General features: G+C 72.9%; 49 protein-coding genes (1 of these 49 only partly in view). 27 read left to right on the top strand and 22 right to left on the bottom strand.

Features of this window, described 5'->3' with window-relative positions:
- Positions 1–142: 142 nt before the first annotated feature.
- Positions 143–853, top strand: a complete 711-nt coding sequence (locus ACWEFJ_RS18705) for an alpha/beta fold hydrolase (RefSeq protein WP_378094333.1) — start codon at positions 143–145, stop codon at positions 851–853.
- Positions 854–869: 16 nt separating this feature from the next.
- Here ACWEFJ_RS18705 and ACWEFJ_RS18700 read toward each other — a convergent pair whose 3' ends face one another.
- Positions 870–2,210, bottom strand: coding sequence for a chromosome segregation protein (locus ACWEFJ_RS18700; RefSeq protein ID WP_449714467.1), 1,341 nt, complete (start codon positions 2,208–2,210; stop codon positions 870–872).
- Positions 2,211–2,279: 69 nt separating this feature from the next.
- Positions 2,280–3,593, bottom strand: a complete 1,314-nt coding sequence (gene ccrA, locus ACWEFJ_RS18695; RefSeq protein WP_449714466.1) for a crotonyl-CoA carboxylase/reductase — start codon at positions 3,591–3,593, stop codon at positions 2,280–2,282.
- A 212-nt stretch (positions 3,594–3,805) separates the two neighbouring features.
- Here ccrA and ACWEFJ_RS18690 point away from each other — a divergent pair, with 212 nt between their 5' ends.
- Both ACWEFJ_RS18690 and ACWEFJ_RS18685 read left to right on the top strand, forming a co-directional pair.
- Positions 3,806–4,168, top strand: coding sequence for an SPW repeat protein (locus tag ACWEFJ_RS18690; RefSeq protein WP_378094339.1), 363 nt, complete (start codon positions 3,806–3,808; stop codon positions 4,166–4,168).
- A gap of 161 nt (positions 4,169–4,329) precedes the next feature.
- Entirely contained in the window at positions 4,330–4,887 is a 558-nt protein-coding gene (locus ACWEFJ_RS18685) for a TetR/AcrR family transcriptional regulator (RefSeq protein WP_378094341.1), read from the top strand.
- Here the strand turns inward: ACWEFJ_RS18685 and mce are convergent.
- Positions 4,884–5,327, bottom strand: a complete 444-nt coding sequence (gene mce / locus ACWEFJ_RS18680; RefSeq protein WP_449714465.1) for a methylmalonyl-CoA epimerase — start codon at positions 5,325–5,327, stop codon at positions 4,884–4,886. The genes ACWEFJ_RS18685 and mce overlap by 4 nt on opposite strands.
- 125 nt (positions 5,328–5,452) lie before the next feature.
- Here mce and ACWEFJ_RS18675 point away from each other — a divergent pair, with 125 nt between their 5' ends.
- From ACWEFJ_RS18675 to ACWEFJ_RS18660, 4 genes are read left to right on the top strand one after another with little or no spacing between them, the layout of a single operon-like run.
- Positions 5,453–6,640: an acetyl-CoA C-acetyltransferase gene (locus ACWEFJ_RS18675; protein WP_378094345.1), complete on the top strand. Its 1,188-nt coding sequence runs from the start codon at positions 5,453–5,455 to the stop codon at positions 6,638–6,640.
- 4 nt (positions 6,641–6,644) lie between these two features.
- Entirely contained in the window at positions 6,645–7,610 is a 966-nt protein-coding gene (meaB, locus tag ACWEFJ_RS18670) for a methylmalonyl Co-A mutase-associated GTPase MeaB (protein WP_378094346.1), read from the top strand.
- The gene (locus ACWEFJ_RS18665) at positions 7,607–8,188 is read left to right on the top strand and encodes a hypothetical protein (protein WP_449714464.1); all 582 of its coding nucleotides are present in this window, start codon (positions 7,607–7,609) and stop codon (positions 8,186–8,188) included. The genes meaB and ACWEFJ_RS18665 overlap by 4 nt, the downstream gene beginning before the upstream one ends.
- Positions 8,185–8,691 carry a hypothetical protein gene (locus ACWEFJ_RS18660; protein ID WP_378094350.1) on the top strand — a complete coding sequence of 169 codons (507 nt, stop codon included), beginning with the start codon at positions 8,185–8,187 and terminating at the stop codon, positions 8,689–8,691. Before ACWEFJ_RS18665 ends, ACWEFJ_RS18660 begins: the two co-directional genes overlap by 4 nt.
- Here the strand turns inward: ACWEFJ_RS18660 and ACWEFJ_RS18655 are convergent.
- Positions 8,688–9,527 carry an arylamine N-acetyltransferase family protein gene (locus ACWEFJ_RS18655; RefSeq protein WP_449714463.1) on the bottom strand — a complete coding sequence of 280 codons (840 nt, stop codon included), beginning with the start codon at positions 9,525–9,527 and terminating at the stop codon, positions 8,688–8,690. The two genes, ACWEFJ_RS18660 and ACWEFJ_RS18655, sit on opposite strands and share 4 nt — an antisense overlap.
- Before the next feature lie 113 nt (positions 9,528–9,640).
- Here ACWEFJ_RS18655 and ACWEFJ_RS18650 point away from each other — a divergent pair, with 113 nt between their 5' ends.
- The 3 genes from ACWEFJ_RS18650 to ACWEFJ_RS18640 are packed head-to-tail and all read left to right on the top strand — an operon-like array spanning position 9,641 to position 12,340.
- Positions 9,641–10,039 (top strand): pyridoxamine 5'-phosphate oxidase family protein, encoded by a 399-nt coding sequence (locus ACWEFJ_RS18650; protein ID WP_378094354.1) that lies wholly within the window; start codon positions 9,641–9,643, stop codon positions 10,037–10,039.
- A gap of 48 nt (positions 10,040–10,087) precedes the next feature.
- Positions 10,088–11,671: a GAF domain-containing sensor histidine kinase gene (locus tag ACWEFJ_RS18645; protein ID WP_378094356.1), complete on the top strand. Its 1,584-nt coding sequence runs from the start codon at positions 10,088–10,090 to the stop codon at positions 11,669–11,671.
- A 9-nt stretch (positions 11,672–11,680) separates the two neighbouring features.
- Positions 11,681–12,340 carry a response regulator gene (locus ACWEFJ_RS18640; RefSeq protein ID WP_378094358.1) on the top strand — a complete coding sequence of 220 codons (660 nt, stop codon included), beginning with the start codon at positions 11,681–11,683 and terminating at the stop codon, positions 12,338–12,340.
- Between the two features lie 151 nt (positions 12,341–12,491).
- On the opposite strand, the gene ACWEFJ_RS18635 is transcribed toward ACWEFJ_RS18640, so the two are convergent.
- Positions 12,492–13,997 (bottom strand): alpha/beta hydrolase, encoded by a 1,506-nt coding sequence (locus ACWEFJ_RS18635; RefSeq protein WP_378085551.1) that lies wholly within the window; start codon positions 13,995–13,997, stop codon positions 12,492–12,494.
- A 129-nt stretch (positions 13,998–14,126) separates the two neighbouring features.
- Between ACWEFJ_RS18635 and ACWEFJ_RS18630 the strand changes: the two genes are divergently transcribed.
- Positions 14,127–15,125, top strand: coding sequence for a hypothetical protein (locus ACWEFJ_RS18630; protein WP_378085549.1), 999 nt, complete (start codon positions 14,127–14,129; stop codon positions 15,123–15,125).
- Between the two features lie 205 nt (positions 15,126–15,330).
- Here ACWEFJ_RS18630 and ACWEFJ_RS18625 read toward each other — a convergent pair whose 3' ends face one another.
- Both ACWEFJ_RS18625 and ACWEFJ_RS18620 read right to left on the bottom strand, forming a co-directional pair.
- The gene (locus ACWEFJ_RS18625) at positions 15,331–16,341 is read right to left on the bottom strand and encodes a class I mannose-6-phosphate isomerase (protein ID WP_378085547.1); all 1,011 of its coding nucleotides are present in this window, start codon (positions 16,339–16,341) and stop codon (positions 15,331–15,333) included.
- Positions 16,338–17,321, bottom strand: coding sequence for a LacI family DNA-binding transcriptional regulator (locus tag ACWEFJ_RS18620; RefSeq protein ID WP_449714475.1), 984 nt, complete (start codon positions 17,319–17,321; stop codon positions 16,338–16,340). The genes ACWEFJ_RS18625 and ACWEFJ_RS18620 overlap by 4 nt, the downstream gene beginning before the upstream one ends.
- A 239-nt stretch (positions 17,322–17,560) precedes the next feature.
- On the opposite strand from ACWEFJ_RS18620, the gene ACWEFJ_RS18615 reads away from it, so the two are divergent.
- From ACWEFJ_RS18615 to ACWEFJ_RS18595, 5 genes are all read left to right on the top strand, one after another.
- Positions 17,561–20,800, top strand: coding sequence for a GH92 family glycosyl hydrolase (locus ACWEFJ_RS18615; protein ID WP_449714462.1), 3,240 nt, complete (start codon positions 17,561–17,563; stop codon positions 20,798–20,800).
- Positions 20,801–20,816: 16 nt separating this feature from the next.
- Positions 20,817–23,051 carry a GH92 family glycosyl hydrolase gene (locus ACWEFJ_RS18610; protein WP_449714461.1) on the top strand — a complete coding sequence of 745 codons (2,235 nt, stop codon included), beginning with the start codon at positions 20,817–20,819 and terminating at the stop codon, positions 23,049–23,051.
- Between the two features lie 117 nt (positions 23,052–23,168).
- Positions 23,169–24,083, top strand: a complete 915-nt coding sequence (locus ACWEFJ_RS18605; RefSeq protein ID WP_378085541.1) for an ABC transporter ATP-binding protein — start codon at positions 23,169–23,171, stop codon at positions 24,081–24,083.
- Positions 24,080–25,123: an ABC transporter permease gene (locus ACWEFJ_RS18600; protein WP_449714460.1), complete on the top strand. Its 1,044-nt coding sequence runs from the start codon at positions 24,080–24,082 to the stop codon at positions 25,121–25,123. Before ACWEFJ_RS18605 ends, ACWEFJ_RS18600 begins: the two co-directional genes overlap by 4 nt.
- Positions 25,124–25,341: 218 nt before the next feature.
- Positions 25,342–25,665, top strand: a complete 324-nt coding sequence (locus tag ACWEFJ_RS18595; protein ID WP_449714459.1) for a DUF3817 domain-containing protein — start codon at positions 25,342–25,344, stop codon at positions 25,663–25,665.
- Here ACWEFJ_RS18595 and ACWEFJ_RS18590 read toward each other — a convergent pair.
- Together ACWEFJ_RS18590 and ACWEFJ_RS18585 are read right to left on the bottom strand one after the other, a co-directional pair.
- Positions 25,647–26,681 (bottom strand): phosphotransferase family protein, encoded by a 1,035-nt coding sequence (locus ACWEFJ_RS18590; RefSeq protein WP_449714458.1) that lies wholly within the window; start codon positions 26,679–26,681, stop codon positions 25,647–25,649. The two genes, ACWEFJ_RS18595 and ACWEFJ_RS18590, sit on opposite strands and share 19 nt — an antisense overlap.
- 43 nt (positions 26,682–26,724) lie before the next feature.
- Positions 26,725–27,228 (bottom strand): MarR family winged helix-turn-helix transcriptional regulator, encoded by a 504-nt coding sequence (locus tag ACWEFJ_RS18585; protein WP_378085533.1) that lies wholly within the window; start codon positions 27,226–27,228, stop codon positions 26,725–26,727.
- 41 nt (positions 27,229–27,269) lie between these two features.
- Between ACWEFJ_RS18585 and ACWEFJ_RS18580 the strand changes: the two genes are divergently transcribed.
- The 3 genes from ACWEFJ_RS18580 to ACWEFJ_RS18570 are packed head-to-tail and all read left to right on the top strand — an operon-like array spanning position 27,270 to position 29,483.
- Positions 27,270–27,572 (top strand): MTH1187 family thiamine-binding protein, encoded by a 303-nt coding sequence (locus ACWEFJ_RS18580; RefSeq protein WP_449714457.1) that lies wholly within the window; start codon positions 27,270–27,272, stop codon positions 27,570–27,572.
- Between the two features lie 36 nt (positions 27,573–27,608).
- Positions 27,609–28,460: an SCO6745 family protein gene (locus ACWEFJ_RS18575; RefSeq protein ID WP_449714456.1), complete on the top strand. Its 852-nt coding sequence runs from the start codon at positions 27,609–27,611 to the stop codon at positions 28,458–28,460.
- A gap of 42 nt (positions 28,461–28,502) precedes the next feature.
- The gene (locus ACWEFJ_RS18570; RefSeq protein WP_378085527.1) at positions 28,503–29,483 is read left to right on the top strand and encodes a co-chaperone YbbN; all 981 of its coding nucleotides are present in this window, start codon (positions 28,503–28,505) and stop codon (positions 29,481–29,483) included.
- Between the two features lie 84 nt (positions 29,484–29,567).
- On the opposite strand, the gene ACWEFJ_RS18565 is transcribed toward ACWEFJ_RS18570, so the two are convergent.
- The 3 genes from ACWEFJ_RS18565 to ACWEFJ_RS18555 all read right to left on the bottom strand — a co-directional run bounded on the left by ACWEFJ_RS18565 (position 29,568) and on the right by ACWEFJ_RS18555 (position 33,719).
- A complete protein-coding gene (locus tag ACWEFJ_RS18565) occupies positions 29,568–31,001 on the bottom strand; it encodes a neutral zinc metallopeptidase (protein WP_449714455.1) in 1,434 nt (477 codons plus the stop codon).
- 63 nt (positions 31,002–31,064) lie between these two features.
- Entirely contained in the window at positions 31,065–32,441 is a 1,377-nt protein-coding gene (locus tag ACWEFJ_RS18560) for a neutral zinc metallopeptidase (RefSeq protein ID WP_449714454.1), read from the bottom strand.
- A 75-nt stretch (positions 32,442–32,516) separates the two neighbouring features.
- Complete coding sequence (locus ACWEFJ_RS18555) at positions 32,517–33,719, bottom strand: MFS transporter (RefSeq protein ID WP_449714453.1); 1,203 nt, start codon at positions 33,717–33,719, stop codon at positions 32,517–32,519.
- 102 nt (positions 33,720–33,821) lie between these two features.
- Between ACWEFJ_RS18555 and ACWEFJ_RS18550 the strand changes: the two genes are divergently transcribed.
- A complete protein-coding gene (locus tag ACWEFJ_RS18550) occupies positions 33,822–34,535 on the top strand; it encodes an ArsR/SmtB family transcription factor (protein WP_449714452.1) in 714 nt (237 codons plus the stop codon).
- Between the two features lie 45 nt (positions 34,536–34,580).
- Here ACWEFJ_RS18550 and glgB read toward each other — a convergent pair whose 3' ends face one another.
- The 4 genes from glgB to ACWEFJ_RS18530 all read right to left on the bottom strand — a co-directional run bounded on the left by glgB (position 34,581) and on the right by ACWEFJ_RS18530 (position 42,055).
- Positions 34,581–36,818, bottom strand: coding sequence for a 1,4-alpha-glucan branching protein GlgB (gene glgB / locus ACWEFJ_RS18545; protein ID WP_378085517.1), 2,238 nt, complete (start codon positions 36,816–36,818; stop codon positions 34,581–34,583).
- Entirely contained in the window at positions 36,815–38,155 is a 1,341-nt protein-coding gene (locus tag ACWEFJ_RS18540; RefSeq protein ID WP_378085515.1) for a maltokinase N-terminal cap-like domain-containing protein, read from the bottom strand. Before ACWEFJ_RS18540 ends, glgB begins: the two co-directional genes overlap by 4 nt.
- A gap of 5 nt (positions 38,156–38,160) precedes the next feature.
- Positions 38,161–39,972, bottom strand: coding sequence for a maltose alpha-D-glucosyltransferase (gene treS / locus ACWEFJ_RS18535; protein WP_449714451.1), 1,812 nt, complete (start codon positions 39,970–39,972; stop codon positions 38,161–38,163).
- A gap of 103 nt (positions 39,973–40,075) precedes the next feature.
- Positions 40,076–42,055: an alpha-1,4-glucan--maltose-1-phosphate maltosyltransferase gene (locus ACWEFJ_RS18530; RefSeq protein ID WP_378085511.1), complete on the bottom strand. Its 1,980-nt coding sequence runs from the start codon at positions 42,053–42,055 to the stop codon at positions 40,076–40,078.
- A gap of 469 nt (positions 42,056–42,524) precedes the next feature.
- Here ACWEFJ_RS18530 and glgP point away from each other — a divergent pair, with 469 nt between their 5' ends.
- Together glgP and ACWEFJ_RS18520 are read left to right on the top strand one after the other, a co-directional pair.
- Entirely contained in the window at positions 42,525–45,095 is a 2,571-nt protein-coding gene (gene glgP, locus ACWEFJ_RS18525; protein WP_378085509.1) for an alpha-glucan family phosphorylase, read from the top strand.
- A 141-nt stretch (positions 45,096–45,236) separates the two neighbouring features.
- Positions 45,237–45,746, top strand: a complete 510-nt coding sequence (locus ACWEFJ_RS18520) for a hypothetical protein (RefSeq protein ID WP_449714450.1) — start codon at positions 45,237–45,239, stop codon at positions 45,744–45,746.
- A gap of 107 nt (positions 45,747–45,853) precedes the next feature.
- Here ACWEFJ_RS18520 and ACWEFJ_RS18515 read toward each other — a convergent pair whose 3' ends face one another.
- The 4 genes from ACWEFJ_RS18515 to glgX all read right to left on the bottom strand — a co-directional run bounded on the left by ACWEFJ_RS18515 (position 45,854) and on the right by glgX (position 50,617).
- Positions 45,854–46,975: a hypothetical protein gene (locus ACWEFJ_RS18515; RefSeq protein ID WP_378085505.1), complete on the bottom strand. Its 1,122-nt coding sequence runs from the start codon at positions 46,973–46,975 to the stop codon at positions 45,854–45,856.
- A 307-nt stretch (positions 46,976–47,282) separates the two neighbouring features.
- Complete coding sequence (locus tag ACWEFJ_RS18510) at positions 47,283–47,669, bottom strand: rhodanese-like domain-containing protein (RefSeq protein ID WP_378085503.1); 387 nt, start codon at positions 47,667–47,669, stop codon at positions 47,283–47,285.
- A complete protein-coding gene (locus ACWEFJ_RS18505; protein WP_449714449.1) occupies positions 47,666–48,244 on the bottom strand; it encodes a cysteine dioxygenase in 579 nt (192 codons plus the stop codon). Before ACWEFJ_RS18505 ends, ACWEFJ_RS18510 begins: the two co-directional genes overlap by 4 nt.
- Before the next feature lie 264 nt (positions 48,245–48,508).
- A complete protein-coding gene (gene glgX, locus ACWEFJ_RS18500) occupies positions 48,509–50,617 on the bottom strand; it encodes a glycogen debranching protein GlgX (RefSeq protein ID WP_378085499.1) in 2,109 nt (702 codons plus the stop codon).
- 175 nt (positions 50,618–50,792) lie between these two features.
- Between glgX and ACWEFJ_RS18495 the strand changes: the two genes are divergently transcribed.
- Genes ACWEFJ_RS18495 through ACWEFJ_RS18480 form a run of 4 tightly spaced genes read left to right on the top strand, consistent with a single transcriptional unit; the run spans position 50,793 to position 54,479 of the window.
- Complete coding sequence (locus tag ACWEFJ_RS18495) at positions 50,793–51,569, top strand: ABC transporter ATP-binding protein (RefSeq protein WP_378085555.1); 777 nt, start codon at positions 50,793–50,795, stop codon at positions 51,567–51,569.
- Positions 51,570–51,605: 36 nt separating this feature from the next.
- The gene (locus ACWEFJ_RS18490) at positions 51,606–52,385 is read left to right on the top strand and encodes an enoyl-CoA hydratase/isomerase family protein (protein WP_378085497.1); all 780 of its coding nucleotides are present in this window, start codon (positions 51,606–51,608) and stop codon (positions 52,383–52,385) included.
- Positions 52,375–53,328: a class I SAM-dependent methyltransferase gene (locus ACWEFJ_RS18485; RefSeq protein ID WP_378085495.1), complete on the top strand. Its 954-nt coding sequence runs from the start codon at positions 52,375–52,377 to the stop codon at positions 53,326–53,328. Before ACWEFJ_RS18490 ends, ACWEFJ_RS18485 begins: the two co-directional genes overlap by 11 nt.
- Positions 53,328–54,479: a THUMP-like domain-containing protein gene (locus ACWEFJ_RS18480; RefSeq protein WP_449714448.1), complete on the top strand. Its 1,152-nt coding sequence runs from the start codon at positions 53,328–53,330 to the stop codon at positions 54,477–54,479. The genes ACWEFJ_RS18485 and ACWEFJ_RS18480 overlap by 1 nt, the downstream gene beginning before the upstream one ends.
- On the opposite strand, the gene ACWEFJ_RS18475 is transcribed toward ACWEFJ_RS18480, so the two are convergent.
- Positions 54,476–55,414: a nucleoside hydrolase gene (locus tag ACWEFJ_RS18475; protein WP_449714447.1), complete on the bottom strand. Its 939-nt coding sequence runs from the start codon at positions 55,412–55,414 to the stop codon at positions 54,476–54,478. The two genes, ACWEFJ_RS18480 and ACWEFJ_RS18475, sit on opposite strands and share 4 nt — an antisense overlap.
- Positions 55,415–55,572: 158 nt before the next feature.
- Positions 55,573–56,781, bottom strand: coding sequence for a Shedu immune nuclease family protein (locus ACWEFJ_RS18470; protein ID WP_449714446.1), 1,209 nt, complete (start codon positions 56,779–56,781; stop codon positions 55,573–55,575).
- Positions 56,782–56,815: 34 nt separating this feature from the next.
- Between ACWEFJ_RS18470 and ACWEFJ_RS18465 the strand changes: the two genes are divergently transcribed.
- On the top strand, positions 56,816–56,913 hold the 5' portion of the coding sequence (locus tag ACWEFJ_RS18465) for a hypothetical protein (RefSeq protein ID WP_449714445.1). 244 nt of this gene lie beyond the right edge of the window; the window shows 98 of its 342 coding nt (coding positions 1–98); the start codon lies at positions 56,816–56,818; its stop codon lies off the right edge, out of view.

Raw genomic sequence — 56,913 nt, 5'->3', positions numbered from 1 at the left:
GCCCGGGGTTGGGCGGCTCGTCGGTGCGACGGTCGCCCGGCGTGCGCCGACCCCGCCGGTGCGCCCGGGTGGGAGGCGGTCGGTCGGGGTTGGCGTGGAGGTCATGGGACGAAGCTAACGAGGGGGTCCGACAATTCCGGGCATGGAATCTGTTCCGCTCGTCCTGCTGCACGCGTTCCCGTTCGACTCACGCATGTGGGACGGGGTCCGTGACCTGCTGAAACCGATCACGCCCGACCAGCGCGGCGGTGATCGTTCACCCGATCTGGTGGCGATTGCGGACGACGTGCTGCGGTTGCTCGACGCGCGGGGAATCGAGCGGGCGGTGGTCGGCGGGTGCTCCATGGGCGGGTACGTGGCGATGGCGCTGTTGCGGCGCGAGCCGTCCCGGGTGGCCGGGTTGGTGTTGGCCGACACGCGTGCCGGCGCGGACGCCGAGGAGGGCCGGGCGAACCGGATGGCGATGGCGGCGCGCGTCGAGGCGGAAGGGCTCGACTGGGTGCCGGACACGGTGGTGGGCGGGTTGCTCGGGCCGGCGGCGGACGAGGCCGTGGTCGGTCGGGTGCGGGAGCTGATCCTCGACCAGGACCCGGCGGAGGTGGTGTGGGCGCAGCGGGCGATGGCGGCGCGGCCCGAGTCGACCGACGTGTTGGCGCGGGTGGACGTGCCGGCGCTCGTGCTGGTCGGGGAGCACGACGCGCTCACGCCGCCCGCGCTCGCCCGGGAGATGGCCGGGGTGTTGCGGCACGGCGAGTACGTCGAGCTGCCCGGTGTCGGTCACCTGACGCCCCTGGAAGCGCCGGACGCCTTCGCCGCCGCCGTGCTCGACTGGCGACGGCGCGTCGGGGTCTGACCCGCCGCGGCGCGGTTCAGCGCTTGGCCGACTGCGCCTTCGGGTTCGGGCGGGCGATCTTCTGGGTCGGGCCGTCCGGGGCCGGCTTCGGCGCGTCCGCGGGGGACTGGTCGGTCGAGGCGGGAGCGGGCTCCGGCTTGGCCGACGACTTCGCCGCGGTGGCGCCGGCGGCCGGAGCGGCAGGCGGCGCGGCGGCCGGCGTCGAGCCCGACCCGGGTGCCGACGCGGTCGGCGCGGGGGCCGACCCGGATGCCGGTGCGGAACCCGAGGCGGCGGGGGCCGGTGCGCCCGGGGCCGGTGCGGAGGTCGCCCCGGCAGCGGGCGCTTGAGGGGTGGCCGGCTGCGGGGGCTTGGGGCGCTCCTCGTCCAGCGGGTCCAGCAGCGGCGTCACGTCGTGCAGGGCCGAGCTGACCGCGTGCAGCTGCTGCGACAGGCGGTTGCGGAGCTGGCGGAGGGCGTCCACCTTCTGCGTCGCCTGCGTGACGCGCCGGTTCGCCTCCTCCGTCGCCTCGCGCACCCGGCGGTTCGCCTCGTCGGTCGCCTCCTGCACGCGTGCCGTGGCCTCGCTGATCGAGTCGTGCCGACGCCGGTTGGCCTCCTCGGTCGCCTCCCGCACCAGCCGCTGCGCCTCGGCGTTCGCCGCGGCCTGCTCCTGGGCGAGCTGCGCCCGCACCCGGGCCGCCTCCTCGGCCGCCTCGCGCAGCCGGCGCTCCGCCTCGGCCTTCGACGACGCCTCCTGCTCGGCCAGCGTCTTCATCGATTCGACCCGCCGGGCCGCCATCGCGATCTCGAAGTCCTCCTCGACCGTGGTCCGGCGCTGGAGCGACTCCTCGTCCAACCGGGTCGCCTCGGCCCGCGCCTCGCCCACGATCCGCTCGGCCTCGGCCCGCGCCGTCTCCAGCACGCCCCGGTGCTCGGCCTCCATGTCGGCGCGCCGCTGGTCCAGCTCGGCGATCAGCTTCTCGTACCGGGTGCGCAGCACCCCGGCGTCGGCCTCGGCCTTGGCGCGGATGTGCCCGCCCTCGGCCTCGGCCCGCGCCTTGATCTCGTTCGCCTCGTCCTGCGCGAGCCGCAGCATCCGCTGCAACCGCTCGCTCAGGCCCTCCAACGTGGTGGGCGGCAGCGAGAGCCGCTCCACCTGGCCGCGCAGCTCCGCGATCTCCGACCGGGCCGCCTCGAGCTGGCGGGCCAGGTCGTTGGTCTGCGAGACCGCCGCGTCCCGGTCGGCGGCGAGCAGGCGCAGGTCGGAGTCGAGGCGTTCCAGGTGGTCCTCGACCTGGGCGCGGTCGTACCCGCGCTTGACGATGTCGAAGCCGGATCCCAGGGGGACGAGGTCACGGTCGTCGGCGAGGCCCATGGCGTAGACGCTACCCGCTCCCGATGCGCGGCGGTCACCCGAGCGCCGCACATCGGGAGTGATTCCGCTTTACACGCCCCGGAATCGGTTGATCGCGTCCAGGTGCCGGGACCGCAGCTCGTGGTCGCGCACGCCGAGGCCCTCCTCCGGCGCGAGCGCCAGCACGCCGACCTTGCCCTGGTGGGCGTTGCGGTGCACGTCGTGCGCGGCCTGCCCGGTGTCCTCCAACGAGTACACCTTGGACAGTGTCGGGTGGATCTTCCCCTTCGCGATCAACCGGTTGGCCTCCCACGCCTCCCGGTAGTTCGCGAAGTGCGAGCCGACGATCCGCTTGAGGTGCATCCACAGGTACCGGTTGTCGTACTGGTGCAGGTACCCGCTGGTGGACGCGCAGGTCACGATCGTGCCGCCCTTGCGGGCGACGTAGACCGACGCGCCGAACGTCTCCCGGCCCGGGTGCTCGAACACGATGTCCGGGTCGTCGCCGCCGGTCAGCTCGCGGATCTTCGCGCCGAGCCGCTTCCACTCGCGCACGTCCTGCTCGTGCTCGTCCTTCCAGAACCGGTAGCCCTCGGCGGTGCGGTCGATGATCAGCTCCGCGCCCATCCGGCGGCAGATCTCCGCCTTCTCCGGCGAGGACACGACGCACACCGGCGTCGCGCCGCCGTTGAGCGCGAACTGGGTCGCGTAGGAGCCGAGGCCGCCGGACGCGCCCCAGATCAGCACGGTGTCGCCCTGCTTCATGTTCGCGCCGTTGGCCGACACGAGCTGCCGGTAGGCGGTGGAGTTCACCAGACCGGGTGATGCCGCCTCCTCCCACGTCAGGTGGTTCGGCATGGGCATCAACTGGTTGGCCTTCACCAGCGCGATCTCGGCGAGGCCGCCGTAGTTGGTCTCGAAGCCCCAGATGCGCTGCTCGGGGTCGAGCATGGTGTCGGCGTGCCCGTCCGGGTGCTCCAGCTGCACGTCGAGGCAGTGCGCGACGACCCGGTCGCCGGGCTTCCACGCGTTCACGCCCGGCCCGGTGCGCAGCACCACGCCCGCCAGGTCCGACCCGACCACGTGGAACGGCTGGTCGTGCCGCCCGCCGTACTTCTTCAGGAACGCGAACGTGGGCAGCGGCTCGAAGATCGAGGTCCACACCGTGTTGTAGTTGATCGCGCTGGCCATCACGGCGACCAGCGCCTCGCCGGGGCCCAGCTCCGGTGTGGCGATCTCGTCGACGTGCAGCGACTTGCGCGGGTCCTTGTCCCTGGTGGCCAGACCCTCGAACATCCTGACCTCGTCGGCGTGCACGGTGACGCCCCGGTAGCTCTCCGGTACGTCCAGCGATCCGATCGCGTCCAGTTCGTCCGCGAGGATCGCGTCGAGGATCTTCTGCACGGCGTTCCCTCCCAAGGGGCTCCGGGATGGTGGGTGGCGGGCTCTAGAGGTCCACGCGAGTGGCCGGAGGTTACCCATCGGTAACCGATTCAGATGCGGCGCTGTGAGCCACCGCACTGGCCTTTCGCCCGATCGGCCCGCGGTTCCTTGACCGGGTGGCCAATCAAGCGGACCATCGGAGGTGTCCGATCGACGGGACGGAGGTGCGAGTCATGACAAAGGCGTGGACCAGGTGGCAGGACTGGGCCGAGGTCGTCATCGGCGCTCTCGTGCTGCTCTCGCCCCTGGTGGTGGAGACGACCACCGGGGCCATGTGGACGATGATCGTGCTCGGCGCACTGATCGCCATCGACGGCCTCGCGTCGCTCGCGATGCCCGGGATGGTGTTCGGCGAGTGGTTCCAGATGCTGCTGGGCGTGCTGCTGTTCATCTCGCCGTGGGTGATCGGCTACAGCGACCTGACGGGCGCGTCGTGGGTCTCCTGGATCGGCGGCGTGCTGACCGTCGCGGCGGGGGCCATGGCGCTGCCGCTGGCGAACGCGGCGCACGGCGGCCGGGTCGCCGGCACGGCCTGAGCCCGCAGGGGCGGCACGGTCGGGATCGGCACGCCCGGATCCGCCCGGCTGGATCCGCACGGCCGGGAACGGCACGGCCTGAGAGGGCGCGCCCCGCGAGGGCGCGGGCAACCAGGGCCCACGGCACCCGCCGTGGGCCCGCACCGAGGAAGGGCACAGCGTTGGCAGAGGACTCGTCGGCCCGGGAACGGATCCTGCGAGCGGCCGAGGAGTTGTTCGCCGAGTCGGGGTTCGACGCGACGCCGACCTCCCGCATCGCCGAACGGGCCGGCGTGCCGAAAGGGCTCGTGCACTACTACTTCCGCCGCAAGTCCGACCTGCTCGCCGCGCTCGTGCAGCGCCTGCCGGACGGCACCGTCGACGCGCGGCGGGTCGTCGTGGTGGGCGACATCGCGGAGAGCCTGCGCCGGCTCGTGGCCGCGCTCGACGCCCGGCTCGACGCGTCACCGCTGCTCAGCCACCTGCTGTGGCGCGAGGCGGACACGCACAAGGCGGTCCGCGACGCGCTGCACGAGCGGTACCGGTCGGTGGTGCGGCAGATCCGCAACGTGATCGTCGCCGCGGGCGGGGCGGCGGTGGCCGCGAAGGACGTGGACAGCGCCTCCGCGCTGCTCGGGCTCGCGGTCAGCTACCGGCACTCGGTCGCCCGGCACGCGCCGGACGACGACCGGATGGACCTGGAGCTGTCGTTCGTGGCCGCCGCCCTCGAACGGCCCTAGTGCCCGGCCGCGGGCTCGACCAGCTCCACCAGCACGCCGCCCGCGTCCTTGGGGTGCACGAAGTTGACCCGGCTGTCGGAGGTGCCGCGCTTGGCCTGCTCGTACAGCAGCCGCAAGCCCTTGGCCCGCAGCACGTCGGCCGCCGCGTCCACATCGGACACGCGGTAGGCGAGCTGCTGGAGCCCCGGCCCGGACCGGCCGATGAACTTCGCGATCGTGGACTCCGGCGTCAACGGGGCGAGGAGCTGCACGGCGGCGCCCGCGCCGTCGTCGCCCGGGGCGCGCAGCATGGCCTCCCGCACGCCCTGCTCCTCGTTGACCTCCTGGTGCACGACCTCCAGGCCGAAGTGCTCGCGGTGGAACGCGATCGCGGCGTCGAGGTCGGGCACGGCGATGCCGACGTGGTCGATGGCGGTGACGAGCCCGCGGAGTTCTTCCATGCCCCGGAAGGCTACTGGCCGAATCGGTGCAGGCCCCGCTGTGCGACGCCTCACACGGCTACCCGGCGGTAACCCTGGGTATCGTGGCGTGTTAACAACCGCTTACACCCGCTGTGGAGGCCGCTGTGTCCGGTTCCGTCATCGTCGCCGGGGCCCGTACCCCGATGGGACGACTGCTCGGGTCGTTGAAGGACTTCTCCGGCGCCCAGCTCGGCGGCGTCGCGATCAAGGCGGCCCTCGAACGCGCCGGTGTCGCGCCCGAGCAGGTGCAGTACGTGATCATGGGCCAGGTGCTCACCGCGGGCGCGGGCCAGATCCCGGCGCGCCAGGCGGCGGTGAACGCCGGCATCCCCATGTCCGTGCCCGCGCTGACGATCAACAAGGTCTGCCTGTCCGGCATCGACGCGATCGCGCTGGCCGACCAGCTCATCCGCGCGGGCGAGTTCGACATCGTGGTGGCGGGCGGCCAGGAGTCGATGACGCAGGCCCCGCACCTGCTGCCGAAGTCGCGCGGCGGGTTCAAGTACGGCGACGTCACGATGCTCGACCACATGGCCCACGACGGCCTCTTCTGCGCGTTCGACCAGGTCGCGATGGGCGCCTCCACGGAGAAGTTCAACGCCCGCTACGGCCTGACCCGCGAGGAGCAGGACGCGTTCGCCGCCCGCTCGCACCAGCTCGCCGCGAAGGCCGCGGGCAACGGCGTCTTCGACGAGGAGATCGCGCCGGTCGCGATCCCGCAGCGCAAGGGCGACCCGGTCCTGTTCGCCACCGACGAGGGCGTGCGCGCCGACACCACCGTCGAGGCGCTGGCCAAGCTGCGCCCGGCGTTCGCCGCCGACGGCACGATCACCGCGGGCTCGGCGTCGCAGATCTCCGACGGCGCGGCGGCCGTGGTCGTGATGAGCAAGGCCAAGGCCGAGGAACTGGGCCTGACCTGGCTGGCCGAGATCGGCGCGCACGGCGTGGTGGCGGGCCCCGACGCGAGCCTGCACGAGCAGCCCGCGAACGCCATCAAGGCCGCGTGCGCCAAGGAGGGCATCGACCCGACCGACCTGGACCTGGTCGAGATCAACGAGGCGTTCGCCGCGGTCGGCGTGGTCTCGACCCGTGAGCTGGGCATTTCCGAGGACAAGGTCAACGTCAACGGCGGCGCGATCGCGCTCGGCCACCCGATCGGCATGTCGGGGGCCCGCATCGCGCTGCACCTCGCGCTGGAGCTGAAGCGCCGCGGCGGCGGCGTCGGCGCGGCCGCCCTGTGCGGCGGCGGTGGTCAGGGCGACGCCCTGATCGTCCGCGTGCCGAAGGTCTGAAGGTGTGGCCCGCACCGTTGACGTAGCCGAGCTGGTCGACCGCGCGCGCGAAGGGCAGCCGCGCGCGGTCGCCCGGCTGATCTCGCTGGTCGAGGACGCCAGTCCCCAGTTGCGGGAGGTGGCGGGCGCACTGGCCCCGTTCTGCGGGAACGCCCGGGTCATCGGCTTGACGGGCGCTCCCGGCGTGGGCAAGTCCACGTCCACCTCCGCGCTGGTGGCGGCCTACCGGGCCCGCGGGCTGCGGGTCGGCGTGCTGGCCGTGGACCCGTCGTCGCCGTTCTCCGGCGGCGCGCTGCTCGGCGACCGGGTGCGGATGGGCGAGCACGCCACCGACCCCGGCGTGTTCATCCGGTCCATGGCCACCCGCGGCCACCTGGGCGGGCTGTCCTGGGCGACGCCCCAGGCGCTGCGCGTGCTCGACGCGGCGGGCTGCGACGTGGTGCTGGTCGAGACGGTGGGTGTCGGCCAGTCCGAGGTCGAGGTGGTGTCGCTGGCCGACACCACGGTGGTGCTGCTCGCGCCCGGCATGGGCGACGGCGTCCAGGCGGCCAAGGCGGGCATCCTGGAGATCGCCGACGTGTTCGTGGTCAACAAGGCCGACCGGGACGGCGCGGACCAGACCGCGCGCGACCTCAAGCACATGATCTCCCTGGGCCGCCGGGACCGCGAGGGAGGTCGCTGGCGGCCACCCGTGGTGAAGGCGGTCGCCGCGCGCGGCGAGGGCGTGGCCGAGGTCGTGGACGCCGTCGACGCCCACCACGCCTGGCTCGTGGAGCGCGGTGAGCTGGCCCGACGCCGCGCCGCCAGGGCCGCGGGCGAGATCGAGGCCATCGCGCTGGCGCGGCTGCGGTCCCGGATCGGCGGGCTGCGCGGCGCGTCCGCGCTCGACACGCTCGCCGAACGGGTCGTGGCGGGCGAGCTGGACCCCTACGCTGCGGCTGATCGACTGGTCGAGGGGGTGGGGGCATGACACCTGTGGTGGTGGACATCGGCGCGCGGGACACCCGGCGGGTGATCGTCGGCGGCGCGGTGTCCGGCGCGCTGGGCGTGGTGGCGCTCGTGGGCGCGGTGAGCGCGTACGCGGGCGGCGAGGGCGTGGGCGGGACGATCGCGCTCGTCATCGGGCTCGCGTTCACGGGCATCGCGGCGGCGGCGGTGCTGAACTGGAAGAGGGTGTCCCGGCCGCGCAAGCTCGTGTTCGAGGCGCCGGGCGTGCGGTGGGACGACCCGGCCGGCGCGCCGTGGGCGGTGGCGTGGCACGAGCTGGGCGCGGTGCGGATCTCGCGGACGCGGGAGCGGGTCGTGGACCCGGCCGACGCGGTCCTGCGCAAGACCATGGTCCGGCTGGACCTGCTGCCCGCCGACCCGCGGGGGTTCCGGGCGCGGCACGCGGACATGGCGCACCTGGCCCGGGAGGACGGCGCCTACCGGCTGCCGCTGGGCGACGCGGCGGCGTTGGTCCCGGTGGTCGAGCGGGCCGTGCTGGGCTTCGCACCCGCCCTGTACCGGGGCGTCCAGGACGAGGGCTTCACTGTGGGGTTGTCGTGAACGAGGTCGAGATCCCCTTCGGCAGCCGGACCGAGCGGCGCGTCGCGCTCGCCGTCCAGCTCGGCCTGACCCTCTTCGGGGTCCTGCTGATGTTCCTGTCCTACGCCGACGGCCACCTGGCCGCGATGTTCGTCGGGCCGCTGGTGGCCCTCGGCGGGCTGATCGGCGGCGGGGTGTGGCGGCGCCGGGCCAGGGTGCGCCGGCTGCTGGTCGAGCACCAGGGCCTGCGCTGGGAGGAGAAGAACGCCTCCTGGGCGGTGCCCTGGTACGAGCTGTCCTCGGTGGCCCTGGCGCGCGACCACGCGCCCAACCCGTCGCTGTGGCTCACCCTGGTCCCGAGGGACCCGAACGCCTTCGCCGCCACCTACCGCGGCGTGCCGAAGACCCTGTACGGGTACTGGACCAAGCTGCCCGACGACGTCGGCGCCGAGATGCTGGACCTGGCGCTGAAGCGGTTCGCGGCGCAGGTCTACCAGGGCTTCGTGCCGCACCCCGTGGCCTAGGACGTCGCCGCGAGGTGCGCCTCGTGCTGGGACACCGCCCTGCGCCACAGCGGGTCGCGGTCGTCGGCCGCGACGACCAGCCCGAACACGTCGGCCAGGGCGGTGAACCAGTCGCGCCGGTCGTCCAGCACGGTCTTCGTGGTCGTCGTCCCGATCCGGGACAGGGTGAGCGCGCGCAGCACGTCCCGGCCGGTCGCGTCGGCCCGCAGCACGCCGAACGTGCGCACGAACCCCGACTCGGGCGACGTGGACAGGTGCACGTGCCGGTCGGCGAACACCTCCATGCCGACCTCCTCCGGGGCGAAGTGCATGGCGAAGAAGCTGCCGCGCGGGTCGTGCCGCAACCGCCGGCCGCCCGGCGCGGCGGGCGACGGCCCCAGCTCGAAGGTGAACGGCCCCTGCCGGTGGACCCCCTCCCGCAGCGGCAACGGCGAGTGCAGACCGTCGCCCAGTCCGACGTCCACCAACCAGATGTCGTCGGAGTCCGGCAGGTCGCGCACGGTGAGCGCGAGGTGGCTGCGGCTGATGGTCGGCTCGACGTCCGGCGTCGTCTGCACGCCGCCCGCGTGCCGGGTCACGCGGTAGCCGAGCGCGCGCAGCAGCTCGCCGAACGCGGCGTTGAGGTGGAAGCAGTACCCGCCCCGGCCGGCCAGCACGCGGGCCACCGAGTCGCGCGGGTCGATCGAGGTGACGCGGCCCAGCTGGATGTCGACCGTCTCGTAGGGCACGCGTTCGACGAACGCCCGGTGCAGCCGGGTCAGCGCGGCCACGCCGGGTGGTTCGGCGTCGGGCACGCCGAGGCGGCGCAGGAAGGCGGGCACGTCGACCGGGACCATCTGGAAATCCCCCGTCCGGGTGGGAAGCGTCGAAGCCGGGACTTCCGACTCTAGGCAGGGACGATCACAGCGCCGAACGTTTATCCCGTCGACCGGGGGACGAAGAAGGTGCGATGTACGACTCCGCTGGGCTGCAGGTGCTGTCGCGCGACGAGTGCCTGGAGCTGCTCGGCTCGGCCGCGATCGGCCGCTTGGTCTACACCGACAAGGCGTTGCCGGTGGTGCACCCCGTCGTGTTCGCGCTCGACGGCGAGTGCGTGGTGCTGCGCGTGCCGGACGGCAGCGCGACCCTCGTCGCCCGGGACACGATCGTGGCGTTCCAGATCGACGACGTCGCGCCGGACCTGTCCCGCGGCTGGTCGGTGATGGCGGTCGGGCACGTCACCGAGGTCGAGGAGCGCGCCCGCCTGGCCCGGATGCGGCAACTGCCGCTGCCCTCGCGCGGCCACGGCCGCGGCGACCACTACCTGGTCGTCGACCTGGAGGTGCTGTCGGGCCGTCGCATCCCCTAGGGGAACGCGTTAACCTCGGTGCTCTCCCTACCCGGAGGGTGGTCACGGGTGGCCGGAACCCCGGACGCGAACGCCTCGATGCGACTGGACGGCCTGCTGCGCGAGCTGACCGACCGCACCGCCGAGGTGGTCGACACGCAGGAGCGCCTGCACCGGCTGCTGGCGGCGGTGGTGTCGCTGGCCAGCGACCTGTCCCTGCCCGACGTGCTGCGCCGCACCGTGGAGTCCTCGTGCGGCCTGGTCGGCGCGCGCTACGGCGCGTTGGCCGTGGTCGGCCCGGACCGGCAGCTGCTGGAGTACACCCCCGGCGACGGCCACCACCACACCGACGTCGAGCGGGCCGGCGCGGAGCCGACCGCGTTCGACCCGTCCCGGCCCGGTTTCCTGGGCGTGCCGGTGCCCGTGCGCGGCCGGGTGTTCGGCAACCTCTACCTCAGCGACAAGGCCGACGGCTCCGACTTCACCCGCGCCGACCGCGAGGTGGTGGAGGCGGTGGCCGCGGCGGCGGGCATCGCGATCGAGAACGCCCGGCTCTACGAGCGGTCGCGGCAGCGCGAGGTGTGGTTGCGGGCGTCCAACGAGGTGACGAACGCGCTGCTCACCGGCACCCCGGACCGGGACGCGCTGCGCCTGGTCGCGGTGCGCGCCCGGTTGGCCGCCGACGGGGTGACCGCGCTGCTCGCGCTGCCCGACGTGCAGGGCGGGCTGGAGGTGCGGGTGGTGGACGGCCGGGTGCGCGGGTTCAGCGCGTCCGCCGAGGGCGGCCCGGCCCGCGAGGTGTTCGACACGGGCAGGGCGAGGGTGCTCGACGGGCTGCCCGGCCACGCCGAGCCGGTCGGTCCGGTGGTGTTCGCGCCGCTGGCCGCGGGCGACCGGGTGCTCGGCGTGCTGATGGTGGCGCGGGCCCGCGACCAGCGGGCGTTCGACGCCTCGGACGTGGCGCTGGTCGAGTCGTTCGCCCGGCAGGCCGCGCTGATCCTGGAGTTCACCCGGGCCACCGGCGCCGGTCGGCGGCTGGCCGTGCTGGAGGACCGCGACCGCATCGCGCGCGACCTGCACGACCTCGTCGTGCAGCGGCTGTTCGGGCTGGGCCTGGGGTTGCAGAGCATGAACGGGCTGGTCGAGCAGCCGGTGGTGGCGCAGCGGCTGGCCGACTTCGTCACCGAGGTCGACCAGACCATCCGGGAGATCCGGCGCACCATCTTCTCGCTCCAGGAACCGCCGGCGGGCGCGGCCGACCTGCGCGCCCAGTTGATGAAGGTGGTCCAGGAGTCGGCCCGGCTGCTCGGCTTCGAGCCCGCGCTGGCGCTGGACGGGCCGATCGACTCGGTGGTGCCCGACCACGTGCGGCCCGACCTGCTGGCGACGTTGCGCGAGGCGCTGGCCAACGCCGCCCGGCACGCGTCGGCGAAGAACGTCGAGGTGGAGGTCGCGGTGGACCGCGCCGCGACCAACCTGCGCCTGGTCGTGCGCGACGACGGCAACGGCCTGCCCCCGGGCCGGGGCCGGCACACCGGCGGCCTGGTCAACATGACGGCGCGGGCGGCGCGCTGGGACGGCACCTGCGAGGTCGAGTCGATCGAGGGCCGGGGCGTAACGCTCACGTGGTCCGTGCCGTTGGTGTCGGTGTAGGGAGGTTTCATGTCCATCTCGGTGCTGCTGGTGGACGACCACGAGATCGTCCGGCGCGGGTTGCAGCAACTGCTGGCGGTGGAGTCCGACATCGAGGTGGTCGGCGAGGCGGAGAGCGCCGCCGCGGCCGTGGCCGCCGCTGCCCGGCACCGGCCGGACGTGGCCGTGATCGACGTGCGGCTGCCCGACGGCGACGGCGTGACCGTGTGCCGCGAGATCCGGTCGACGGTCCAGCCGCCGCCCGCGTGCCTGATGCTGACCTCGTACTCCGACGACGAGGCGTTGTTCGGGGCGATCATGGCGGGCGCGGCGGGGTACATGCTCAAGCAGGTCTCCGGCAACGACCTGGTGTCCGCGATCCGCACGCTGGCCGCGGGCGGCTCGCTGCTGCACGCCGGCGTGACCGCGACCGTGCTGCAACGGTTGCGCGGCGGACCGGTCGAGGACCCGCGCTACGCGGCGTTGAGCCCGCAGGAGCGGCGGATCCTCGACCTGATCGCCGAGGGCCTGACCAACCGGCAGATCGCGAACCGGCTGTTCCTGGCCGAGAAGACGGTCAAGAACTACGTCTCCTCGCTGCTGCACAAGCTCGGCTTCGACCGCCGGACCGAGGCCGGGGTCTACGCCGCGCGCCGCCGGCAGGCGGGCGGCGCGCCGGGACCGTTCTGAGCCGAGTCGGCAAGTGGGCGGCGCGGCCGAGCCGGCCGCTCGGACCCGACGGCGTGCCGCGCCGGCGGGCAGGCCGCTCGGAGCCGCTCCGACCCGACGGGCAGTCGGCCCGCCCGGAGCCGCGGTGCCACGGCGTCCGGGCGGGCCGGTGTCACAGCGGCCAGGCGGTCAGCGGCCGGGCAGCCGCCGCCGTGGGTGCGGTCGGATCGGGCAGCGGCAGGCCGGGGCAGGTCAGGTCGCCCGGAGGCACCTTCCCGTCCACGATGAACGCCTCCACCACGTCGTCCACGCACGCGTTGCCGAAGCCGTAGATGCCGTGGTCGCCCTCGTCGGTCACGGTGAGCAGGCGTGACCCCGCGAAGTTGCGGTGCGCGCGCTGCGCGCCTTCCAGCGGCGTCGCCGGGTCGCGCTCCGACTGCACCATCAGCACCGGCGGCACGCCCCTGCCGGTCGGCTTCTTCAGCTCCAGCGGGGGCCGGTCCCAGAACGCGCAGGGCGCGAGCACCTGGTAGTAGCCGAACAGCGGGTACTGCCGGCCCAGCCGCTCGGCCTCCCGCGCCAGCGTGGCCCGGTTGTGCCGGAACACCGTGTCGTTGCACGTGATGCCGTAGAGCGTGCCGTTGGCCGCGTCCGGGTACCGCGCCAGGGCCGCCGCGCCGGCCGCCGTGGCCTGGTGCACCGCGACCAGGGCCTGCGCCGCGTCCGGGAACAGCAGCTTGCTGTACTGCGCCCGGACCAGGGTCAGGTCGAGCCGCACGCCGTCGACCACGGTGCCGTCGGGCAGCGGCAACGGGTTCGCGGCCAGCTTCGCGCGGGCCGACTCGTACACCCGGCGCACCTGCTCGGCGGTCGTGCCCAGGTGGTAGAGGCTGTCGTAGCGGGCCACCCAGGGCAGGAAGTCGACCCGGAAGCGGCGCTCGAAGCCGTAGCCGAAGTTGTCGAAGACGTCCTGGAACGTGCTGGTGAAGTCGGTGTTCGAGTCGAGCACGAACTTGTCCACCCGCTCCGGGAAGTAGGTGGCGTAGTACGCGCCCATCCACGTGCCGCCCGAGTAGCCGATCCAGTTGATCTTCTCGCGGCCCAGGAGCCGGCGCAGCAGGTCCAGGTCGCGGACGGTCTGCTCGGTGTTGACCACCCGGCCGAACTCGCCCGAGCGGGTCTGGCACGCGGTGGCCTGCAGCTCGGCGGCGTCGTAGAGCAGCTCGGTGTTGGCCCGGCTGCGGTCGCGCGGGTCGGTGACGGTGAGCCAGTCGAAGCCGCCGCAGGTGGCGTTGGCGCTCGCGCCCGTGCCCCGCACGTCGATGCCGATGACGTCCAGGTTCTCCACGAGCTTGGCGCGGCCCGCGTAGAGCAGCGGCAGCGACCGGCCCGCGCCGCCCGGACCGCCCGGGTTGGTCAGCACGGAGCCCCTGGCCTCGCCGCGCGCCTTGAGCCGGCTCACCGCGATGGTGATCCGCCGGCCGTCGTCGGGCGTGCGCCAGTCGAACGGCGCCTCGAACGTGCCGCACTCCAGGCCCGGGAACTCGGCGCACGCCGTCCACGTGATCGCCTGGTCCGGCCGCGGCTCCGGCACGGCCTGCGCGTACGTCGGCAGCACCGCGCCGAGCAGTCCCGCCGTCACGGTCGCCGCGACGGTCGCGGCGAATCGTCCTCGCATGGATTTCCCCCTCCGGTCGAGGACTCCACTCCACCCCGCACGTACGCTGGGGGCAACCGCAGAAAGGCCCTGTTCGGCTCTACGAAAGACTTAAGCCACTCGGGCTCGGAGGAAAGTAAGGTCGCTGGAGTGGGGATTTTCCGGAGGAAGCGGCCTGCCGCCGTCGCCCGCGAGGTGGTGCGGGACCACACCTACGACGACGCGATCCTGGACATCGCGGCCGAGGAGATGGACGCGGGCCACCTGAGGGCGGCGACCACCGTGCTCGCCGAGTGCCGCGAGGAACCCGAGGTCCGCGCGCTGCGCGCCGAGGTGCTGGGGGAGCACGCCATCGGGCACGCCGACGAGCTGCTGGAGCTGGCGAAGAACAACACCGACCCGGACCTGTGGCTGCTGGCGGGCACGGCGTTCATCCGCGAGGCGTGGGCGATCCGCGGCTCGGGCCGGGCCGACAGCGTGGGCAAGGACCGGTTCAAGGTCTTCTTCGGCACCCTCCGCAAGGCCGTGGGCCCGCTGCACGAGGCCGCGAAGCTCCTGCCGCGGGACGCGGTGCCGTGGGCGCAGCTCCAGACCGCGGGCCTCGGGCTCCAGGTGGACCGGGACCAGAAGGACGAGGTGTGGCGGGAGATCGTGGCGCGGTGCGCGACGCTGTACCCGGCGCACTGGACGCGGTTGCAGATCCTGGCCTCGAAGTGGGGCGGGTCGGCGGAGGAGATGATGGCGTTCGCCCAGGGCAGCGTGGACGCCGCGCCGCCCGGCGACCCGGTGGTCGCGATGCTGCCGCTGGCGCACTTCGAGATCTTCCTGGAGCAGTTCGAGGACGCCGTGCAGGCGCGGTCGGCGTTGAAGATCGCGACGCTGAAGATGCGCTACTTCACCCGGCACCGGGAGGAGATCGCCGCGGCGGCGGACAAGTGGGACGTGACGCAGGCCAAGCCCCACCCGCGGTCCCTGCAGGCGCACAACCTGTTCGCGGCGGCGTTCGCCCTGGCCGACGACGCGCCCCGGGCGAAGCGGCACCTGCTGGGCATGCGCGACCACGTGCACGAGGTGCCCTGGGCGTATGTCGCCTACCTGGCGGACGACCTGGAGAAGGAATACTCCGAGCTGGCGAACAAGTACCTGTGACGGTGGGTGACCGGGTCCGCGTCCGGCCACCCGCCTCGTTGGACCCGATGGCGTAGGTGTGCCGCCCGAACGCCGTCGTGCCCGGCACCAGCGCGCCCACCGCCGTCCCGCCGGCGGCCGGCAGCACCGGTTCGGCACGCCGAACCAGGTCTGCCGTAGTGCTGCGCCAACCCCCGTGCGTCCGGCAGGGGCAACGCCGTGCGCATCAGCTCCCGGGGCTCGACACCAGTGGCGGCCTGCACCGGACGGCGACGACGTCGCCGGTCACCACGACCTCGCCCGCCGCGTGCGGCACGACCACCGTGCTGCCCCGGTGCACCGCGACGGGACCCAGCGTGCCCGCGCCCTCCAGCACGACGAACACGCCGAACGAGGGCTCCAGCGCCGCCGTGCCGGACACGTGCAGCCGGTCGGCGCGGAAGAACGGGTCGGCCTGCGCGTCGAACAGGTCGACCGACGGGCCGGTCAGCGCCCGCGTCCGCCGCACGAGGTCGTCGGGGGACTGGGCCCGGCGCTCCAGGCAGTCCAACGCCTTGTCGTAGCCCAGGCCGAGGTGCCCGGCCTCGGCGTCGGCCAGGAACCCCTGCCACTCCAGGGTGATCGAGAAGTCCGTCGGCTGCTGCAGCTCGACGATGAACACGCCCTCGCCGATCGCGTGCGGCACGCCGGCGGGCACGAACACGGTGTCGCCGGGGGAGACCGGGACCGGGTTCAACGCGGCCAGCATGGCGGCCGAGTCCTGGGTGGACACCCAGCCGGCGGCGACCTCGGCGGGCACGTCCTCGCGGAAGCCGATGTAGACGGTCGGGTCCGGACCGGTCGTGCCGATCACCACCCACGCCTCGGTCTTGCCGTGCCGGCAGCCGAGGTGGGTGGACGCGAACGCGTCGGACGGGTGGTAGTGCACCGGCAGCCGCTGCCCGGCGTCGAGCAGCTTCACCAGCAGCGCGGTGTCCGCGCCGAACTCCGCCGCGTGCGCCTGCCCCAACCACGTCACCGGGTCCGCCGCCACCGCGTCGCGCAGCCACCGGCCGTCCGGCAGCCGCGTCAACCCGGCCTCCTCCTTGCCGAACTGGGTGGTGGTCGACGCGACCCAGTCCTCGGGTCCCCGGTCGGCGTCGTCCCGGCTCCGGAACGCCGCGATGGCCGCACCGCCCCGGTAGAACTGCCGGGGCTGGTTGGCCTCCAGCGCAACGGGTTGCGCGTCGGTGCTCATGGGCGAACCTCTCCTGATCCACGGGCCACCAACCGGACCGGGAGGACGACGCGGCGGGGTGGCGAGCCGTCGCCGTCCAGTCGGGCGAAGAGCAGGTCGGCCGCTGCCTTGCCGAGCGCGCTCGCGTCGTGCGCGATCACGCTCACCGGCGGCGACAGCAGGTCGGCCAGCTCGAAGTCGTCGAAGCCCACGAGGGCGGGGCGGTCCGCGCTGCCCGCCAGCGCGCGCACCGCGTGCACGGTGATCCGGTTGTTGCCGGTCACCACGGCGGTGGCCGGGTCGGTGGTGTTCCGCAGGCCGTGCAACGCCTTGCGCACCGACTCCTCGTCGTGCGGGCCCATCACCACCAACGACTCGTGGTAGCCGATGCCCGCCCGCACGCACCCCTCGCGGTAGCCGCGCAGGCGCTCGTTGGCGGTGAAGATGTCCGGCGCGTCGCCGAGGAACGCGATCCGCCGGTGCCCGAACGACGCCAGGTGCGCCACCGCCTCGGCGGTGCCGCCGATGTTGTCCACCAGCACGGTGTCGGCGACCACGTCGCCGGCCGGCCGGTCCAGGAACACGACGGGCGTGCCCGCCCGCATCTCCGGCACCAGGTACCCGTGCTGCAACCCGGCGGGCACGATCAGCAGCCCGTCCACCCGCCGCGAGCAGAACTCCAGCGACAGCTCCCGCTCGCGTGCCGGGTTCTCGTCGGAGGAGCCGGTGATGACCTGCCGGCCGCGCAGCCGCGCGATCTCCTCGACCGCGCGCGTGACCCCGGAGTAGAACGGGTTGCCGACGTCCTCCAGCACCAGCCCGATCGTGCCCGTGGACGAGCCGCGGCGCAGGTTGCGCGCGCTCAGGTTGCGCCGGAAGCCGAGCTGGTCGATCGCCGCGAGCACCCGCTCCGCCGTGGCCGGGTGCACCCCCGCCTCGTCGTTCACCACGCGGGAGACGGTCTTGATGCTGACGCCCGCCAGCCGCGCCACGTCGTTCATCGTCGCGCGCCGCACCTTGCGGGCCGGAGCCGCACCGTTCGGGGACAACGTTGTCATAGTGCGCGAATCACACACCGCGCCCGCACGGATGTCAACGTCCGGACCTGTCTCGAACCGGACAACCCTTGGTCTCGGGCTTGACTCCGCCCTGCCACTCTCCGCAAGTATCTGATTACCGAACGTTCGTGGACAGCGTTGTCGACGTCGGCCGAGCCGACAATCGGATCACAGGGGCGGTCATGCGGTCGAGAATCCGGACAGTCCTGGCGCCGGCGGCGACGGTGGTGCTCTCGGCGGCACTGGCGGTGGTGCACCCGGTGGCAGGGGAGGCGCAGGTGGACGACCTGGCCAGGTGGGTCAACCCGTTCGTCGGCACCCGACCGGGTGGGCCGGACCACGGCACCGGCGGCGGCGCGGGCAACAACTTCCCCGGCGCGGACGTGCCGTTCGGCATGGTGCAGTGGAGCCCGGACACGGTGACGCACCAGCACGGCGGCTACGCCTACGAGGACGACCGGATCAAGGGCTTCAGCCTCACCCACCTGTCCGGCGCGGGCTGCTCGACCTACCAGGACATCCCGGTCATGCCGTTCGCGGGCGAGGTCACCACGTCGCCCGCGACGGACCCCGACCGGTACGTGTCGACGTTCTCGCACGACCGGGAGAGCGCGTCCCCCGGCTACTACGGGGTGACCCTCGACAGCGGGACGGAGGTCGAGCTGACGGTCACCCAGCGCACGGGCGTCGGCCGGTTCGCATTCCCGGGCGGGACGACGTCCACGCTGCTGGTCAACACGTCCGGCTCGATCGCGGGCACGGACGACGCCGAGATCACCATCGGCGCGGACACGATCAGCGGGTGGGCGACCAGCGGCCGGTTCTGCGGCGCGGACCACCGCTACCGGGTGTACTTCCACGCGGAGTTCGACCAGACCTTCGCCTCGATCGGCACGTGGCGCAACGGCACGGTGACGCCCGGCCGGTCGTCGGAACGCGGCGGTTCCGGCGTCCGCGAGGGGCTGGGCGACGCGCCGAAGACCGCCGAGGCGCGGGGCGAGCGCCGGGTCGGGGCCGAGGACACCATCGTGTCGGGTCCGGGGTCGGGCGGGTGGGTGACGTTCGACGACCCGGACGTGACCATGCGCGTGGGCCTGTCGTTCGTCTCGATCGACGGCGCGAAGGAGAACCTCCAGGCGGAGAACGCGGGCAGGTCGTTCGACGCCGTGCGCGCCGCCGCCCGGCGGGCGTGGAACGACCGGCTCAACCAGGTGAAGGTCACCGGCGGCACGGACGCGCAGCGCACCACGTTCTACACCGCGCTGTACCACTCGCTGTTGCAGCCCAACGTCTTCTCCGACACCGACGGCCGCTACCCGGGCTTCGACGGCCGCGTCCACACGGCCGAGCGCGGGCACGCCGTCTACACCAACTTCTCCGGCTGGGACGTCTACCGCTCGGAGGTGCAACTGCTGTCGCTGCTCGCGCCCGCGGAAGCCTCGGACATGGTCCGCTCTCTGGTGGCGTTCGCCGAGCAGGGCGGCGCGTGGGACCGGTGGACGGTGGCCAACGGCTACACCGGCGTGATGGTCGGCGACCCGTACCACGTGATGGTGGCGAGCGCCTACGCGTTCGGCGCGCAGGACTTCGACGCCCGCAAGGCGTTGCTGCTGATGCTGCGCGGCGCGACGCAACCGACCCGGGGCTACGAGGAGCGGCCCGGCCTGGTCGAGTACCTGGACCTCGGGTACGTGCCGGTCGGCGTGCGCAACGTCTGGGGAGCGCCCGCGACCACGCTGGAGTACACGACGGCGGACTTCGCCATCGCCGACCTCGCCCGCCGGCTCGGCGACGGCGCGACCTGGCGGACCTTCACGGCACGGGCCCAGTACTGGCAGAACCTGTTCAACCCGGCCACCGGGTACACCCAGGCGCGCAACCGGGACGGCTCGTTCGTGGAGCCGTTCTCGCCGGGCAGCCCGGACAACTGGGTGGAGGGCAACGCCGCCCAGTACACCTGGATGGTGCCCTACAACGTGCGGGGCCTGGTCACCGCGATGGGCGGCGACGCCGAGGTCCGCGACCGGCTGGACACCTTCTTCACCAAGCTCAACGCCGGCCCGGACGAGCCGTACGCGTTTCTCGGCAACGAGCCGATCATGCACTCGCCGTGGCTCTACAACTGGGTGGGCGCGCCCGCGAGCACGGCGGCCGTGACGCGGCGCGCGGTGACCGAGCTGTTCGGGCCGGGCCCGGACGGCCTGATGGGCAACGACGACCTCGGCCAGATGTCGTCCTGGTACGTCTGGGCGGCGCTGGGCATGTACCCGGTGATCCCCGGCCGGGCCGAGCTGGTGGTGAACAGCCCGCTGTTCGAGGAGGTCGTCATCACCCGGCCGAACGCCGCGCCGATCGTGGTCAAGTCCTCCGGCCGCGGCACGTACGTGGCGGACCTCAGGCTGAACGGCCGTCCGCAGACCCGCACCTGGCTGCCGGAGTCCCTGGTCGCCCGCGGCGGCACGGTCGAGTTCGCGCTGTCGGAGTCGCCGACCGGCTGGGGCACCGGCCCGGCCGACGCGCCGCCGTCGTTCCGGGACGGCGAGGTGGCGCAGCAGGCGTACGTGGAGCCGGGTCGGCTGGTGCTGCCCGCGGGCGGCAGCGGCGCCGTGACCGTCGGCGCGCAGGACCTCTCCGGCCGGGGCGGCACGGTCTCGTGGACCGCGCAGCCGCCCGCCGGCATCACGCTCACCCCCGCGTCCGGCCAGGTCGCCGTGCCGGCGGGGGAGAAGGCCGGGGTCGAGGTGACGGTCGCGGTGGCCGCGGACGCGGCCGAGCGGACCCACCGCGTGCCGCTGGAGTTCGCCAACGGCCAGAGGTCCACGATCCCGGTGCTCGTGGCCGAGCCGGGCAGCCTGCGCGCGGCGTTCGACAACACCGGCACGTCACCGGACGACGACCAGGCGGTGGGCAACTTCGACGGCGGCGGGTGGAGCTACTCCCGGGACGCGCTCGCCGACGCGGGCCTCGCCCCCGGCGGCACGGTCGCGGCCGACGGCCTGACCTACACCTGGCCCACGTCGCCGGTCGGCGAGGCGGACAACGTGAACGCCTCCGGCGAGGTGATCACGGTCGCCGCGCCCGCGGGGGCGACCCGGCTGGGGCTGCTGGGCAGCGCGGCGTCCGGCAAGGCGTCGGGCACGCTCACCGTCAGCTACACCGACGGCAGCACGCAGACCGCGGAGGTCGGGTTCTCCGACTGGGCGCTGGGCGGCGCGGCGAACCTGCCGCCGTCGTTCGACAACCGGGTCGTGGCCACGATGCCGTACCGGAACAACACCAGCGGCGAGTCGCAGACGCTGAAGGTGTACGTGTTCGCCACCGCGCCGATCGCGTTGCAGGCGGGCAAGCAGGTGCGGTCCGTGACGCTGCCGTCCTCGGTGACCGGGGGGACCTTCCACGTGTTCGCCATCGCGGTGGGGTGACCCTAGGGTGGGTGCGGTGACGGCTGACCCCGTGGCGTCGGTGGACACGTTCATCGGCACGAAGGACGAGGGGAACACGTTCCCCGGCGCGTCGATGCCGTTCGGCCTGGCGCACTCCGGCCCGATCGGCTCGCACTACGCGGGCTGGCGCTACGACGACCCGGTGATCCGGGGGTTCGGGCACTTCTTCCTGTCCGGCGCGGGCTGTTGGGAGCAGGGCGGGCTGGTGTCGATCCTGCCGACCACGGGCCTGCCGCGGACCTTCGACCACCGCTCGTACGCGGTCGGGTACGCGCACGACGGCGAGGTCGGCCGGCCCGGCGACTACCGCGTCCGGCTGGCGTCCGGCATCGCCGTGGAGTCGACGGCCACCACCCGAGTCGGGGTGGAGCGGTTCGCGTTCCCCGCCGGGTCCACGCCGCACGTGCTGGTCAACGTGGGCCAGGCCAACGACAGGGAGCCCGTGTTCGCGAGCAGCGTGCGGGTGGTGGACGACCGGACGCTGGCGGGCACGGTGGTGGCGCAGGCGTTCTGCGGCGGCAGGCCGTACACCACGTACTTCACGACCCGGTTCGACCGGCCGTTCCGGGCGACCGGCAACTGGGGCGGCGCGGAGGGCGGCGCGGGGTTGCGCGGCCAGTGGGTGCGGTTCGACGGCGGCCCCGTCACGGCGGCCACCGCGCTCTCGCACGTGGACGCGGAGGGCGCGACCAAGAACCTCGGCGAGGCCGACGGGCGGTCGTTCGACGAGCTGCGCGCGGCGGCGCAGGAGGCGTGGCGGCGCGAGCTGTCGAGCGTCGAGGTGTCGGCGGAAGGCGACGACCGCACGGTCTTCTACACGGCGCTGTACCACGCGCTGCTGCAACCGTTGACGGGCAACGACGTGGACGGCCGGTACCGGGGGTTCGACGGTCGCGTGCACACGGCCGACGGCTGGACGTACCACGAGTACTTCTCGTTGTGGGACACCTACCGGGCGCAGAACCAGTTGCTCGCGCTGCTGCGGCCCGAGCGGGCGCGGGACATCGCGCGGTCGTTGCTGGCGATCCACGAGCAGGGCGGCTGGCTGCCCCGCTGGGCCTACGCCAACCAGGAGACGAACACCATGACCGGCGACCCGGTCACCCCGTTCCTGGCGGACCTGTGGCGGTTCGGCGCGGTGGAGGAGCCGGAGCGGGCCTACCGGGCGCTGTGGCGCAACGCCACCGGTGTGCCGCCCGCGTCGTCGCCGTTCGAGGGCCGGGCCGGCAACCCGTCGTACCTGCGCGCCGGATTCGTCCAGCACGACAAGGCTTTCCCGAAGAAGGGCCAGGACGTCGACCCGCACCACGGCGCGTCGGCGACGTTGGAGTACGCGTTGGCCGACAGCTCGCTGGCGGTCATGGCCGCCGCGCTGGGGCACGAGGACGACGCCGAGGTGTTGCGCGCCCGCGGGCTGAACTACCGGGTGCTGTGGGACGACTCGGTGTCCGACCGCGGGTTCACCGGCTTCCCGCGGCCCCGGCTCGGTGACGGTCGGTGGCTGACCCCGTACACCCCGCAGGGGTCGGAGGGGTTCCACGAGGGCACGGCCTGGCAGTACCAGTGGCTCGCGCAGCAGGACGTGCCCGGTCTGGTGGCGCGGCTCGGCGGGCGGGCGGCGGCGCTCGCCCGGCTGGACGACTTCTTCGCCTTCCCGGACCTGCTCGCCGACCCGGCGCGGGCGGTGCGCGAGAAGTGGGTCGTCGGCCCGTACGACTACTACGACCAGTTCCGCTACAACCCGAACAACGAGCCGGACCTGCACGTGCCGTGGATGTACGCGCTCCTCGGGCAGCCGTGGCGGACGTCGGCGGTGGTGCGGGCGGCGCAGACGTTGTTCGTGGCCGCCCCGAACGGCGTGACCGGGAACGACGACCTGGGGCAGATGTCGGCGTGGTACGTGCTCAGCGCGCTGGGCCTGTACCCGGTGGTGCCCGGCAGCGGCGACTTCGTGCTGAACGCGCCGAGGTTCGAGCGGGCCGTCGTGCGCCTGGCGGACGACCGAGCGGTCACCGTCACCGCCGCCGGCGCGGACCCGTCGAGACTGCAATACGTGCGGTCGCTCCACGTGGACGGCGAGCCGTGGGACGCGGTGCGCCTCAACGTCGACCGGCTGCGCCGCGGCGCGGTCCTCGACCACGTGCTGACCGACGACCCCGCGGAGGCGACGTGGGCGACCGGTCCCGGGGCCGTGCCGCCGTCCTACGTCACCGGTGAGCACTTGTCGTAGTCGCCGGCGCGCACAGCGCGACCGGGTCGTCCGCCGAAAGTCTCGATCACCGCTCACTTCCGTTGTTCCCCGGTGGAATCGCCACTCCGGGCGCACGGCGCGGATTACGGTCCAGCCATGACAGGGGCACGCATACCGGCCGTCGTGGTTTCCGACATCAGGAAGGACTACGGCGGGCTGAAGGCGGTGGACGGCGTCTCGTTCACCGTCGCCGAGGGGGAGTTCTTCGGCATCCTGGGGCCGAACGGCGCGGGCAAGACCACCACGCTGGAGATCGTCGAAGGGCTGCGCCGGCCCGACTCGGGCCACGTGACGCTGCTCGGCGAACAGCCGTGGCCGCGCAACCCCAAGCTGCTGCCGCGCATCGGCGTGCAGCTGCAGGCGTCGAGCTTCTTCGAGAAGCTGACCGCGAGGGAACAGCTCCAGACGTTCGGCTCGCTGTACGGGGTGGACCGGCGCAGGGCCGACGAGATGCTGGAGCTGGTCGGCCTGACCGACAAGGCCGACGTGCAGGAGAACAAGCTGTCCGGCGGCCAGCGGCAGCGGCTGTCGATCGCGTGCGCCCTCGTTCACGACCCGGACCTCGTGTTCCTGGACGAGCCGACGGCGGCGCTCGACCCGCAGGCGCGGCGCAACCTGTGGGACGTGCTGCGGGCGATCCAGGCCAGGGGCAAGACCATCGTCTACACCACGCACTACCTCGACGAGGCCGAGATCCTGTGCGACCGGGTGGCGATCATGGACCGGGGTCGGATCCTCGCCATGGACGCGCCCGCGAGGCTCGTGCGCGGTCTCGACGCGCCCACGCACGTGGTGCTGGCCAAGGGCGTGCTGACGCGTGAGGCGGCCCGCGAGATCACCGGTGTGGACGACGCCCACGAGGACGAGGTGTCGTTGACGCTGTCCACCCGCAGGCCCGCGCCGGTGCTCTCGGCGCTCGCGGAGCGCGGCACGTTGGACGGGTTGCAGGTCCGCACCGCCACGCTGGAGGACGTGTTCCTGGAGCTGACCGGGCGGGAGTACCGCGCATGACCGCGTTCCGGAGCCTGTCGGCGGCCATGGTCAAGGGTTTCCTGCGGGACAAGATGACGTTGTTCTTCGTCTTCCTGTTCCCGTTGATGTTCCTGGTCGTGTTCGGGTTGCTGCTCGGCGACTCGGGTGACGACAGGACGAAGGTCGCGGCCGTGGGTGACGGGCCGGTGCTGGCGACGCTGGAGCAGACCGGCGCGCTGGAGCTGGAGAGGTACGACTCCGCCGACGCCGCGCGGCAGGAGGTGGACGAGGGCGACCTGCCCGCCGCCGTGGTGGTGGACGGCGACCGGGTGTCGTTGATCTACGCGGCGAGCGACCAGGTGGCGGCCGGCACCGTGACGGGGATCGTGTCCGGGGTGGTCGACAAGCTGAACCTGGGTGCGGCGAACGTCGCGCCGAAGTTCACGCTGGAGGCGCAGTCCGTCGAGGACGCGTCGCTCAAGCCGATCCAGTACCTCACGCCGGGCATCCTGTCGTGGGCGATCTCGATCTCCGGTGTGTTCGGCTCGGCGCTGACCATGGTGTCGTGGCGCAAGAAGCAGGTGCTGCGGCGGATCCGGCTCGCGCCGGTGAGCACGACGACGGTGCTGACGTCGCGGGTGCTGGTGAGCGTCGGCACGGCGGTGGCGCAGGGCGTGGTGTTCGTGGCGGTGGCGCTGCTGCCGGCGTTCGGGTTGAAGCTGACCGGTCAGTGGTACCTGGCGCTGCCGCTGCTCGTGCTGGGCACGGTGGCGTTCTTCGCGATCGGGATGCTCGTGGGCGCGTTCTGCAAGACGGAGGAGGCGGCGTCGGGGGCGGCGAACATCGTGATCATGCCGATGGCGTTCCTGTCGGGCACGTTCTTCCCGGTGGAGAACGCCCCCGAGTGGCTGCAGACCGTGTCGAAGGCGTTCCCGTTGCGGCACATGAACGACGGCATGCTGGACGTCCTGGTGCGCGGCAAGGGCCTGGAGGCCCTGCTGGTCCCGTCCGCCGTCCTGCTCACCTTCACCGTCGTCGTGGCCGTGATCGCCGCCCGAATCTTCCGCTGGGAAGACTAACCCGCGTGTCCTACGTTCGCGTCGCGCGTGTCCTACGTTCGGAACAGCCGAGTTGAACATTCAGGTGCATCCGAGGGCTGCCGCGCGTGCCGCCCAGGTGTTCTGAACGTTCAACTCGCGTGTTCGGAACGTAGGACACGCGCGTTCTGGACGTAGGACACGCGCGTTGGTGGTGGGGTGGGAGGGGGGTGAGGGGGGTCACGCGGGAGAATGGGGGCATGTTCACCAGCGCTGTTGGTCGGTTCCGCTTGCTCGCCCTGGCCGAGGCCGTGTCGTGGGCCGGTCTGTTGATCGGCATGTTCTTCAAGTACGTCGTGGTGGAGAACGAGATCGGCGTGAAGATCTTCGGCCCCGTGCACGGCGCGATCTTCGTCGGCTACGTCCTCGTCACGCTCATGCTGGCCGACCGCTGGGACCGCAAGACGCTGGTCCTCGGCCTGGTCGCGAGCATCCCGCCCTTCGGCACGGTGGTGTTCGAGCGCTGGGCCAACCGGACCGGCCGCCTCGACGAGGCCGGCGACGCTCAGACCGCCAACGACTGAGCGCGCGCCAGCTCCGCCTCGGGGTCGCCGAGGTGGTAGACGCGTTCGCTCGGCTCGATGTGGTCCAGGAACTCCTGGTACACCACCGCGCCGACGAGGTGTGCGGCCGGCCGGGCGTGCCGCAGCGCGCTCGCCGGGTCGCTCGCCGGCCGATGGCGCAGCCACGCGTCCACCCACACCCGCGCCACGGACGCCCGCAGCTCCGGCGCGACGAACCCGATCAACCGCGCCGCGTCCAACGCCGGGTGACCCCAGTGCGCGTCACCCCAGTCCAGCACGACCCCGCCGGAACGCCAGTTGCCCGGGTGGAAGTCCCCGTGCAGCAGCGTGTCCGGCAGCCCGAAGTCCGGCACCGCCACCCCGCGCGTCCGCAACCGCGGCTCACCCGCCAACGCCGCCTGCACCGCCACCCACCGCGGCACGATCCGCGCCACCACCTCGGCGTCCGGCCGCCAGCAGTCCACCCCGGACGCCTCCGCCAGCAGCACCCGGCCCGGTTCCGCCGCGATCAGCCGCGGCGCGAGCGACGGGTCCACCGACGCCACCAGCCCGATCACCGCGGCCTCGTCCGCCATGAACGGCGGCGTCGCCTTCGCCCACACGTTCCCGTGCGCGGTCGGCAGCCGGTACAGGCACGACAGGTTCCACGTCTTCACCTGCACGGGCCGCCCCGTCACGTCGACGTGCCCCCGCGCCCACCGGACCAACGCCGCCGGACCGCCGGGACGCGCCCACGGCAGCCGCAACGGGTGGTCGTCGAACGAGTGCCGCTCCGCCACCGACAGCCCGCGCGCCGGCACGCGGTCCGCCTCCACCTGGTAGGTCACCACGCCGTCCCGCATCGCCGGCGTCGTGGTCGAGACGAGCCGCAGCACGCTCGTGGTCACGCCCAGCACGCGGTCCAGGTGCGCGGTCACCGGCTCGACGTCGTTCCACCACGGGCTGTCCACGGTGAACGGCTCCGCCGCCCCCACGTACCGCCCGCCGACCGTCACCAGCGCCCTGATCTCCCGCACGACGTGCAGGGTGGCCGGGACGGCGCGGACCTGTCGACCGAATTCAGTCCTCGAAGTCGCCGACCGCCCGGCGCACCTTCGCCAGCAGGTCGGTGAGCTGCTCGGTCTGCCGCTCGGTCAGCCCGCGCAACCCGAACTCCACGCTCGTCACCGCCTCGGTGGCCGCCTCGCGCCGGGCGTGCCCGGCCTCGGTGATCTCCACGAGCGTGGTGCGTCGGTCGGTGGGGTGCGGGTTGCGGCGCACGAGCCCGTCGGCTTCCAGCCGGTCCACGATGTTCGTGACGCTCGTCGGGTGCAGTTGGAGGCGTTCGCCCATGACCCGCATCGGCAGGCTGCCCGTGCGGGCGAACGTCAACAGCACCAGCGCCTCGAACCGCGCGAACGTCAGGCCGTGCGGTTTGAGGGCGGCGTCCACGGCGGACTGGATGATCTGCTGTACTCGCATGACGCTGGTGACCGCCGCCATCGACGTCGACGGTCCGATCCGCTTCTCCCACAGCTCGGCGGCGCGCGCGATGGGGTCGAACGGCAGCGGCTGGGACGTCATGCGCCGAAGCTACCAGTGGGTACCCGCACCAGGAGGCAGTAGTGCTCGTCGCGTTCAGTGTCAGCCCGCTCGGCGGGGAGTCCGACGGGGTGGCGGAAGCCGTCGCCCAGGCCGTCCGGGTGGTCCGCGAGTCGGGGCTGCCCAACGAGACCAACGCCATGTTCACGCTGGTGGAGGGCGAGTGGGACGAGGTGATGGCGGTGGTGAAGAAGGCGACGGAGGCCGTGCAGGCCACCGCGCCCCGGGTCAGCCTCGTGCTCAAGGCGGACATCCGGCCCGGCCACACGGGCCAGTTGCGGGCCAAGGTCGAGCGGGTGGAGCGGTACCTGGCGGACTCGGAATGAGTGCGAACAGTAGGACGTCCTACTAAGTTGGCGGACATGGCCGTGGGTCCGAGGGAATTGTGGGTGCGCTTCGAGACGTACCACGACGTCACGTACTTCTCGCCGGAGTCGCGCGCGGTGACCGACGCGCTCGGCTGCAAGGGCGGCTGGATGGGTTACTTCGGCCAGCGCGCGGCGCCCCTCGGCGCGGCGTCGCCCGAGGTCGTGACCGCCGCGTTCTTCAGCTTCCACCCGCGCAAGGTGGCGCGGGCGCTGCCGGACGCGTGGGACGTCGCCACGCCCGAGCGGTTCCTCGCGGCCCGGCTGGAGGGCGTCGACCGGACCCTGCGGCGGATGCTGGAGAGCCTGGACGTCGCCGAAGCCGCCGAGCTGGCCTGCCGGGCCGCCGAGGCGGTCCCGGTGGCCGGGCGGGTGCTGGCCGCGGCGAACCGGGCGCTGCCCGTGCCCGACGAGCCGCACCTGGCGCTGTGGCAGGCGTGCACCACGCTGCGCGAGTCGCGCGGTGACGGCCACGTCGCGGCGCTGGTGGCCGCCGACCTCGGGCCGTGCGAGGCGTTGGTGCTGTTCGGCGCCGACAACGACCTCGACCCCGCGTACCTGCGCACCGCGCGGGGCTGGTCGGAGGAGGAGTGGCGGGACGCGGAGGCTGCCCTGGTCGAGCGCGGTCTGCTCGACGGCGGGCTCACGCCGGCCGGTCGCGCGCTGCGGGCGGACGTCGAACGCCGCACCGACGAGGCCGCCACCCGTCCGTGGGACGTCCTGGGCGCGGCGGGCACGGCCCGGTTCGCGGAGCTGATGACCCCGATCGCGCTGCGCCTGGGCCGGTTGAACGAGGCGATGCGGACGAACCCGATGGCGATCGACCCGGTCGCGCAACTCCCCGGCTAGCCGCGCGCGGCACACCGCCCGACTCGTGCCAGGATGGAAGGCGTGACAAGGCCAGACCCCCGAAAGACCGCCGCACTGTCCGCCGCGTTGTCCGGGGCGGTCGACCTGGGCGCGCTGAAGGCCCGGGCCGACGCCGCGAGGCAGCGCGCCACCGCCCCACCCCCGCCGGCCGGCGCGGCCGGCGGCTCGGACGCCGGTCCGAGCCCGTGGGTGCTGGACGTCACCGAGGCGACGTTCCAGTCGGTGGTCGAGCGCTCCCTGGACGTCCCGGTCGTGGTCGAGCTGACCGCGTCCTGGAGCCCCGAGGCGGGCCAGCTCTCGCCCGTGCTCGACCGCGCCGCCCGCGCCGGTGGCGGCGCCTGGCTCCTGGCCAGGGTCGACCTGGACGCCAGCCCCCGCATCGGCCAGGTGTTCGGCGTGCAGTCGGTGCCGACCGTCGTCGCGATCGCCGGCGGCCAGCCGATCGACGCCTTCGCCGGGCCGCTGCCGGAGGCCGAGTTCGGCCAGTGGATCAACCGCCTGCTGGACGCCCTGCGCGACCGCCTGCCCGGCATCAGGGCGGCCGAGGCCAACCGCGGCGCGCAGCCCGGCGCGGAACCCGCCGCCGAGCCGGAGGACCCCCGCTTCACGGCCGCCGAGGAGGCGTTCGAGCAGGGCGACTTCGCCGCCGCCGAGGCCGCCTACGAGGCCATCCTGGCCGCCGAGCCCGCCAACGCCGAGGCCAAGGCCGCGCTGGCGCAGGTGCGGTTCACGGCACGGGCCGAGGCCGTGCCCGCCGACGCCGTCGCGAAGGCGGACGCCAACCCGGACGACCTGGACGCCCAGTTGGCCGCGGCCGACCTGGAGCTGGCGACGAACGACGTCGAGCAGGCGTTCAAGCGGCTGGTCGACACCGTCCGCCGGGTGTTCGGGGACGACCGGGACCGGGTGCGCGAGCACTTGGTGGGGCTGTTCGAGCTGTTCCCGCCGGACGACGACCGGGTGGCCAAGGCCCGGCGGAACCTGGCCAGCGCGTTGTTCTGAGCCCTCCGCGGCACGCTCCGCGGACGTCCGGTCGGGACGTCCGCGGAGCGCCGTGCGCCCTCCGGAGCGGACGACCGCGCGAGGTCAGCCGGCGTACTTGCGGGTGCAGAGGCCCGCGCCCTCGTAGAAGCCGTCGCGGAACGCCTCCACCCGGGCGAAGCCCGACGGCACCACGGTGCCGTTCACGTCCGCGGCGATCAGGCTCTTGTCGGCCAGCAGCTCGGCCACCGCCTCGTCCAGGTCGCCCGACGACAGCCGCAGCTTCGCCTTGTTCTGCGTGGTCGTCCCGGCCCACGACCCGGTCAGGCACGCCGTCCGCAGGCCCGCCGCCGGACCCTCCAGGCCGTAGCCGGTCGCCTTCTGGATCGACAGCGCGAACCGCGACGCGATCTCGGCGAACGCGGCGAAGTCGCCGATGCCGCCCTTCTGGCCGCGCTTCGGCGGGGTGCCGATCTTCACCAGGTCGGGCAGGTCGATGGAGATGGAGTTGGTCGCCGGGCAGTACGCGGCGGGCGAGGTGTCGCCGCCGTCGGGGCACTGCGCGGGCGTGGTGGAGATCGACGGCGGCGTCGCGCCCGTCTCGGCGTAGGCCGCGCGCAGCGACTCCTCCAGCAGCTCCAGCGACCGCTCGTCGTCCACCTTCAGGTTGCCCTTGCCCTGGCCGGTGTCCTGGTCCTGCGCGTCGAACTTCTGCTGCGTGATCCGCGCCTTGATCTCGGCCTCGTCGATCTGCGCGCACCGCTCCGGGTCGCCCGCGAACCCGAACTGGAACGCCGCCACCCGGTCGAACGCGCTGCCGTGCGCGCCCTGCTTGTCGGCCGACGTGCCCGCCGCGTCCCGGATGAAGAACATGGTGGCCAGCACCTGGTTCAACCCGGGACCGGTGGAGATGCGGAAGTGCTTGGCCCGGCCCTCGGCGACCCACCGGAAGAAGTTGCCCGCGTAGCAGTCGGCCTGCTGCTCCTTGATGATCGAGGGCGTGGCCTGGTTGATCCCGCCGACCTCGCCGAGCTTGTACTGGATCGCGTGGCCCATCTCGTGCGCCAGCACGGTCACCACCGACATCGGCCCGAACGCGTCGTCCAGCATCGGCAGCAGCTCGCCGCGGTCCCACGCGATCGAGTCGTCCAGCGAGCAGTAGAACGCGTTGGCCACGCCCGCGGTGTTGGTGCGGCAGATCTCGACGCCCTTGCCGTTGGAGTCGTAGGACACGAGCCGCTTGACCGGCACGAACTCCTTGCCGAACCGGGCGGGCAGCTGCTCGGCCCAGTACTCCTCGACGTCGGCGAGGGTGTTGATGGCGAGGCGGTCCATCTCGCCGCCGTCGCCGTTCTCCACCTGGAGGTCGGCGTCCGGCACGCCGGGCTTCGGGCCGCTCTCCCCGGTGGTGATCTCCAGCCCGGCCACCTTGGTGACGTCGGGCCGCTCCGACCGGCCGTGCCCGCTGACCGTCTGGGTGCACCCGGCCAACGCCATCGCGGTCACGAGCGTCGCAGCAACCCAAGCCCGTCGAGCCATGCCCAAGCCCCATCCCCGGTTCGTGCCGTTCCAGCCCGAACCCTACTTGGCCGGGCCGCCCGGTCAGGCCACACCGCAGGCTTTCGTGCCCTCCAGCACCCCGCCGCGGAACACCTCGACCCGCTTGAAGCCCGGACCGAGCGCCGTCGAGCCCGTCGCGTCCCGGGCCGCGTAGTCGTAGGCGAGCAGCACCTGCACCGCCTCGTCCAGGTCGCCCGGCGAGAGGCCGAACCCCTTCTGCCGGAGGAACACCTCCCGCGTGTACGCGCCGGCCAGGCACAACGCGCCGGTCGCGGCACGCTCCCCGGCGAGGTCGACGTCGAAGGCGGCCATCGCGGCCAGCGCGTACCGGCTGGCCAGCAGCACGCCGGTGGCGTAGTCGCCGATGTCCGCGTGCAGCTCGGGCAGGTCGGCCTCGACCTCGAACTCCACCGACTTGTCGGCCGGGCAGTACGCGACCGGGCCCTGGTCGCCGGAGCAGTCCGGCTCCTCCTCGGTGGGCGTGGCCTTGGGCTCGGTCCACTTCCCGCCCGCCTGCGTGACCAGCGCCTGGTAGTACTGGTTCAGGTCGGGGGTGATGTTCTCCAGCATCTCGTCGAACGGCAGGTTGCCCGCCCGGTCCCGGTCGTCCAGCGAGGTGAACGCCTGCTGGGTGAACGGCCGGTTCTCGACCGACATGGCCGCGCAGAACTCCGTGCCCTGCTGGTAGCCGTCCTGGAAGGCGGACACGCGGTCGAACGCGTTGCCGTGCGCGGACCGGTCGGTCTGCGAGGTGCCGACCGGGTCGCGGAACTCGATCAGCGCGCCCAGCGCCGAGTCCAGCGTGTCCGAGCCGATGTTCAGGTGCTCGGACTTGCCGTCGTTGACCCACTTCACGAACGTGCCCGCGAAGCAGTCGGCCATGGCCTCGGTGAGGATCGTGGGGAACCGCTGCGGCTCGCGCCGTTCCGCCTCGGGCGTGATGCCCATCCGGTTCTGCACGGCGTGGCCCATCTCGTGCGCCAGCACGAGCACCACGGCGGTGTCCCCGAACCGGTCCTGCAGCACCGGCAGCAGCGCGGCCCGGTCCCAGGCGATGGCGTCGGCGCTGGGGCAGTAGAACGCGTTGCCCTCGACGTCGTTGGCCTGCTCCGTGCACGGCGGCGGCTTGGCGGAGGGGTCGGCCGTGTCGACCGAGTAGATGCCGCCCTCGATCGGCTGCCACGGCTTGTCGAACACGTCCGGGAACGTCTCCTGCCAGAACGCGTCGAGGTCGGTGATGGCGGTGGCCGCGAGCCGGTCGATGGGGCCGCCGTCGGTGCCCCGGATGAAGCCCGGGTCGACCGTGCCCCGGGTGACGGCCTCGCCCGCGACCGGGTTGCCCGGCACCGCTTGGACGCAGGCGCTCGCCGTGAGCAGGACCGTCGCCAGCAGGACCAGCCGAGCCGATGCATGCCGCATTCGCCCATTGTGCCTGCCGCGGACCCCTACGGGGTCGTGTTCGACATCGCTCGCGAACGCGCGGTCCGCCCGGGGTCAGGTGGGTGTGCGGGCCGGTTGACCCGACATCGCCCGCGTGCGCGCGGCCCACCGGGTCAGCGCGGGGACGGGCGCGGCCGCGGCCAGGAAGATCGCGGCCGCGGCGAGCCAGCCGCCCGCGCCGAGACCGCCGAGCGCGAACGTGAACACGGCGGGTCCGAAGAGCTGCACGGTGGCGGTCGCGGCCTCGCTCGCGCCCTGGTAGGCGCCCCGCGCCTCCTCCCGCATGAGGCCCACGGACAGCCCCCAGCCCGCGGCCACGTACCCCGCCTCGCCGACGACGTGCAGCAGGGCCGCCGCGACCACGACCGCCGCGCCCACCGCGCCCGCGCCGCCGGCGGTCGTGGCGAGCAGCGCGCAACTGGCGGCGAGGACGACCCCGGACCGCACGGCGGTGCGCGCGGCCTGCTCCGGGTCGCGGGCGAAGCGCGAGGCGGGCACCTGGAGCACGGCGATGCCCGCCGAGCTGACGACCACCACCACGCCGCCCAGCGCGAGCGGCAGGTCGGTGGCGCGGGACAGCCACAGCGGCAGACCGGTGGACAGCATCGCCCAGCACAGCGACAGCACCGACGTGACCGCGACGACGGCCAGGTAGGGGCGGTCGCGCACCACCACCCGCGGGTCCGCCCGCCGCCCGTCGGGCCGGGAGGGCTTCCGCACCGCGAGCGTGGTCGCGGCGAGCACGCCGAAGGTGACCACGTTGGCCGCGATCGCCGCGGTGTACGCGGCCCGGGTGTCGGCGGTCAGCACCAGCGCGCCGACACCCGCGCCGATCGCGTAGCCGACGTGCTGCGCCACCCGCTGCCGCGCCAGCGCCCGGACCCGGTCCGCGTGGTCGGCGACCAGGCCCGCGATCAACGCCGTGCGCACCGCGTTGCCGCCGTTGGCCGGCGCGGTGAACGCCACCGTGGCCGCGAGGAACGACCACGTGCCGTCCACCGCGAGGTAGGACGCCATGGCCAGGGCGCGCACGACGGTGATCGCCGCCAGCACCGCCCGGGGGTCGTGCCGGTCCGCCACCGCGCCGAGCGGCACCGCCGCGAGCAGCCCCGCCGCGCCCGCCACCGCCATCCCGACGCCCACGGTGACCAGCGGCAGGCCGAGCACGCGGGTGAAGAACAACGCCCACGTGGTGAACCACAGGCCGTCGCCGAGCGCCGAGATCCCGCGACCCCACAGCAGCACGCGCAACCCCATCGGCACTCACCCTTCACGAGATCGTGAACTCCGACCGTAACGCGGGCGCGGGCGTGCCGCAATCGGGGTTCAGCGAATGGTGAAGGGTGATAGGGTGCGCGGGTGGCGGGATGGGTCGACTCGGGCAACGCCGTCCAGGCGGCGGTGGTCGCGCTGGCCCGCGAGCTGTCCGACCCGGTGCGGCTGACCGCGTTGCAGGTGCTGGCCGCCGAGGGGCCGCACACGATGGTGCAGCTCGCCGACGCCCTCGGCGTCTCCGCGCCCCGCCTGGGCAACCACCTCGCGCGCCTGCGCGCCGCCGGCCTGGTCGCGGTCGAGCACACCGGCCGGCACGCGGTCTACCGGGTCGCCCGCGCCGACATCGCCGACGTCCTCGGCGCACTGGCCCGTTACGCCCACCGCGGCGACCTGACGACGCCGCGGCGCGCGGCCACGCCGGTGGACGTGGCGCACACGTGCTACGACCACGCGGCCGGCCGGCTGGGGATCTCCGTGTTCGCCACCCTGGTCGACGGCGGCGCGCTCCGGCCGCCCGACGGCCGCACGGGTGAACTCGCGCTCGGCGACGACCTGTCCGCGCTGCGCCTGCTGGGCGTCGACCCGGACGCCGCCCAACCGCGCCGCCGCCTGGCCCTGGCGTGCCTCGACCGCACGCACCGCGTCCCGCACCTGGGCGGCGACCTCGGCCGGCTGGTGCTCGACGCCCTCGTCGCCGACGACCTGGTCCGCCGGCAGGACGGCACCAGGGAACTCCTCGTCACCGAACGCGGCGCGCGTCGCCTGCCCGAGCTGCTGCCGACGTTCGACCCGACCTGACCCGGCGACCGGTCGGGATCCCCGGCCGGGGACCCCGACCGGCGGTCAGGCGTTGTCCAGCGCCGTCCGGTCCGGCGGCACGTCGGCCACCGCCGCGGTGTCCGCCGCGGTCACCTCGGCCCCGGGCGCGGGGGTGTCCGGGGTCAGCCAGAGCACGCCCGCGGGCGGGAGCTGGAGCACCGCCGAGGCCGGCCGGCCGTGCCACGGGTGCTCCTCCGCCTCCACCGCGCCGAGGTTGCCGACCCCGGACCCGCCGTAGACCTCCGAGTCCGTGTTCACGACCTCGCGCCACCGTCCCGCCACCGGCAGGCCGACGCGGTAGTCGTGGTGCGGCATGCCGGCGAAGTTCGCCACGCACGCGAGCACCGAGCCGTCCTCGCCGATCCGCAGGAAGCTCAGCACGTTGCCCGCCGAGTCGTTCGCGTCGATCCACGAGAAGCCCTCGGGCCGGTCGTCCACGCTGTAGAGGGCGGGCGTCGACCGGTAGACCCGGTTCAGGTCCGAGATCAGCCGGTGCAGACCGCTGTGCAGCGGCGACTCCAGCAGGTGCCAGTCCAGCGACCGGCCCTCCGACCACTCCTCCCGCTGCCCGAACTCGCCGCCCATGAACAGCAGCTGCTTGCCGGGGTGCGCCCACATGAACGCCAGCAGCGACCGCAGCCCCGCGGCCTTGTTCCAGTCGTCGCCGGGCATCCGCTGCCACAGCGACCCCTTGCCGTGCACGACCTCGTCGTGCGACAGCGGCAGCACGAAGTTCTCGCTCCACGCGTACACCAGCGAGAACGTGATCTCGTTGTGGTGGAACGACCGGTGCACGGGCTCGCGGGACAGGTAGTGCAGCGTGTCGTGCATCCACCCCATGTTCCACTTGAACCCGAACCCGAGGCCGCCCAGGTGCGTCGGCCGCGTCACGCCCGGCCACGCCGTCGACTCCTCCGCCACCATCACCACGCCGGGGTGGCGCTTGTAGACGGTCGCGTTCAGCTCCTGGAGGAACCGCACCGCGTCCAGGTTCTCCCGGCCGCCGTACTGGTTGGGCAGCCACTGCCCCTCCTGGCGCGAGTAGTCCAGGTAGAGCATCGAGGCCACCGCGTCGACCCGCAGGCCGTCGATGTGGAACTCCTCGATCCAGTACAGGGCGTTGGCCACCAGGAAGTTGCGCACCTCGTTGCGCCCGAAGTCGAACACCAGCGTGCCCCAGTCCGGGTGCTCGCCCCGGCGCGGGTCGCCGTGCTCGTACAGCGGGCTGCCGTCGAACCGGGCCAGCGCCCACGAGTCGCGCGGGAAGTGGGCGGGCACCCAGTCCATGATCACGCCGATGCCGCGCTGGTGCAGCGTGTCCACGAAGTGCCGGAAGTCGTCCGGCGAGCCGAACCTCGACGTCGGCGCGTAGTACGACGTGACCTGGTAGCCCCACGACCCGCCGAACGGGTGCTCGGCCACCGGCATCAGCTCCACGTGCGTGAACCCGGCGCTCACCACGTAGTCGGCCAGCTCCGAGGCCAGCTCCCGGTACCCCAGGCCGGGCTTCCACGAGCCCAGGTGCACCTCGTACACGCTCATCGGCGCGTTGACCCACTGCGTGGCGTCGCGCCTGGCCTCCCACTCGGCGTCGCCCCACCGGTGGGTGGACCGGGTGACCACCGACGCCGTCTGGGGCGGCGTCTCGGTGGCGAACGCCATCGGGTCGGCCTTCTCGTGCCACCCGCCGTCCCGGCCCAGGATCCGGTACTTGTACCGGGTGCCCTCGGGGACGCCGGGGATGAAGATCTCCCACACGCCGGACGACCCGAGCGACCTCATCGGGTTCGCCCGCCCGTCCCAGCCGTCGAAGTCGCCGCACACCCGCACGCCGCGGGCCGTCGGCGCCCACACCGCGAACGACACGCCGGAGACGGTGCCGTTGGGCGTGTCGTAGCTGCGCACCCGCGCGCCCAGCACGTCCCACAGCCGCTCGTGCCGCCCCTCGCCGATGAGGTGCAGGTCCAGCTCGCCGACGGTGGGCAGCCACCGGTACGGGTCGTCCACCTCGACCACGTTGTCGCCGTACTCGACCTCCAGCCGGTAGTCGCCGGGGTGCTCGGGCAGCTCGCCCTCGAACAGCCCGTCGGTGACGCGGTCCAGGTCGAACCGCTTGTCACCGGCCAGCACCGCCACCGCGGTCGCGCCCGGCCGCAACGCCCGCGCGACCACGCCCTCGGCGACGTGGTGCACGCCCAGCACCGAGTGCGGGTCGTGGTGCGCCCCGGCCAGCAGCCGGTCGACGTCCTCGGGCGAGATCATGACTGCACCGCTCCCTCTCCAGTGATCCGCGCGATCGACGACAACGGGACCGTCAACCACTCCGGCCGGTTCGCGTGCTCGTACGCGACCTCGTACACGGCCTTGTCCAGCTCGAACGCCCGCAGCAGGTAGCCCAGGCCGCGCGGGTCGCCGACCGACTCCGACGCCGCCTCCGCGTAGCCCTCGGTGAACGCCGCGCGGTTGCGCCGCGCCCACTCCAGCGCCCGCACCGCGAGCTGGTGGTCCTCCGGCTGGCCGACCAGGAGCTGGTGCGCCGCGTAGTCGAACGACCGCAGCATCCCGGCCACGTCCCGCAGCGGGGAGCGCAGCGCCGTCCGCTCGGCGATCGGCGAACCCGGCTCGCCCTCGAAGTCGATCAGCAGCCAGCCCTGCACGGTCCGCAGCACCTGGCCGAGGTGCAGGTCGCCGTGGATGTTCTGCACGACCGTCGTGCCCGGGGTGTTCCTGGCCTGCTCGAACGCCTCCCGCAACGCGGGCACGTACGGCCGCAGGTCCGGGACGGCGCCGGCCACCTCGTCCAGCCGCGCGACCATCGCCCGCACGGTCCGGTCGATGTCGTCGGCCCCCGCGTGCTCCGTGCCCAGCGCGCGCTCCAGGTCCGCGTGCACGGTGGCCACGGCCTGCCCGAGGCGCTGCGCCTCGCCCGCGAAGTCGCCGCCCACCTCGTCGGCGTGCAGGTCGGCCTCGGCCATCAGGTCGCGGACGCTCGTGGTGGCCATCGCCCAGCCGTCCACCGCGTCCGGCATGAACTGCTGGAGCATGCCCACCGTGGTGGTCTGCCCGTCCAGCCTGCCGGTGATCGAGCCGAGCGGCTGGGCGATGTGCTCGCAGCCCACCTGGCGCAACGCCCGGTGCAGCACGAGGTCCGGGTTCTCGCCGTAGGTCAGCTTGCGGAACAGCTTGAGGATGTACTGGCTGCCGAACACGATCGAGGTGTTGGACTGCTCGGCGCCGATCGGCCGGCCGCGCAGGCCGGTCTGCAGCTCCACACCCGGCTCGTGGGCGAACCTCAGCCCGTCCACCTCGGCGCCCTCGGCGATCAGGTCGAGCAGCACGCCGGTCAGCTCCGGCACCTGGGTCGCGTCGTAGCTGTCCAGGTGGTCGGTGACCAGCAGCTGGTACGGCTCGCGCCGGTCCGGCTGCTCCACCTCCACCACGAGGTGCACCAGCACCGGCTCCCCGGTCCGCAGCACCGTCGTGCGCAGCGGGCGGATGGACGTGACCGGGCGGTCCTTCCCGCCGAACCACCGCTGCGCGGGCAGCCACCCGGGCAGCTCGGCCATCACCTTGTCCACCAGGTCGTGCGGTTCGGTCACGTCGGTCACCTCGGCTCGCTGTCGTCGTCGGCTTCCACGAGCTGGAACCAGTAGAAGCCGTGACCGGGCAGGGTCAGCAGGTACGGCAGGTCGCCCACGGTCGGGAAGACCACGCCGCCGGTCAGCTCCACGGGCCTGCTGCCGCGGTGCTCGGACAGGTCCAGCTCGACCGGCTGCGGGAACCGCGACAGGTTGTTCACGCACAGCACGACGTCCTCGTGGCCGTCGGGCCGCCGCCACCGCCGCCGGTAGGCCAGCACGCTCGGGTTCGACCCGCCCAGGTCGGTGAAGTCGCCCTCGGCGAAGGCGTGGTGCTGCTTGCGCACCTCGATCATCCGCCGGGTCCAGTGCAGCAGCGACGACTGGTTGTTCAGCTGGGCCTCGACGTTGAGCCCCTGGTAGCCGTACACCGGGTCCATGATCACCGGCAGGTAGATCCGGCCGGGGTCGCAGCTGGAGAACCCCGCGTTGCGGTCCGGGGTCCACTGCATCGGCGTGCGCACCGCGTCGCGGTCGCCGAGCCAGATGTTGTCGCCCATGCCGATCTCGTCGCCGTAGTACAGGACCGGCGAGCCGGGCAGGGACAGCAGCATCGCGGTGAACAGCTCCTGCTGGTTGCGGTCGTTCTCCAGCAGCGGGGCCAGGCGCCGTCTGATGCCGATGTTCGCCTTCATCCGCGGGTCCTTGGCGTACTCCGCGTACATGTAGTCGCGCTCTTCGTCGGTGACCATCTCCAGCGTCAACTCGTCGTGGTTGCGCAGGAAGATGCCCCACTGGCAGCCGTCCGGGATCTGCGGCGTCTGCGCCAGGATCTCCGAGATCGGGAACCGCGACTCCCGCCGCACGGACATGAAGATGCGCGGCATCAGCGGGAAGTGGAACGCCATGTGGCACTCGTCGCCGCCGACCTCGGGGTTGCCGAAGTACTCGACCACGTCCGACGGCCACTGGTTGGCCTCCGCGAGCAGCACCCGGCCGGGGTACTCGTCGTCCACGACCTTGCGGCAGCGCTTGAGGAAGTCGTGCGTGCGCGGCAGGTTCTCGCAGTTGGTGCCCTCCTGCTCGAACAGGTACGGCACGGCGTCGAGTCGGAACCCGTCGATGCCCAGGTCGAGCCAGAACCGCAGGGTGTCCAGCATGGCCTCCTGGACGTGCGGGTTCTCGTAGTTCAGGTCGGGCTGGTGGGAGAAGAACCGGTGCCAGTAGAACTGCCCGCGCACCGGGTCGTAGGTCCAGTTCGACGACTCGGTGTCGACGAAGATGATCCGCGCGTCCGCGTAGCGCTGGTCGTCGTCGCTCCACACGTAGAAGTCGCCGTACGGGCCGTCCGGGTCCGTCCGGGACTGCTGGAACCAGGGGTGGGCGTCGCTGGTGTGGTTGAGCACCAGGTCGGTGATCACCCGGATGCCCCGGCGGTGCGCCTCGTCCAGCAGGTACACGAAGTCCTCGACCGAACCGAACTCCGGCAGCACCGCGCGGAAGTCGGAGATGTCGTAGCCGCCGTCGCGCAGCGGCGAGGCGTAGAACGGCGGCAGCCACAGGCAGTCGACGCCCAGCCACTCCAGGTAGTCCAACCGGGACGCGAGGCCCCGCAGGTCGCCGGTGCCGTCGCCGTTGGAGTCGCTGAACGCGCGCACCAGCACCTCGTAGAACACCGCGCCCTTGAACCAGCTCGGGTCGCGCGGCACGAGCTTGGCCGACCGGAAGTCCTCGGCCTGCGGTTCGACCAGCAGGCCGTCCGCGCCGATGGCCTCGCCGGTGTGCGGCACGTGCTCCAGACCTACCAGCGCGGCGTCGGGTCGGGCCTCTTCTTGCATGTGTGCTCCACCTCGTCCCACCTCATTGGGGGTGCGTTCGATCGTCCCTCGTGCTCTTCGGCGGGCACGGGGACTCGGTAAAGGGGACCGGGTTGGGTTGTCGCTAGCTGCCGAACCTGCGCTGCACGCCCACGATGTGCGCCGGGGCGCGCCAGGGTTCCAGGCGGACGTAGTTGGCCTGACCCCAGTCCCAGGTCTCCCCGGACACCTCGTCGTGCGCGATCAGCCGCTCGTGCCAGTCGACGCCGAGCGCGGGCAGGTCCAGCCAGACGGTGCCGTCCTGCGCGTTGTGCGGATCCAGGTTGACCACGACGACGACCGTGTCGCCGGTGCCCGGGTCCTGCTTCGAGTACGCGATCAACGCCGGGTTGTCGACGTGGTGGAACCGGAGTGTTCGCATCTGCTGCAACGCCGGGTGCGCCCGGCGGATCGCGTTCAGCTTGCGCAACCACGGTTCCAGCGACCGTCCCTCGGCCACCGCCGCCGCGTAGTCGCGGGGGCGGAGCTGGTACTTCTCCGAGTTCAGGTACTCCTCGCTGCCCGGCCGGACGGCCTCGTGCTCGAACAGCTCGTAGCCCGAGTACACACCCCAGGTCGGCGCCATCGTCGCCGCCAGCGCCGCGCGCAGCGCGAACATGCCCGGACCGCCGTGCTGCAGCGACTCGTGCAGGATGTCGGGGGTGTTGACGAACAGGTTGGGCCGCGCTTCGTCCCAGTGCTCGACCAGTTCGACGCCGAACTCGGTCAGCTCCTCCTTGGTCGTGCGCCAGGTGAAGTAGGTGTAGCTCTGCGTGAAGCCGAGCTTGGCCAGGCCGTACAGGCGGGCCGGGCGGGTGAACGCCTCGGACAGGAACAGCACGTCCGGGTGGCGGTCCTTGACCGCCCAGATCAGCCACGCCCAGAAGTCCGGCGGCTTGGTGTGCGGGTTGTCGACCCGGAAGATGCGCACCCCGTGGTCCACCCAGTGCAGCACGACGCGCAGCACCTCGTTGTAGATGCCCTGCGGGTCGTTGTCGAAGTTGACCGGGTAGATGTCCTGGTACTTCTTCGGCGGGTTCTCCGCGTACGCGATGGAGCCGTCGGGGCGGGTGGTGAACCACTCGGGGTTCTTCAGCACCCAGGGGTGGTCGGGGGCGCACTGGAGGGCCAGGTCGAGCGCCACCTCGATGTTCAGCTCGCGGGCGCGGGCCACGAACGCGTCGAAGTCCTCGATCGTGCCCAGCTGGGGGTGGATCGCGTCGTGCCCGCCCTCGTCCGCGCCGATGGCCCAGGTGGAGCCGGGGTCGTCCTCGGTGGCGGTGAGCGAGTTGTTCGGGCCCTTGCGGTTCACCCGGCCGATCGGGTGGATGGGCGGCAGGTAGGCGACGTCGAAGCCCATGGCCGCGATGCGGTCCAGCTCCTTGGCGGCGGTGACGAACGTGCCGTGCACCGGGACGCCGGACTCGTCCACGCCGCCCGTGCTGCGGGGGAAGAACTCGTACCACGACCCGAAGGCGGCGCGCTTGCGGTCGACCCACACCTTGTGCGATTTGCCCTTGGTGACCAGCTCGCGGACCGGGTGCTCGTGCATGACCCGGCGGACGTCGTCGGCCAGCGCGGGGGCGACCCGCTCGGCCAGCGGGCGGTGCTCGTCGCGCAGCGCGCTCGCCGCGTTGGCCAGGAGCGGCTTCTCCCGGCGGCGGTCCGGCCGGCGGCCCACGCGGTCGAGCAGGCGCGCGCCGGTCTCCAGGTCGTTCTCCAGCTCCGCCGCGCCCTGGCCGGCGGCGATCTTGACCTCGACGGCGTGCAGCCAGGTGGACCACGGGTCGCTCCAGGCGTCCACCCGGAACGTCCAGGAGCCCTCCGCGTCGGGCACGATCGTGGCGGTCCAGCGGTCCAGGCCGACGCCCAGCGGGACCATGCGCGTTTGTCTCGCGACCCGGTCGTTCGGTCCCCGCCACGTCACCGTGGCCGCCACGGCGTCGTGGCCCTCGCGCCACACCGTGGCCTCGACCGGAACGTGCTCGCCCACCACGGCCTTGGCCGGGTAGCGACCTCCGCTCACGCTCGGGGAGACGTCGTCGATCCCGAGTCGCCCGCTCATCGGCAGCGCCCCTCTCACCTGGTGTGACGCGTGCACGGTCAAGTCTGCCCGCAGCGATCGGCCGCGCCTTCGCCGGGACCCGTACCCGCTTTTCCTACCCCTTCTGATTGGATTGCACACTTGGCGGTCGCTCCGTCTCGCTATGGAAGACCAGATTCCCAGCTGCTGATCACCCGCATACACGTGCCGCGCCAGCACCGATCGGGCGACCACCCGTCACACGATGGTGTGGTTGATCACGTCGGCGGCGTGTCGCGGGGGCGGCGGCCCGGCGCGCGGGCCGGACGAGCGCCGCGGCGGCCGTTCGGCGTAACGGCGCGACGGGGTCCCACGGGGCCGTCAACGCTTGCGCGGTGTGGGTGAAATAACTTGCGGCACCGCGTTCCCGCTGGTGAGGCTGTATCGGTCCCTGCATCGGTTCGGGTGACCGTTGTCCCGCACCGCTGGATGGGGGATAAGGTCCGACGCCATGCGAGCACTTCGCCGGTTCACCGTCCGAGCCAGCCTGCCCGAGCCGCTGGCGGCCCTGGGCACCCTCGCCACGAACCTGCGCTGGACGTGGCACCAGCCCACCCAGGACCTGTTCGCGTCGATCGACCCCGAGCTGTGGGCCGGGAGCGGCGACCCGTTGCGCGTGCTGTCCGTGGTCGTCCCCGAACGGCTCGAGGAGCTCGCCCGCGACGAGGGGTTCCTCGCCCGCGTCCACGCCCTGGCCGACGACCTGCACCGCTACACCACCGGGCCGCGCTGGTTCCAGCGCCGCCAGGACGAGATCGCGCAGCGCCGCGAGCGCGGCGACTTCGACGCCAAGCCCCTGCCCAACGCCATCGCCTACTTCTCCATGGAGTTCGGCGTCACGGAGGCGCTGCCGAACTACTCCGGCGGCCTCGGCGTGCTGGCGGGCGACCACCTCAAGGCCGCGTCCGACCTCGGCGTCCCGCTGATCGCGGTCGGCCTGCTCTACCGCTCGGGCTACTTCCGCCAGGCGCTGAGCCTGGACGGCTGGCAGATCGAGCACTACCCGGTGCTGGACCCGCGCGGCCTGCCGCTGGAGCTGCTCACCGAGCCGTCCGGCGCGCCGATCCTGGTGCACGTCGCCATGCCCGGCGACCGGGTGCTGCGGGCGAAGGTGTGGAAGGCCCAGGTCGGCCGCATCCCGCTGCTGCTGCTCGACTCCGACGTGGAGCAGAACGACGAGGACCTGCGCGGCGTCACCGATCGCCTCTACGGCGGCGACCAGGACCACCGCATCCGGCAGGAGATCCTGGCCGGGGTCGGCGGCGTGCGCGCCGTGCGCACGTACTGCGACCTGACCGGGCACGCCGCGCCCGAGGTGTTCCACACCAACGAGGGCCACGCGGGCTTCCTCGGCCTGGAACGCGTGCGCGAGCTGGTCACCGGCGAGGGCCTGGACTTCGACCAGGCGCTCGCGGCGGTCCGCGCGGGCACGGTGTTCACCACCCACACGCCGGTGCCCGCGGGCATCGACCGGTTCCCGGTCGACCTGGTGCAGCACTACTTCGGCTCCGAGCAGCTCCTGCCGGGCGTGAACACCCAGCGCGTCCTCGCCCTCGGCGCGGAGGAGAACCCCGGGCTGTTCAACATGGCCCACATGGGCCTGCGGCTCGCGCAGCGCGCGAACGGCGTGTCCAAACTGCACGGCACGGTCAGCCGGGACATGTTCCGCGGCCTGTGGCCCGGGTTCGACGCGTCCGAGGTGCCGATCGGCTCGGTCACCAACGGCGTGCACGGCCCGACGTGGGCGGCGACCGAGATGAGCCGCCTGGTGGGCGACCCGGAGGACTCCGGCGTGGGCGCGCCCGGGTTCGAGCCGGTGACCGACGAGCGGCTGTGGGAGCTGCGCAACGACCTGCGCGCCAAGCTCGTGGCCGAGGTCCGCCGCCGCACCCGCGCGTCGTGGTTGCAGCGCGGCGCGTCGGCGTTGGAGCTGGGCTGGACCGACTCGGTGTTCGACCCCGACGTGCTCACCGTCGGCTTCGCCCGCCGCGTGCCGACCTACAAGCGGCTGACGCTGATGCTGCGCGACGCCGACCGGCTGCGCCACCTGCTGCTGCACCCGGAGCGGCCGGTGCAGCTCGTCGTCGCGGGCAAGTCGCACCCGGCCGACGACGGCGGCAAGGCGTTGATCCAGCAGATCGTGCGGTTCGCCGACGACGCGGGCGTGCGGCACCGGATCGTGTTCCTGCCCGACTACGACATGTCCATGGCCCGGTACCTGTACTGGGGCTGCGACGTGTGGCTGAACAACCCGATGCGGCCGCTGGAGGCGTGCGGCACGTCCGGCATGAAGTCGGCGCTCAACGGCGGGCTGAACCTGTCGATCCGCGACGGCTGGTGGGACGAGCTGTACGACGGCAGCAACGGCTGGGCCATCCCGACCGCCGACGGCGTCACCGACCCCACCCGGCGCGACGACCTGGAGGCCGCCGCGCTGTACGACCTGCTCGGCAACCAGGTCGCGCCGCTGTTCTACGACCGCGGCGAGGACGGCGTGCCGACGCGCTGGCTCGCCATGGTGCGGCACACGCTGGCCTCGCTCGGCCCGGCGGTGCAGGCGTCGCGGATGGTGCGCGAGTACGTGGAGGAGCTGTACGCGCCCGCGGCGGCGTCGGCCGCGTCCGTGGTCGGCGACGGGTTCCGCGGTGCGAAGGAGCTGGCCGCGTACCGGCAGCGGCTGCGGGCGTCGTGGACGCGGGTGCGGGTGCTGGACTCGGAGATGTCGCTGAACGGGTCGGCCACGCCGCGGCTCGGCGCGCCGGTCGGCGTGCGGGCGCGGATCGAGCTGGCCGGGCTGGAGCCGTCCGAAGTGGACGTGCAGGTGGCGCTGGGCCGGGTCGGCGACTCCGACGAGCTGTACGACGTGGTGACCCACGGCATGCGGTACGCGGGCAACGGCAACTACGAGATCGAGGTGCCGCTGCCGCACGCGGGCGCGGTCGGCTACACCGTGCGCGTGCTGCCGAGGCACGACCTGCTCGCGTCGCCGGCCGAACTCGGCCGGGTCGTGTTGGCGGGCTGAATCCCCACGATCAGATGACCGTCGGCGTGACCGGCGGTCATCTGATCGGAATTTCTTCACACTTTCGCACTCGATTTGTTCGGTCGGGTGAATTCATTCGCTCCGATGTCGGGACTGTTCCGACGCGCTTACGCTTTCGGCGTGAGGAAATTCGTGACAGTCGGCTCGGTGCTCGCCGTGGCGCTGGCGGTGGCCGTGATCCCGGCCGCGTCGGCGCAGCGGCAGGAGGCGGAACCCCCGGCCGCGTGCGCCGGGTTGGTCGTCCAGCTCGCGGACGGCGTGAAGAAGGTGGTCGAACCGCTGGCCGCGAACCCGCCCACGCCGGACAAGGCGGCCGCGCCGATGGGCGACGTGATCGTGCTGCTGGTGGGCATGACGGCGGCGAAGTGCCTGCCCAGGCCGCCGGTGAGCGCGCCGGCCTCGGCGGACGGGTACCGGGGGCCGGAGCTGTGCCTGTCGCACTCGATGGCGGCGTTCGCGGGCTCGTTCAGCGTGTTGAGCAAGGTCGTGCCGGGCGCGGTGCCGCCGGACGCGGGGAAGCTGCGCACCGAGGCGCAGGGCTGGACCAAGGCCATCGGCGACGTGGTGGCGAACTGCGGCCTGCCGGCGCCGGCCGAAGGCATGCCGACGTTCCCGAAACCGCCCGCGTGACCACGGCGGGATTCGCGCGGCTCGGATTTCCGGGTGTTCCGGACACGCGTCCGGATCGGGCGTTCACCGGGTTCGCCCGGCGCGGGTGATCGCGGGGCTCCTCCGGCTCAGGTGATGGAGAGGCGGGCCGTGGTCTCCGCGACCCGGGGCATCCAGCCGGCCAGTTCCCGCGCCTCGACCAACGTCGCGCGGGCCGCCGCGTTGTCGCCGGCGGCCATCTGCGCGCGGGCGATCGTGGCCAGGGCGTCGGCCCGGGACAGCGCGCCCTCGGCGCTGGCGCGGGCCTGCCGGGCGAGCGTGAGGGCGGTGGCGTGGTCGTCCTCCAGCAGGGCGAGTTGGGCGAGCGTGCCCGTGCAGCGGTGGCGGGGGTAGCCGAACCGCATCGCGCCGTCCACGGCCCGTTTGGCGGCGGGCACGCCGACCTCCGCCGGCAGTTGGCCGCCCTCGACGGCGTTGGCGGTGGAACTGGCCATCTCCGCCAGCACGAACGCCATGTCGCGCGGTTCCAGGTCGGTGCGTCCCATCAGGCCGCTGACCACGTGCAGGGCTTCGGCGTACCGGGTGCGCAGGGTCAGCACGGCGACCCGCGCGCCGATCGCGACGAGCAGCCCGGGGTGCCGGGCGACCAGTTCGTCGGCGAGCGCCTCGGCCCGGTCCAGGTCACCGGCCTCCAGCGCGTCGGTCACCTGGTTGACCAGCGGCGTCGCGTCGAACTCCGCCGCCGTGCGGCCGGTGACCCGGGGCAGCGCGAACAGGAACCAGCCGGGTGACGTGGTGCCCGCGCCGCGGCGTGGCCACAGGCCGTTGACCAGCACCGCCGTGCCGGCGATCGCGAAACCCCGCCAGAACGGCCGGTCCGCGCCCAGCCAGGCCACCCCGACCACCGCCGCCGCCAGCACCGCCGACGTCAGGCCGGTCAGCCACAGCCGGCGGCGGGCCGGGGCCTTGATCGACGTGAGGCCGACCGACATCAGCAGCGGCGCCACCCGCCACACCACTCGCAGGTGGGGACGCGTCCACGTGCGCACCTCGCCGCCGACGCCGATCACCACCAGCGGCACCCGCACCCGGAACAGCAGCGCACCGACCAGCAACCCGACCTGGAGCCCCAGGAGGACCACCCACGTCCCGACCGCCGCCCCGCCGAACGCCGCCGCACTCGGCCGCCACACCACCAGGGCGACCAGCACGACCCCGGTCAGCACTTTCCACACGCCTGAGAGACGCACCCCTCGCCTCCCCGGTTCCCCGCGCGAGTCCTACCTCCAAAACGCGAGTGTCCTACGTCCAGAACGCGAGTGTCCTACGTTCGGAACGCGAGTGTCCTACGTCCAGAACGCGCGTGTCCTACGTTCGGAACGCGAGTGTCCTACGTTCGGAACGCGCGTGTCCTACGTTCAGGTACCCCGAGTTCAACACTCAGGACTCCGCCACGTGCCGGTGCGGAGTTCTGAACGTTGAATTCGGCATACCTGAGCGTTGGACTCACGCGTTCTGGAGGTAGGACACGCGCGTTCTGGAGGTAGGACACGCGGGTTAGGTGACGGCTTGGGTGGCGCCGGGGCGGACGGGGAGGCCGGCGGCGGCGTAGGCGCGGAAGCCGCCCACCAGGTCCGTCGCCTTGGGCAGGCCGACGCGCTGGAGGTCGCGGGCCGCCAGGCTGGACGCGTAACCCTCGTTGCACAGCACCACCACGGTGGTGTCGGCGGTGAAGCCGGGGATCCGGTGCTCGCCCTCCGGGTCCAGCCGCCACTCCAGCACGATCCGCTCCACCGGGATCGAGCCGGGGATCTCGCCCTCCGCCGCCCGGTTGTGGTGCGGCCGGATGTCCACCACCAGCGCGTCGGACAACCCGGCCAGCTCGTGCGGCTCGACGCGGGTCAGCTCCCGGCGCGCTTCCTCCAGCAACTCCTCGGCACTCACGGGCCCTCCTGGTCGGCCAGAACGCGCAGCTGCTCCAACGGCAGCCGCAGGGCGGGCAACGGCGGGATCTCCGGCGGGATGTCCGCCAGGCTCGGGTACTCGCGGGTCGGCACGAGCGGCGGCGAGTAGGCGTGCACGCTCGCCGCGCCGACCGCGCCGACGTTGCGCACCTGGTGCGCGCGCCCCGCGCCGAACCCGAGGGCGCTGCCGACCGGCCGCGCCGCGCTGCGGATCGGCCCGCCGGGGTAGCGGTAGTCCTCGGCCAGCTCGCCGGTCAGCACGGTGAACGAGCCCGCCGCGCCGCCGTGGTCGTGCGGCTCGGTGCCCTGGCCGGGCAGCCAGCTCAGCAGCCACAGCTCCACGCCCTCGGTCAGCCCCAGCCGCGCCCACCAGCGGCGCTCGGGGTCGAACTCGAGGATCTCCAGCAGCGGGGTGGTCAGCTCGGACGCGACGGTGGAGGTCAGCTCGCGCAGCTCGCGCGGCGTCCACAGCTCGCGGTCCGGGTGGATGATGTCGCGCAGCAACCGCACGTCCAGCTTCGGGTGCAGGTCGGCGCGCGCGATCGTGGCGGTCACGATGGTCGCTCCTGATGGCTACGGGTCGGGCGGGGTAGCGATCAAGACGCGACGCGGCGTCCTCGGGGACGGGCGTGCTGCCCGCCTAACGGCCGCGTCGCGTCCCGCTACACCCGCACGACGCCACCAGCAGGAGGTCGATCGTGCGGTCGCACCAGGTCAGCAGCGGACGGCCCACGCCGGCATCGTGCCACGGAACGCCGGCCGGTGCGCAGCCCTCTCACCAGGCAGGATTGCGTCGGTGACCGACGCAGTGGCACCCCGTCAGCGCGGCACCCGCAGCAGCAGGAGCGACCGGCCCTGGAGCACGAGCGCCGCCCCGGCCGCCAGGTTCCCCGGCCGCGCGGGCGCGCCGTCGGCGGTGGTCGAGTCGATCACCGGCTCGTACCGCGCGCCGTACTCCGGCCCCGGCAGCGTCACCTCGACCGGGTCCGCGCCGGCGTGCACGAGCAGCAGCCACGAGTCGTCGGACACCCGCTCGCCGTCCCGGGAGCGCGACAGGCTGTTCGACCCGTCGATCCACATGCCCAGGAACCGCCGGCCGTCGTCGAACCAGTCGGTCTCGGCCATCTCCTCGCCGTCCGAGCGGAACCACACCAGGTCGGGCGCGCCGGACGCGGTGGTGCGGCCGTCGAAGAACTGCGGCTGGCGCAACGCGGGCGACGCCGCGCGCAACGCGATCACCCGCCGGGCGAACGCCAGCATCGACTCGCCGTCGTCGCCGAGCTTCCAGTCCACCCACGACGTCTCGTCGTCCAGGCAGTACGCGTTGTTGTTGCCGCCCTGCGTGCGCCACAGCTCGTCGCCCGCGGTCAGCATCGGCGTGCCGGTCGAGAGCATCAGCGTGGCGAACAGGTTGCGCGCCTGCCGGGCCCGCAGCGCCAGCACCGCCGCGTCGTCCGTCTCGCCCTCGACGCCGCAGTTCCACGACCGGTTGTCGTTGGTGCCGTCGCGGTTGTCCTCGCCGTTGGCCAGGTTGTGCTTCTCGTTGTACGACACGAGGTCGCGCAGCGTGAACCCGTCGTGCGCGGTGACGAAGTTGACCGACTGCCACGGCCGCCGCAGGTCGTCGGCGTACAGGTCGGACGACCCCGACAGCCGGTAGGCCAGGTCGCGCACGCTGGTCATGCCGCGCCAGTAGTCGCGCACGGTGTCGCGGTACCGGCCGTTCCACTCGGCCCACTGCACGCCGAAGTCGCCGACCCGGTAGCCGTCGCCGGTGGCGTCCCACGGCTCGGCGATCAGCTTGCACCGCGACAGCACCGGGTCCTGGGTGATCGCGGTCAGCATCGCCGACGCCCGGTCGAACCGCCCGCCGCCCGGCCGGCCCAGGGTGGAGGCCAGGTCGAACCGGAAGCCGTCCACGCCCATCTCGGTCGCCCAGTACCGCAGCGAGTCCGTCACCAGCCGCACGAACTGCGGCGACCCGGCCTCGGTGGTGTTGCCGCAGCCGGTGATGTCGAACGTGCCGCCGCCCTCGATGTGCAGGTAGTAGCCGGGGGCGTCGAAGCCGCGGTAGGACAGCGTCGGCCCCTCCGGGCCGCCCTCGCAGGTGTGGTTGTAGACCACGTCGATGATCACTTCGATGTTCGCCGAGTGCAGCGCGGCCACCATCGTGCGGAACTCCTCGACCTCCCGGCCGGGCTCGCTGGCGTAGGCGGGGTGCGGCGCGAAGTAGCTCAGCGGCGAGTAGCCCCAGTAGTTGCGCCTGCCGTCGCGGATCAGCGACGGCTCGTCCACGAACGCGTGCACGGGCAGCAGCTCCACCGACGTCACGCCGAGCCGCGTCAGGTGCTCCAGCACGGCCGGGTGGGCGAGCCCCAGGTAGGTGCCGCGCTGGTGCGGGGGCACGGCCGGGTGCTGCTTGGTGAAGCCGCGCACGTGCAGCTCGTAGATCACGGCCTCCTCGAACGGGACCTCGGGCTTCACCCCGGTGTCCGGCCCGCCGGGCGACGTGACCACGGACAGCGGCACGCTGCCCAGCGAGTCGACGGTGGAGGGGCCGCCGAGCATGGGGTCGTCCACGTAGCCCAGCGCCGCGTCCAGGTCGGCGAGCGCGCCCGTGATCCTCCTCGCATACGGGTCGACCAGGAGCTTCGCCGGGTTGCACCGCAGGCCCCGCGAGGGGTCGTACGGCCCGTGCACCCGGTAGCCGTACCGCTGGCCGGGGGTCACGCCGGAGATGAGCCCGTGCCACACGCCGAACGTGCGTTCGGTCAGCTCGACGCGCTCCTCGGAGCCGTCTTCGCTGATCAGGCACACCTCCACGGCGTGCGCGGGCGGCGCCGAGACGGCGAAGCGCACGCCTCCGGCCTCGGGGTGCGCCCCGAGGGGGAACGGTCGGCCCGCGAGCAGGATCGAGTCGGCAGCCATGCCCCCGATCTTTCCAGCAGACACCGACGGTGTGGGCATGAGCGCGCCACGCCACTGCGTGGTTCGCGTACCTCCCCCCACCGGACCGGGGGCGGAGGGGTTTGCAGAACAATGGCGACGGCGGTGCATCGACGGGGCGAGGGCAGGCGTGGAAAACGAAGATCTGGTCATCCACATGCAGGGTGTTTCGGTTCGACGGGGCAAGACCACGCTGGTCGGCGACGTCGACTGGAGCGTGGAGCTGGACGAGCGCTGGGTCGTGCTCGGCCCCAACGGGGCGGGCAAGACCACGCTGCTCCGGCTGGCGAGCGCCGAGCTGCACCCGACCAAGGGCAGGTTGCACCTGCTCGGCGAGCGGATCGGCAAGACCGACGTGTTCGAGCTGCGGCCGCGCATCGGGTTGTGCTCGGCGGCGCTCAGCGGCCGGATCCCGGGCGACGAGAAGGTCGTCGACCTGGTCGTCAGCGCCGGGTACGCGGTGCTGGGCCGGTGGCGCGAGGAGTACGACCAGCTCGACACCGGCCGGGCCCGGGAGCTGCTGGCGTCGATGGGCATCGAGCACCTGGCCGACCGCACGTACGGCACGTTGTCCGAGGGCGAGCGCAAGCGCACGCTGATTGCCCGCGCGCTGATGACCGACCCCGAGATGCTGCTGCTGGACGAGCCCGCCGCGGGCCTGGACCTGGGCGGGCGCGAGGACCTGGTGGCCCGGCTCTCCGAGCTGGCGATGGACCCGGACGCGCCGGCGACGGTGCTGGTCACGCACCACGTGGAGGAGATCCCGCCGGGGTTCACGCACGCGCTGCTGCTGCGTGACGGCGGCGTCGTGGCGCAGGGCCTGCTGGACGACGTGCTGACCGAGGAGAACCTGTCGAAGACGTTCGACCAGCCGTTGGAGTTGCAGCGGTCGGGTGACAGGTACTTCGCCCGCCGCAAAACTACCGAGGGGTAACCTGCGAGGCGCACCGACGGAGGTCGAGGAGGACCCGTGGCTGAGTTCGTGAGGCTCGAAGTCGAGGACGGGATCGGCACCATCCGGCTGGACCGCCCGCCGATGAACGCGCTCAACCGGCAGGTCCAGGAGGAGATCCGGGCCGCCGCGCTGGAGGCGGCCGACCGGGCCGACGTCTACTCGGTCATCGTGTACGGCGGGCCGAAGGTGTTCGCGGCGGGTGCGGACATCAAGGAGATGGCCGAGCTGTCGTACGCCGACATGGCGGCCCGCGCGGGCGCGTTCACCTCGGCGCTGCGCGCGGTGGAGGAGATCCCGAAGCCGACCGTGGCGGCCATCACGGGGTACGCCCTGGGCGGCGGCTTCGAGCTGGCGCTGTGCGCGGACCGGCGCGTCGCGGGCGACAACGCCAAGGTCGGCCAGCCGGAGATCCTGCTCGGCGTCATCCCCGGCATGGGCGGCACGCAGCGCCTGCCGCGGCTGATCGGCCCGTCGCGGGCCAAGGACCTGATCTACACCGGCCGGTTCGTCGGCGCCGAGGAGGCGCTGCGGATCGGCATGGTGGACGAGGTCGTGGCCCCGGACGACGTGTTCGAGGCGGCCAGGCGGTGGGCCGGGCAGTTCGTCAACGGCCCGGTGCGCGCCTACGCCGCCGCGAAGGCCGCGATCGACGGCGGGCTGGACACCGACCTGGGCAGCGGGTTGAAGCTGGAGAGCCAGCTGTTCGCCGCGATGTTCGCCACCGAGGACCAGAAGACCGGCATGGCGTCGTTCATCGAGAACGGCCCGGGGAAGGCGAAGTTCAGTGGCCGTTGATCCCAAGCCCAACCCGCACGCCACGGCGGAGCAGGTCCAGGCGGCCTACGCCGACCCCAAGCTCGCGAACGTGCTCTACCACGACTGGGAAGCGGGCACGTACGACGAGAAGTGGTCGATCTCCTACGACGAGCGCTGCATCACCTACGCCAAGGACCGGTTCCGGGCGGTCGCGGGCGAGGTCGGGCCGTACGGGCACGCGTTGGAGCTGGGCTGCGGCACCGGGTTCTTCCTGCTCAACCTGATGCAGGGCGACGTGATCGAGCGCGGCTCGGTCACGGACCTGTCGCCGGGCATGGTCGAGGTGGCGCTGCGCAACGCCGGGCAGCTCGGCCTGCCGGTGGACGGCCGGGTCGCCGACGCCGAGCGCATCCCGTACGACGACGACACGTTCGACCTGGTCGTGGGGCACGCGGTGCTGCACCACATCCCGGACGTGCCCGCCGCGATGCGCGAGGTGCTGCGGGTGCTCAAGCCGGGCGGCAAGTTCGTGTTCGCGGGCGACCCGACGAACATCGGCAACTTCTACGCCCGCAAGCTCGGGCAGCTCACGTGGTGGCTGACCACGAACGTGACCAGGCTGGGCCCGCTCAACGGCTGGCGCAGGCCCCAGGCCGAGCTGGACGAGTCCTCGCGGGCGGCGGCGCTGGAAGCGGTGGTGGACCTGCACACGTTCGACCCGTCCGAGCTGGAGCGGACGGCGCGCGGCGCGGGCGCGGTGGACGTGCGGGCGGTGACCGAGGAGCTGTCGGCGGCGTTGTTCGGCTGGCCGGTGCGCACGTTCGAGGCCGCCGTGCCGCGGGAGAAGCTGGGCTTCGGGTGGGCGATGTTCGCCTACCGCACCTGGCAGCGGCTGTCCTGGGTGGACGAGAACGTGCTGGCCAAGGTGCTGCCGCGCGAGGTGTTCTACAACGTCTCCGTGACGGGCCGCAAGCCGGTCTAGTGGCCTACGCGTTCAGCCTCGACGACGTGGCGTACCTGCGTTCGGACGCCGGGCGCGCCGCGTTGTCGGCGCTGGCCGACCTGCCGCTGACGCCCGCGTCGCGGTTGGCGGACGTGACGCGGGCCAAGCGGGTCGCGCCGGACCACTTCGCCGCCGTGCTGGAGACGGTGCTGCTGCGCCGCAAGGCGGCCAAGGTCGCGTTCCCGGACGGGCTGTTCACCTCCGACGCGTTGCAGCAGGCCACCGCCCACCCGGTGGCCGCGCACCGGGCGCGCCGGTTCGCCGGGCGGGTGGCGCACGACGTGACGTGCTCGATCGGGGCGGACCTGGCCGCGTTGCCGGCCGGTTCGGTCGGCTCCGACCTCGACCCCGTGCGGCTGGCCATGGCCCGGCACAACCTGGGTGACGCGGTGCCCCTGGTGCGCGCGGACGCGTTGCGCCCGGTGTCGCGCGGCACGGCGGTGCTGGCCGACCCGGCCCGGCGGGACGCGAGCGGGCGGCGGACGTGGCGCCCGTCGGACTTCGCGCCGCCGCTGGACGAGCTGGCCGCGGCCTACGCGGACCGGGACCTGGCGGTGAAGTGCGCGCCGGGCGTGGACTTCGCGGTCGCGCCGTGGGCGGACGAGGTCGAGCTGGTGTCGTTGGACGGGCAGGTGCGGGAGGCGTGCCTGTGGACGCGGGGCCTGGCCACGCCCGGCGTGTCGCGGCGGGCGAGCGTGCTGCGGTCCGACGGTCCGGGCTGGACGATCACCTCCGCCGAGCCGGACGACTGCGGCGTGAGCGAGCCGGACGCGTGGCTGGTCGACCCCGACGGCGCGGTGGTGCGCGCCGGGCTGGTGCGGCACTACGCGGCCCGGCACGGGCTGGCGCAGCTCGACGAGCGGATCGCCTACCTGACCGGCCCGACGCCGCCGCCGGGCGTGCGCGCGTTCCGGGTGGTGGAGCACGGGCACTACAGCGAGAAGGCGTTGCGGTCCGTGCTGCGGGCGCACGACGTGGGCCGGGTGGAGATCCTGGTGCGCGGGCTCGACGTGGACCCGAACGCGCTGCGGCCGAGGCTGAAGCTGTCCGGGTCGGCCGAGGCCACGGTGGCGCTGACCCGCGTCGGCCGCCGTCCCGTCTACCTGCTCGCGCACGCCGAGCGCACCTAGCCGAGCTTCGCCAGCCGCTCGAACAGGAACCCGCGCAGCCCGTCGAGGTCGGCGTCCAGGGTGATGTCGAGGGTCTTCGGCGCGTCCACCTCCCGCCGCCGGTCCACCACGAGCGCGCCCCGGTTCGGCCCGAACGAGCAGTCGACGTCCACCGGGAAGCCCGTGGCGGTGAGCAGGCCGGGGCGGACGGCCTCGGCGACCGCGACCGCGTCGTGCACCGCCATGCCGTCCCAGCCGAGGAACCGCCGGTAGGTCGCCAGGTAGTCGGGCGTGAGGCCGACGAGCGCCGCGGCCGCGGGCGAGGTCCGGGCGAGGTCGGCGAGCCACTGGCTGCTCACCGCGCACCGGCGGGTGAGGTCCATGGGGACGAGCGTGGTCGGCACGTCCTCCTCGACCAGCACGCGGCGGGCCGCCTCGGGGTCGCTCCACACGTTGAACTCGGCGGTGGCGGTGACGTTGCCGCCGTTCACCCCGCCGCCCATGACGACGAGCCGGCCGATCTTGGGCTTGAGGCCGGGGTGCGCGGCGAGCAGCAGCGCGATGTTGGTCAGCGGGCCGATGGGGACGATCGTGACGGGCCGGTCGGCCTGGTCGAGCAGGTCGCGCAGGAGGGTGACGGCGTCCCGCGCGTCCGGGCCGCGGGTGGGCTCGGGGAGTGTGTCGGCGTAGCCGGAGAGGCCGTCCGAGCCGTGGGCGCTGGACAGGTGCGGGTGGGGGTGGACCAGCGGCCGCGCCGCGCCCACGCCGACCGGCACGTCCTCGCGGCCCAGGAGCGCGAGCAGGCGCAGGGCGTTGCGCGTGGTGTTCTCCAGCGAGACGTTGCCGAAGACCGTGGTCACGCCGATCAGGTCCACCTCGGGGCTGGCCGCGGCGAGCGCGAGGGCGAAGGCGTCGTCCACACCGGGATCGGTGTCGATGATCAGGGGAGTCGTCACACGTCACTGTGGCACGGGCTCCGCCCGGCGGGCGGTTGGAGTGCCGCCACACCCGGAGGTCCCCTCGTGATGTCCCGGTCGTGTCGACCCACGTCGCACCGCGTCGGCGTCGGAACGTCGGCGGCAGGCGAAGGTGGACGGACCTGGTAGTCCGTCCGTCATCCCGCGACGATGTCGTCCTGGTCCAAGGCCAACGTCCGTTCCGCGGCGTCGATGAGGTCCTGGTAGGTGAGGACCTCTATCCGGGACAACACGGCGTTGTAGCTCCGGAACGCGGCGGCGACCTCGGCGGGCTCGAATGCCGGTGTGACGAACGCCGGGTGCCCGATGAGGACCGTGGCGAAGGCGCGCCTGGTCTCGATCCCGTGCTCCGCCAGGATCGTCGCGCGCTGTTCGTCCAGAGACCGCAGGTAGTTGGCCGCCTGTGTCATCGCCTCATGCACGTCCGCTCCGACGGAGCAGTGGGAACGCGGTTTCTCCACCAGCCTGGGCACGAATGCTCGCTTCAGCTCCACGACGTGCAGGGAGCCGTCTCCGCGCAGAAGCGGGATGTCCACCTCGTCGGTCGTGGTGAATCGACGCCGGTCCAGCTCTTCGACATAGCGGCCGCCGAAAATCCACGTCTGCTCCTTGAGCTCCTCGTGGATTCGGCGCTCGGAGCTGCCCGGGTCTTCCACCACCGCTCGCAAGCGGTCCAGTGCCGTTCGACGCCTGCGCCATTGGATCGCGCGGGCGACCACCTCCGAACCGGGCATGCCCGCTATCTCCTCAAGGGCTTCGGGCGACAGGTCGGGCAGCTCTGCTCCGGCAGGCGGATCGGTCAGGATGAGCTGGATCCGGCTGAGCCAGACCAGGTGGTCGGCACTGCCTCTCGGCAGTCTGACACCGCCGAGCCGGTCCTCGCCGATCGTCCACCTCTCCATTGACGAGGTGAGCCTCCGCAGCCATTGGCGTGCCTGTGCGGCGGTCGCGTCCGGCCGGTCCTTGAGGAATTCCCCGAGGAGTTCGACCGCTCGGCGCAGCCCTTGTTCGAGGGTCAGGCGCGCGAGGTTCTCACCCCAGTGCTGCGCTCCGGGCACGTACCAGGTTTCCAAGAGGGTCAAGGGAATATCGCCCGCAGCGTACTCCGCGAAATCGGCGAGTCGGTCGCTCACCTTGTCCTCGCCTGCGCCGGATGCGGCGAGCGATCCGCGTTTCAGGTGATTGACCAGGTCTTTTCCGCGTTGATAGCCGCGTCCTCGCGAATCCGTCCCGGAGTTGATGAACCGGAGTGCCGCATCGACGCAGTCCCGAACCTCGGCCGAGCGGGTCATCTCTCGGGTGTCTTCGAGCAGTCGAACCAGGGTGAAACCCGATCGGTAGCCCATGGGGGCAAGTGTCGCACACTGTTACTGTTGTGCGGTGGCGATTGACGCTGGAGTGGAAGTCCGCCGACTGCTCGCGACAATGAGTGGTCATCCCATCGGCGATCAGGACTACGTGTCCTACTTCGTCAACGA

Source organism: Actinosynnema sp. NPDC004786 (genome assembly GCF_053601135.1).
Note: the sequence above shows the minus strand (reverse complement) of the source record. Positions and strands in the feature narration are given on the sequence as shown.

Bases quoted from the DNA above. Each gene is read 5' to 3' on its own strand.
- ACWEFJ_RS18705 (WP_378094333.1), top strand. From the start codon at position 143: ATGGAATCTGTTCCGCTCGTCCTGCTGCACGCGTTCCCGTTCGACTCA.
- ACWEFJ_RS18700 (WP_449714467.1), bottom strand. From the start codon at position 2,210: ATGGGCCTCGCCGACGACCGTGACCTCGTCCCCCTGGGATCCGGCTTC.
- ACWEFJ_RS18690 (WP_378094339.1), top strand. From the start codon at position 3,806: ATGACAAAGGCGTGGACCAGGTGGCAGGACTGGGCCGAGGTCGTCATC.
- mce (WP_449714465.1), bottom strand. From the start codon at position 5,327: ATGGAAGAACTCCGCGGGCTCGTCACCGCCATCGACCACGTCGGCATC.
- ACWEFJ_RS18665 (WP_449714464.1), top strand. From the start codon at position 7,607: ATGACACCTGTGGTGGTGGACATCGGCGCGCGGGACACCCGGCGGGTG.
- ACWEFJ_RS18655 (WP_449714463.1), bottom strand. From the start codon at position 9,527: ATGGTCCCGGTCGACGTGCCCGCCTTCCTGCGCCGCCTCGGCGTGCCC.
- ACWEFJ_RS18650 (WP_378094354.1), top strand. From the start codon at position 9,641: ATGTACGACTCCGCTGGGCTGCAGGTGCTGTCGCGCGACGAGTGCCTG.
- ACWEFJ_RS18640 (WP_378094358.1), top strand. From the start codon at position 11,681: ATGTCCATCTCGGTGCTGCTGGTGGACGACCACGAGATCGTCCGGCGC.
- ACWEFJ_RS18635 (WP_378085551.1), bottom strand. From the start codon at position 13,997: ATGCGAGGACGATTCGCCGCGACCGTCGCGGCGACCGTGACGGCGGGA.
- ACWEFJ_RS18625 (WP_378085547.1), bottom strand. From the start codon at position 16,341: ATGAGCACCGACGCGCAACCCGTTGCGCTGGAGGCCAACCAGCCCCGG.
- ACWEFJ_RS18620 (WP_449714475.1), bottom strand. From the start codon at position 17,321: ATGAACGACGTGGCGCGGCTGGCGGGCGTCAGCATCAAGACCGTCTCC.
- ACWEFJ_RS18615 (WP_449714462.1), top strand. From the start codon at position 17,561: ATGCGGTCGAGAATCCGGACAGTCCTGGCGCCGGCGGCGACGGTGGTG.
- ACWEFJ_RS18605 (WP_378085541.1), top strand. From the start codon at position 23,169: ATGACAGGGGCACGCATACCGGCCGTCGTGGTTTCCGACATCAGGAAG.
- ACWEFJ_RS18600 (WP_449714460.1), top strand. From the start codon at position 24,080: ATGACCGCGTTCCGGAGCCTGTCGGCGGCCATGGTCAAGGGTTTCCTG.
- ACWEFJ_RS18595 (WP_449714459.1), top strand. From the start codon at position 25,342: ATGTTCACCAGCGCTGTTGGTCGGTTCCGCTTGCTCGCCCTGGCCGAG.
- ACWEFJ_RS18585 (WP_378085533.1), bottom strand. From the start codon at position 27,228: ATGACGTCCCAGCCGCTGCCGTTCGACCCCATCGCGCGCGCCGCCGAG.
- ACWEFJ_RS18575 (WP_449714456.1), top strand. From the start codon at position 27,609: ATGGCCGTGGGTCCGAGGGAATTGTGGGTGCGCTTCGAGACGTACCAC.
- ACWEFJ_RS18565 (WP_449714455.1), bottom strand. From the start codon at position 31,001: ATGGCTCGACGGGCTTGGGTTGCTGCGACGCTCGTGACCGCGATGGCG.
- ACWEFJ_RS18560 (WP_449714454.1), bottom strand. From the start codon at position 32,441: ATGCGGCATGCATCGGCTCGGCTGGTCCTGCTGGCGACGGTCCTGCTC.
- ACWEFJ_RS18555 (WP_449714453.1), bottom strand. From the start codon at position 33,719: ATGGGGTTGCGCGTGCTGCTGTGGGGTCGCGGGATCTCGGCGCTCGGC.
- glgB (WP_378085517.1), bottom strand. From the start codon at position 36,818: ATGATCTCGCCCGAGGACGTCGACCGGCTGCTGGCCGGGGCGCACCAC.
- treS (WP_449714451.1), bottom strand. From the start codon at position 39,972: ATGCAAGAAGAGGCCCGACCCGACGCCGCGCTGGTAGGTCTGGAGCAC.
- ACWEFJ_RS18530 (WP_378085511.1), bottom strand. From the start codon at position 42,055: ATGAGCGGGCGACTCGGGATCGACGACGTCTCCCCGAGCGTGAGCGGA.
- glgP (WP_378085509.1), top strand. From the start codon at position 42,525: ATGCGAGCACTTCGCCGGTTCACCGTCCGAGCCAGCCTGCCCGAGCCG.
- glgX (WP_378085499.1), bottom strand. From the start codon at position 50,617: ATGGCTGCCGACTCGATCCTGCTCGCGGGCCGACCGTTCCCCCTCGGG.
- ACWEFJ_RS18495 (WP_378085555.1), top strand. From the start codon at position 50,793: ATGCAGGGTGTTTCGGTTCGACGGGGCAAGACCACGCTGGTCGGCGAC.
- ACWEFJ_RS18470 (WP_449714446.1), bottom strand. From the start codon at position 56,781: ATGGGCTACCGATCGGGTTTCACCCTGGTTCGACTGCTCGAAGACACC.